Source organism: Xanthomonas sp. WCS2018Noco2-27, assembly GCF_031843525.1.
In the GTDB taxonomy this organism is placed as follows: Bacteria; Pseudomonadota; Gammaproteobacteria; order Xanthomonadales; family Xanthomonadaceae; genus Xanthomonas.
The window spans coordinates 288,358-346,028 of sequence record NZ_JAVTIK010000003.1 but is presented as its reverse complement, the minus strand read 5'-3'; the positions used below and the strand labels follow the sequence as shown (position 1 = coordinate 346,028).

General features: G+C 64.3%; 33 protein-coding genes and 2 other RNA genes (2 of these 35 only partly in view). 7 read left to right on the top strand and 28 right to left on the bottom strand.

Going from position 1 to position 57,671, the window contains the following annotated elements; translation table 11 throughout:
- Together queA and RQH86_RS09080 are read right to left on the bottom strand one after the other, a co-directional pair.
- Positions 1-933 carry the 5' portion of a tRNA preQ1(34) S-adenosylmethionine ribosyltransferase-isomerase QueA gene (gene queA / locus RQH86_RS09085; protein WP_311240596.1) on the bottom strand. The gene continues 138 nt to the left of window position 1, outside the view, so only the first 933 of its 1,071 coding nucleotides appear in the window; the start codon lies at positions 931-933; the stop codon falls past the left edge of the window.
- 765 nt (positions 934-1,698) lie between these two features.
- Complete coding sequence (locus RQH86_RS09080) at positions 1,699-2,130, bottom strand: Lrp/AsnC family transcriptional regulator (RefSeq protein ID WP_259150784.1); 432 nt, start codon at positions 2,128-2,130, stop codon at positions 1,699-1,701.
- 119 nt (positions 2,131-2,249) lie between these two features.
- On the opposite strand from RQH86_RS09080, the gene RQH86_RS09075 reads away from it, so the two are divergent.
- On the top strand, positions 2,250-3,746 hold the full coding sequence (locus RQH86_RS09075; protein ID WP_311260647.1) for an aminotransferase class III-fold pyridoxal phosphate-dependent enzyme: 1,497 nt from the start codon (positions 2,250-2,252) through the stop codon (positions 3,744-3,746).
- A gap of 354 nt (positions 3,747-4,100) precedes the next feature.
- Here the strand turns inward: RQH86_RS09075 and RQH86_RS09070 are convergent, their stop codons facing one another.
- The 4 genes from RQH86_RS09070 to RQH86_RS09055 form a co-directional block, all read right to left on the bottom strand.
- A complete protein-coding gene (locus tag RQH86_RS09070; protein ID WP_311240029.1) occupies positions 4,101-4,808 on the bottom strand; it encodes a glycosyltransferase in 708 nt (235 codons plus the stop codon).
- 529 nt (positions 4,809-5,337) lie between these two features.
- A complete protein-coding gene (locus tag RQH86_RS09065) occupies positions 5,338-6,717 on the bottom strand; it encodes a metallophosphoesterase family protein (RefSeq protein ID WP_311240028.1) in 1,380 nt (459 codons plus the stop codon).
- Positions 6,714-7,832 (bottom strand): phytase, encoded by a 1,119-nt coding sequence (locus RQH86_RS09060; protein WP_311240027.1) that lies wholly within the window; start codon positions 7,830-7,832, stop codon positions 6,714-6,716. The genes RQH86_RS09065 and RQH86_RS09060 overlap by 4 nt, the downstream gene beginning before the upstream one ends.
- Positions 7,832-10,393, bottom strand: coding sequence for a TonB-dependent receptor (locus tag RQH86_RS09055; RefSeq protein ID WP_311240026.1), 2,562 nt, complete (start codon positions 10,391-10,393; stop codon positions 7,832-7,834). The genes RQH86_RS09060 and RQH86_RS09055 overlap by 1 nt, the downstream gene beginning before the upstream one ends.
- Positions 10,394-10,544: 151 nt before the next feature.
- Here RQH86_RS09055 and upp point away from each other — a divergent pair, with 151 nt between their 5' ends.
- Positions 10,545-11,177, top strand: coding sequence for a uracil phosphoribosyltransferase (gene upp / locus RQH86_RS09050; protein WP_104616614.1), 633 nt, complete (start codon positions 10,545-10,547; stop codon positions 11,175-11,177).
- Positions 11,178-11,481: 304 nt separating this feature from the next.
- Positions 11,482-11,560: non-coding RNA, sX9 sRNA (locus tag RQH86_RS09045), on the top strand.
- 64 nt (positions 11,561-11,624) lie between these two features.
- Here RQH86_RS09045 and RQH86_RS09040 read toward each other — a convergent pair.
- Complete coding sequence (locus tag RQH86_RS09040) at positions 11,625-13,370, bottom strand: glycoside hydrolase family 9 protein (protein ID WP_311240025.1); 1,746 nt, start codon at positions 13,368-13,370, stop codon at positions 11,625-11,627.
- Positions 13,371-13,810: 440 nt separating this feature from the next.
- On the opposite strand from RQH86_RS09040, the gene RQH86_RS09035 reads away from it, so the two are divergent.
- Entirely contained in the window at positions 13,811-14,068 is a 258-nt protein-coding gene (locus tag RQH86_RS09035) for a hypothetical protein (protein WP_311240024.1), read from the top strand.
- Between the two features lie 212 nt (positions 14,069-14,280).
- Here RQH86_RS09035 and ggt read toward each other — a convergent pair whose 3' ends face one another.
- The 5 genes from ggt to rsmD all read right to left on the bottom strand — a co-directional run bounded on the left by ggt (position 14,281) and on the right by rsmD (position 18,227).
- Positions 14,281-16,077, bottom strand: coding sequence for a gamma-glutamyltransferase (gene ggt / locus RQH86_RS09030; RefSeq protein WP_311240023.1), 1,797 nt, complete (start codon positions 16,075-16,077; stop codon positions 14,281-14,283).
- Positions 16,074-16,358 carry a YfhL family 4Fe-4S dicluster ferredoxin gene (locus tag RQH86_RS09025; RefSeq protein WP_055851675.1) on the bottom strand — a complete coding sequence of 95 codons (285 nt, stop codon included), beginning with the start codon at positions 16,356-16,358 and terminating at the stop codon, positions 16,074-16,076. The genes ggt and RQH86_RS09025 overlap by 4 nt, the downstream gene beginning before the upstream one ends.
- Before the next feature lie 198 nt (positions 16,359-16,556).
- A complete protein-coding gene (locus tag RQH86_RS09020; RefSeq protein ID WP_311240022.1) occupies positions 16,557-17,054 on the bottom strand; it encodes a hypothetical protein in 498 nt (165 codons plus the stop codon).
- Positions 17,055-17,100: 46 nt separating this feature from the next.
- Entirely contained in the window at positions 17,101-17,607 is a 507-nt protein-coding gene (coaD, locus tag RQH86_RS09015) for a pantetheine-phosphate adenylyltransferase (protein ID WP_055851671.1), read from the bottom strand.
- On the bottom strand, positions 17,604-18,227 hold the full coding sequence (rsmD, locus tag RQH86_RS09010; protein ID WP_311240021.1) for a 16S rRNA (guanine(966)-N(2))-methyltransferase RsmD: 624 nt from the start codon (positions 18,225-18,227) through the stop codon (positions 17,604-17,606). The genes coaD and rsmD overlap by 4 nt, the downstream gene beginning before the upstream one ends.
- Before the next feature lie 241 nt (positions 18,228-18,468).
- Here rsmD and htpG point away from each other — a divergent pair, with 241 nt between their 5' ends.
- The gene (gene htpG / locus RQH86_RS09005) at positions 18,469-20,373 is read left to right on the top strand and encodes a molecular chaperone HtpG (protein ID WP_311240020.1); all 1,905 of its coding nucleotides are present in this window, start codon (positions 18,469-18,471) and stop codon (positions 20,371-20,373) included.
- 821 nt (positions 20,374-21,194) lie between these two features.
- On the opposite strand, the gene RQH86_RS09000 is transcribed toward htpG, so the two are convergent.
- From RQH86_RS09000 to RQH86_RS08960, 9 genes are all read right to left on the bottom strand, one after another.
- Complete coding sequence (locus RQH86_RS09000; protein ID WP_115513256.1) at positions 21,195-21,389, bottom strand: helix-turn-helix transcriptional regulator; 195 nt, start codon at positions 21,387-21,389, stop codon at positions 21,195-21,197.
- 362 nt (positions 21,390-21,751) lie between these two features.
- On the bottom strand, positions 21,752-24,127 hold the full coding sequence (locus RQH86_RS08995; RefSeq protein WP_311240019.1) for a glycoside hydrolase family 127 protein: 2,376 nt from the start codon (positions 24,125-24,127) through the stop codon (positions 21,752-21,754).
- A 160-nt stretch (positions 24,128-24,287) separates the two neighbouring features.
- Positions 24,288-27,176: a TonB-dependent receptor gene (locus RQH86_RS08990; RefSeq protein WP_311240031.1), complete on the bottom strand. Its 2,889-nt coding sequence runs from the start codon at positions 27,174-27,176 to the stop codon at positions 24,288-24,290.
- A 597-nt stretch (positions 27,177-27,773) separates the two neighbouring features.
- Positions 27,774-29,528: a DUF6055 domain-containing protein gene (locus RQH86_RS08985; protein ID WP_311240018.1), complete on the bottom strand. Its 1,755-nt coding sequence runs from the start codon at positions 29,526-29,528 to the stop codon at positions 27,774-27,776.
- A 99-nt stretch (positions 29,529-29,627) separates the two neighbouring features.
- On the bottom strand, positions 29,628-31,922 hold the full coding sequence (locus RQH86_RS08980) for a DPP IV N-terminal domain-containing protein (protein WP_311240017.1): 2,295 nt from the start codon (positions 31,920-31,922) through the stop codon (positions 29,628-29,630).
- Positions 31,923-32,085: 163 nt separating this feature from the next.
- Entirely contained in the window at positions 32,086-33,678 is a 1,593-nt protein-coding gene (locus tag RQH86_RS08975) for a family 43 glycosylhydrolase (RefSeq protein WP_311240016.1), read from the bottom strand.
- Positions 33,675-38,075, bottom strand: coding sequence for an Ig-like domain-containing protein (locus tag RQH86_RS08970; RefSeq protein WP_311240015.1), 4,401 nt, complete (start codon positions 38,073-38,075; stop codon positions 33,675-33,677). The genes RQH86_RS08975 and RQH86_RS08970 overlap by 4 nt, the downstream gene beginning before the upstream one ends.
- A gap of 444 nt (positions 38,076-38,519) precedes the next feature.
- On the bottom strand, positions 38,520-41,336 hold the full coding sequence (locus RQH86_RS08965; RefSeq protein WP_311240014.1) for a TonB-dependent receptor: 2,817 nt from the start codon (positions 41,334-41,336) through the stop codon (positions 38,520-38,522).
- Between the two features lie 534 nt (positions 41,337-41,870).
- On the bottom strand, positions 41,871-44,228 hold the full coding sequence (locus RQH86_RS08960; RefSeq protein WP_311240030.1) for a Tat pathway signal protein: 2,358 nt from the start codon (positions 44,226-44,228) through the stop codon (positions 41,871-41,873).
- Positions 44,229-44,728: 500 nt separating this feature from the next.
- On the opposite strand from RQH86_RS08960, the gene RQH86_RS08955 reads away from it, so the two are divergent.
- Both RQH86_RS08955 and RQH86_RS08950 read left to right on the top strand, forming a co-directional pair.
- A non-coding RNA gene (locus tag RQH86_RS08955) (sX9 sRNA) lies at positions 44,729-44,806 on the top strand.
- Positions 44,807-45,129: 323 nt separating this feature from the next.
- Entirely contained in the window at positions 45,130-46,224 is a 1,095-nt protein-coding gene (locus RQH86_RS08950) for a DUF5694 domain-containing protein (RefSeq protein WP_311240013.1), read from the top strand.
- A gap of 530 nt (positions 46,225-46,754) precedes the next feature.
- On the opposite strand, the gene RQH86_RS08945 is transcribed toward RQH86_RS08950, so the two are convergent.
- The 7 genes from RQH86_RS08945 to RQH86_RS08915 form a co-directional block, all read right to left on the bottom strand.
- Complete coding sequence (locus tag RQH86_RS08945; protein WP_115513263.1) at positions 46,755-47,051, bottom strand: hypothetical protein; 297 nt, start codon at positions 47,049-47,051, stop codon at positions 46,755-46,757.
- Between the two features lie 92 nt (positions 47,052-47,143).
- On the bottom strand, positions 47,144-48,781 hold the full coding sequence (locus tag RQH86_RS08940) for a DUF5597 domain-containing protein (protein ID WP_311240663.1): 1,638 nt from the start codon (positions 48,779-48,781) through the stop codon (positions 47,144-47,146).
- On the bottom strand, positions 48,781-51,129 hold the full coding sequence (locus RQH86_RS08935) for a DPP IV N-terminal domain-containing protein (protein ID WP_311240662.1): 2,349 nt from the start codon (positions 51,127-51,129) through the stop codon (positions 48,781-48,783). The genes RQH86_RS08940 and RQH86_RS08935 overlap by 1 nt, the downstream gene beginning before the upstream one ends.
- Positions 51,119-52,705, bottom strand: a complete 1,587-nt coding sequence (locus tag RQH86_RS08930) for an APC family permease (RefSeq protein ID WP_115554020.1) — start codon at positions 52,703-52,705, stop codon at positions 51,119-51,121. Before RQH86_RS08930 ends, RQH86_RS08935 begins: the two co-directional genes overlap by 11 nt.
- A gap of 64 nt (positions 52,706-52,769) precedes the next feature.
- A complete protein-coding gene (locus tag RQH86_RS08925; protein ID WP_311240661.1) occupies positions 52,770-54,635 on the bottom strand; it encodes a DUF885 family protein in 1,866 nt (621 codons plus the stop codon).
- On the bottom strand, positions 54,632-56,449 hold the full coding sequence (locus RQH86_RS08920) for a DUF885 family protein (RefSeq protein WP_311260646.1): 1,818 nt from the start codon (positions 56,447-56,449) through the stop codon (positions 54,632-54,634). Before RQH86_RS08920 ends, RQH86_RS08925 begins: the two co-directional genes overlap by 4 nt.
- A gap of 115 nt (positions 56,450-56,564) precedes the next feature.
- Positions 56,565-57,671, bottom strand: the 3' portion of a protein-coding gene (locus RQH86_RS08915) for a Xaa-Pro peptidase family protein (RefSeq protein WP_311240443.1). The gene runs 93 nt beyond the window's last position; only the last 1,107 of its 1,200 coding nucleotides appear in the window; the start codon falls outside the window, past its right edge; the stop codon is at positions 56,565-56,567.

The window sequence follows — 57,671 nt, the reverse complement described above, 5'->3', positions numbered from 1 at the left end:
CATCATCAGTAGCGTGCTTTCGGGCAGATGGAAGTTGGTGACCATCGCATCGACGCTACGAATGCGGTAGCCGGGCAGGATGAAGATCTGGGTTTCGCCGGCGAACGGCAGCAGTTCGCCATCGGGCGCGGCATCGGTGGTGCGCCAGGCGCTTTCCAGCGAGCGCACAACCGTGGTGCCCACGGCGATGACGCGGCCGCCACGGGCACGCGTGCGACGCACCTGCTCCACCAGCGCGGCACCGACGTTGAGCCACTCTTTATGCATCACGTGCTGGTCGAGCGCATCCACCCGCACCGGCTGAAACGTGCCGGCGCCGACATGCAGGGTGACGTGGCCGAACTCGACCCCGCGCTCGCGCAAGCGCGCCAGCAATTGCTCGTCGAAATGCAGGCCGGCGGTGGGCGCGGCGACCGCACCGACCTCGCGCGCAAACACGGTCTGGTAGCGCTCGCGATCTTCCAGCCCCGGCTCACGGCGGATGTAGGGCGGCAGCGGCAGGCGGCCGGCCTCGGGCAGCCACTGCTCCAGCGGCAACGGGATGTCGAAGCGCAGCAGATAGAACTCGCCATCGCGCCCCAGCACCTCGGCCTGGCCACCCGCGTCGAGCGCGATCAGGCTGCCGGCCTTGGGCGACTTGCTCGCGCCGATCTGCACCCGCGCCTCGCGTTCGCCCAGCAGGCGCTCGATCAGGATTTCCACCCTTCCGCCGCTGGCCTTCTGCCCGAACAGCCGTGCCGGGATGACGCGGGTGTCGTTGAAGATCAGCAGATCGCCCGGCTGCAACAGCTCGGGCAGATCGCGCACCTGGCGGTCGCTGAAGTCTGCAGGCGCTTTGGGCACCACCAGCAGACGGCTGGCCGCACGCTCGGCCAGCGGCGCCTGGGCGATCAGTTCGTCGGGAAGCGAATAGTTGAAATCGGACTTCTTCAAGGCGTGGCGGTGCAGCGGTTTGGGGGCGCTAGTTTAGCGGGACATGCTGAGGCAGGTTTGGCAGCCTTTTCCTCCAAGCAAACAAGACCCGCGGAGGTCGCGGAGGTCGCAGATCCTTCTCCGGTCGGGAGAAGGTGGCGCGCAGCGCCGGATGAGGGTGCGAGCGAAGCCTCATGGAGTTGAAATGCCACATGGGCTTCGCCCCGTACCCTCACCCCAACCCCTCTCCCGAGGGGAGAGGGGCTTGAGCGGCAGCTCGACTGCTTGTCCTTCTCCCGCCGGGCGGGAGAAGGTGGCGCGCAGCGCCGGATGAGGGTACGAGCGAAGCCTGATGGAGTTGAAATGCCACATGGGCTTCGCCCCGTACCCTCACCCCAACCCCTCTCCCGAGGGGAGAGGGGCTTGAGCGGCAGCTCGACTGCTTGTCCTTCTCCCGCCAGGCGGGAGAAGGTGGCGCGCAGCGCCGGATGAGGGTACGAGCGAAGCCTCATGGAGTTGAAATGCCACATGGACTTCGCCCCGCCCTCACCCCAACCCCTCTCCCGGGGGGAGAGGGGCTTGCTAGCTCGCGAATCATGACCCTCAGGATTCCCGACTCCCCGCCCCTCACCGCTCCAACTTCATCGACAGCCTCGGCTTGGGCGGCCGGGAGTGGAGATTCCGGATTGGGGATTCATAAGAGCCGGATCCGCAGGCCGGAACGCGGACGACACAAGCCAGCCCGCTTTTACGATTACCGATTACCGATTCCCGATTCCCAGCCCCTCACCGCTCGAACTTGGTCGACAGGATGATCGAGGTGGTGGTGCGCTCCACCCCGTCGATCGCGCCGATCGCATCGGTAAGCACGTCCATCTCGTTGACGCCGCCGACCACGCCCAGCGCGATCAGGTCGTAGGCGCCGCTAACCGAGTGCAGCAGGCGCACCTCGGCGATGTCGCGCAAGGCCTTGACCACGGCCGGCATCTTCTTGGGCAGCACGGTGATCAGGATGTGCGCGCGTATGCGGCCATGTTCGTAGTCGTCGTGGGTGCGCACGGTGTAGCCGCTGATCACGCCATCGCGTTCGAGCTTTTCGATGCGGCTTTGCACCGTGGTGCGCGACAAACCGAGCCGGCGCGCGATCTGTGCAGTGGACGCACGCGCGTCCTCGCGCAGCAGCGACAACAGGCGTTCGTCGGACGGGGTGATCTTCACAATGCGCATCCGGTTCGGCGAATCGACGAAAATACCGTACATCACGCCTAAATTCACGCTGCCAAACGCCGATCGTCTGCCGATAATAGGAAGGACAACGTCAATGCAGGAGATGCGCCATGTCCGTCCTCGCCCCGCTCGCCCCGCTGCGTGCCCACGCCGGCCGCCGCCTGACCGATGGCCTGGACGATGCCGCCATCGTGCGTCTGGCCGCCAACCATCCGGATCTGGCCCACGCCATCGACGCCGCTGCCGCCGAATACGCGCAGGTGCGCGATGACGCTGCCGACCTGCTCGATCTGGACGAAGGCGACCAGATCGCCGCCGTGCAGGACGGCTTCATCAACTTCTACGCCGACGATGCGGTGACGCCCTATGTGGCGCTGGCTGCGCGTGGGCCATGGGTGATCACGCTCAAGGGCGCGGTGCTCTACGACGCCGGCGGCTACGGCATGCTCGGCTTCGGCCACACCCCGGCGGCGGTGCTGGAGGCGATGGCGCGCCCGCAGGTGATGGCCAATGTGATGACCCCCAGCCTGGCGCAGCGCCGGCTGGACCGTGCCCTGCGCGCCGAGATCGGTCACACCCGCGGCGGCTGCCCGTTCGCACGTTTCATGTGTCTCAACTCCGGCTCCGAAGCAGTGGGCCTGGCCGCACGCATCGTCGATACCAACGCCAAGCTGCACACCGACCCGGGCGCGCGGCATGCCGAGGCCACCATCAAGCGCCTGGTGGTCAAGGGCAGCTTCCATGGCCGTACCGACCGCCCGGGGCTGTATTCGGATTCCAGCCGCAAGACCTACAACAAGTATCTGGCCAGCTACCGCGACGAAGATTCGGTGATTGCGATCGCGCCCTACGACGTGGCCGCCCTGGAGCGCGCCTTCGAAGAAGCGGTGCGCAACCACTGGTTTATCGAAGCGGTGTTCCTGGAACCGGTGATGGGCGAAGGCGACCCGGGGCGTGCCCTGCCGGCCGAGTTCTACGCCGCCGCACGCGCGCTCACCCGCTCGCACGGCAGCCTGCTGCTGGTGGATTCCATCCAGGCCGGCCTGCGCGCGCACGGCGTGCTGTCGGTGGTGGACTACCCCGGCTTCGAGCAGCTCGACCCGCCGGATCTGGAAACCTATTCCAAGGCGCTCAACGCCGCGCAGTACCCGTTGTCGGTGCTGGCGGTGACCGAGCACGCCGCGCAGGTGTATCGCAAGGGCACCTACGGCAACACCATGACCACCAACCCGCGCGCGCTCGATGTCGCCTGCGCCACGCTGGCGTTGTTCACGCCTGCAGTGCGCGACAACATCCGCACTCGCGGCGCACAGGCGATTGCCAAGCTGCAGGCGCTGCAGTCCGAACTGGGCGGCCTGATCACCAAGGTGCAAGGCACGGGGCTGCTGTTTTCCTGCGAACTGGCGCCGCAGTTCAAGTGCTATGGCGCTGGCTCCACCGAAGAGTGGCTGCGCCATCGCGGTGTCAACGTGATCCACGGCGGCGAGAACTCGCTGCGCTTCACCCCGCACTTTGCGATGGACGAAGACGAACTGGATCTGCTGGTCGGCCTGATCGCACGCGCATTGAAGGAAGGCCCGCGCCAGGTGCAGGCCGAGGCCGCCTGATCCGCGCCGGGCGATGCATCGGCTGCGCAGTTGCAGCCGATGCATCGCCCGCTTGGCTGTTGGAGTTGCCATCTGCGCCGCGTTGTTTGGTTTGGCAGCGTGGTCGGCACCAGCGGTCGTTGCGCAAGGCATCGACCGCGTTCAAGCAGATGCAAGGCGGTGGCCAAGCCCGCCTCTCATCCCACCCGTTGCCCCTCGCACAACAACTGCAAGGTGCAATGCGAAGCCAATCTGGCGTGCAAGCTTTCGCTTGCATGAATCGCCAACAACGTGCTTCGCGAATCGGCGAAACACCTTCGACCTGCGCCGCCTTCGCTCAGGTCGATGGCCGTGTCGCAACAACAAACGCACCAATCAGATCGGCACAGCGCTCAACTTGCGGCGCAGATAATTGGTCACGGCACGGTGTGGCGATTTGCCGCGCCACGACGCCCAGCACAAGTGCGAGCCAACGGCGATCTGGCCGCCACGATGCCCAAGCCCGAACCAGGTGCGATCCGGGTGGAAGGCGTTGCGCGGCGGGAACACGATGCCGGCGAACTGCCCGGCATGCGCGTTGTAGAAGCGGGTGAGCCCGCGCGGGCCGGAGATCATTGGAATCTCGCGGTGGTCTTCCAGCGTTTCCGGCGCATGCATGTTGAAAATGTGCTCGATGAACGCACCCCAGAACGGATGCCCCGCTTCGGAGCCGAAGACGGCGTTACCGATCTTGAAGTCGTCGTTGCCGGGCGTGCCTTCTTCAATGGGTAGCACGCATTGCTGCGACAGGACCTCCGCACCGAGTGGACGCAGCAGCTTGTAGTCGGTGTCGAAGTAGAAACCGCCGTGCGCATGCATGTACGCACAGCGCGCGATGTCCGCTTTCATCACGCCAAAACGGATGCGCTCGTAGCGCTGGGCAAACTCGGGAAACGCACGTCGCATCAGTTCAGAGTTATCGGCATCGTCCCAGACGTGACAGGTCCATCCGGGCAACAAACGCTGCAAACGATCGCAAACCCGGCGCTCCTCCCACAGCAAGTGCTTGGTGGGTGCGGTCAGGTGAATCAATTGGGGAATCATGGGGGGCGACTCGGTGGGCTGGGGGAGCCAGAGCCGTCACCGCAGCACCGCATCGAATCGGCTACTCGGTTGGCGGCTCAGCTGCGCCAACCGTAGTCGCACTAATGATGTGATGTAATTCACATTGCCTGATGATCAATCGCATTTCTCATCGATAGAATCGATGCATCCGCGAAGTTTTGAAACGACGCATAAACTCCATCGAATGCCCGATGAAACCTTCGCCGTTTTGTCATATTTAGAGCGACCAATAAAACGCAACGCGCAGTTATCAGGGGCACACGGATGGCGCGCTCTGATGCAGATTATGCACTTGGTATAGGCCACATCGAGTACCGACCGCGCCCACCTGGCGGTGAGCGCGGTGGTGGTGTTAGCCGCTCGACCTCGCAGCAGTCGCGCTCAGTTGAATATGCAGGGCGCCGCTGCGCGGTGCAGGCGCTTTACGCGCTAGTGCACACGCCGCCATCTTCGGGATGGCGTCACTGCCATGGGCACACGCTCGCTCACGCTCACGCGCCTGCTCAACTCACTCCCAGCAACGGTCCGCACGGCCCTTGAGCGTGGCGGTGCGCGGGCAATCGCGCGGTGCGATGCGCCCTTGCTCGTGCTCGATCAACCGCTTGTCGCCGCTTGCGTCGCGTTGCAGTTCGAACGCGTCGTACAGCCGCCCGGTAGCGGTGCGCGATTCGTAGACCAGCTGCTGGTTGTCGATACGCAGTACCTGATACAGCTGGGTGTCTTCGCCCACCGGGCGCATGGTCTTGCGCGCCATGTCCGAGAGCCGGTACTGCTTGGGCCCGGCGACCGACACCACGAAGACCGGCGTGGCCTGCCCGGCTTGGTCGCCGCGCCGGCCGTACGTGTGGTCATGCCCCTGCAGCACCAGATCCACCTTGTGCCGGCGGATCACCGGCAAGACCTGCTCGACCAGTTTTTCGTTCTCGCGATCGGCGCGCGGCGAAAAGAACGGCTGATGGATCAGCACGATCGACCACGGGTGCGGATTGTCGGCCAGCACCTTGTCCAGCCATTGCGCCTGCGCCGGCCCGGTGCCCAGGTCCAGCACCGAGGTGCCATCGAGCACGGCAATGCGCACGCCCTGGTAGTCGAACCAATAGCTGGTGCGCGCCGTGGCCGACGGCCCGTTACGCGGCAGCGCGAACGTTACCGGCCAATGGCTGCCCAGGGTGCGGGTGGCCTGCGGGGTCTCATCGCCCTCTTCGTGGTACTCGTGATTGCCCGGTGCCGGCGCCACTGCGGTGCCTTCCAGCAACCAGCGCCCGGCTTCGAACCATTCGGCCCATTCGTTGTCGTCCTGGCCGTCCTTGCCGCTGACCAGATCGCCGGCAAACAGCGCCAGCCGCGCATCCGGCGCCGAGCGCCAGGCCTGGCGGATCACCCGTGAGACCAGGCTGAGATTCTTGTTCTGGGTATCGCCGAAATACAGCAACGTCAGCGGGGTCTGCGCCGTGGCCGCGGTGCGGAAGTGATTCCACGCGCCCCAGGTGTCATGGCCCTGCACGCGGTAAGCGTACAGCGTGTCGGGCTTGAGGCCGTCGATGTCGGCGCGATGATGGTGCGAGCGGCCATTTTCGCTGGTCAGCGTGGCGGTGCTGGCACGCAGACGCCGCGGCGTGCCGACGTCGGGCGAATCGCCAGCAATCACCAGCTCCAGCCACGGCTGATCGACGCTGGCATCGGTGCGCCAGGCCACCGCGAAACCGGTCGCAGCGTCCTGTGCGGGCGTGGCGACGATGCGGTCCGGGAAGCCGTCGGCCACGTAATGGGTGGACCCGGCCGGCACCTGCGTATTCGGCTCTGCTGCGCGCTCGCCAGCCAGCGCGTGGCTAGCGGCAAGCGCCATCAACGACAGCGCTGCATAACACGCGGTACGCGCAGCGCTCATGGTGCGCAGTCCTTCAGGCGCAGGGTGCGTGCGATGTCGCGCCAATCGAATGCGGCCACCGCCTGGTCGTCGTGCAGTGCGTAGAACACACCACCGGGGAAACGCGCATCGCCGCGTTGATCCAGCCACACACCATCGGTATTGGCGGTCACGCGGCCGGCGAATGCGCCCACATGCGCCAGCGTTTTGCGATCGAACACCTGGAATACGCTGCGATCCTTGAACTGATCGGTGGCGATCCAGTAGCCGCTGCCATCAGCGCACTGCAGCAAGGTCAACCCCTCGGCCTGCGCCTTGAACAGCCCGGCGCCCACGTCGCGCCCGCGATAGCGCCCGTCCATGCCGTACTCGCGCAACTGCGTGCCCACCGCCACATCTTCTTCGGCAATCAGCAGCCGCGCATTGGCCTCATCGCCGAATACCGACTCGGCGATGCGCACCGCACCGGCTTCGGTGGTGTCGCCAAAACTCTGCGTCAGACGTGACTGCCAGCCCTGCCCTGCCGCATTCAACTGATAACGACGGAAGCGTTGGCCCAGCTCGGCCAGCGGCGGCGGCTGGTCCTTGTTGGCCGGCGACATGTAGTTGTCGCTAACCACCACCTCGTAGCCGCCGTCATGCTTGCGCACCCACAATCCGTAAGGCTCGCGCAAGTCGTCCTGGCCGAACGCGGTCAGCGGTTTGAACTCCGGCAGCGAAAACACCTGCACGCGGCGGTTGTCGCGCTCGACCACGAACACCAGATCATCGACCACCGAAATCCCGTTGGGCCGATCCAGCTTGCCCAGCGCCTTGCCCTTGCCGCCGACCACGCGCAGCCGCTTGCCGCTGTCGCCATCGAATACCACCAGCGCATGCGTGGCCTTGGACGTGGCGATCACCCAGCGGCGGCCATCGGGCGCGATCCAGCTGGCCGGCGAATCCAGATTGTCGGACGGCGTCAATGCGGTGATGAAGGCTTCCGGCACCACTTCATGCGCCACCTTCGCTTCGCTGAGCATTGGGTCGGTGAGCAACGCTTCGTCGGCTTCGCGGTCGACCGGCTTGGTCGCGCAGCCTGCCAATAGCAACGCGCTCGCAAGCAATGTGGAATGCAGCAATACGCCAGTCCGCATCACAGCGCCACCTTCAGGCCCAGCGCATAGGTACGGCCGTACTCTTCGTTCTGCAGCGTGCGCGAGGGCACGCCCTGATACAGCTCTAATGGCTCATCCAGCAGGTTCTGCGCTTCCAGATACAGGCTGACGTGGCTGTTGAACTGATAACTCATGCTGACATCCAGCTGGGTGTGCGGGGCGACATAGATATCGTACGCGCGGCTCTGGCCGATGGTGTCCAGATATTCGCTGCGATACACCGCCGCCACACGTGCGCTGAAGCCGTATTTTTCATAGCCCAGATGGCCGCTGTAGATGCGCTTGGACGAGCGCGGCAGCATGAACTCGTCGCCGGCGCGATTGCTCAGGCCCGGGTCGAAGTCGCTGTCCAGGGCGGTGGCACTGGCACCGACCAACACGCCATTCCAGCCTTCGGGCAGGAAGTCCAGCGTCTGCTGCCAATTGAACTCGGCGCCGCGCACCTTGGCGGTGTCGCCATTGATCGAGCGCGTCACCTGCAGGCCAGGAAATTCGGCATCGGTGGTGCTGAGGGTCTGCACGATGTAATCGTCGATCGACTTGTTGAACACGCCCAGCGACACCAGCCCGGTGCTGCCGATGTATTTTTCGAACGACAGATCCAGATTGGTGGAGCGATACGGGTTGAGGTCCGGGTTGCCGATGCTCACTTCTTCATCGCCGCGGTTGATGCTCACGCGTGGCGACACATCGCCGAACGACGGGCGCGACAAGGTCTTGTTGGCCGCAAACCGCAACACCCAGTCGTTGCTGCTGTCGTAACGCAGGTGCAGGCCCGGCAACACATTGGTGTAGCTGCTGGAGGCTTGGCGCGGCGTTACCGTGGCGGTGCGGCCGTTGTCGGCCACGTCCACCTGGTTGCCGGTGGCGTTGAACTGGGTGTTCTCCACGCGGACGCCGGCAATCATGCGCAACGCCCCGATATCCCAGGTGCCCATCGCATACGTGGCGAACACGTCTTCGCTCGCGGTGTAGTCGTCCTGCAGAGAGGTCTGCACATTGCCGCCCACCTCCTGCGGACGTGCGCTGTACAGACCACCCGACGCCCGCCAGTAGCGGCGCATGCCGTCCGAACCGATGCTTTCGCCCAAGGTGCCGCCACGGTGCTCCGGTGCGGCGGTGGTCCAGCTGCTCAGATCGATCGCCGGGCCACGCCGCAGTTCCTGTTCGTTGACGTCCACATCGCGTTCGCGCCAGCGACCGAGCACACCCATCTTCAGGCTGGAATGTTCGCCGTCGAAGCGCACATTGACCTGCGCACTGTGCTCGCTGTCGTCCACCGTCTTGGGCGCCAGCACGAAGCGGTCGAACACGAAGTCCTGGTTGCTCTGCCATCCGTTATCGGAAAAACCCAGCCGCGGGATGCCACTGCGCTGATCCACGGTGGCCGACAGGTCGTCGCCGTCGTAGTCGAAGCGCGCCTCCATCTCATCGTTCACCCGCTCGGTGGTCTTGGTGTAGCCCACCTTGTAATCGAGCGTGGCGCTGCTCAGGCGGTTTTCGCCGCCGAAGCTGATCGCCGTGTTGTCTTCCTTCTTGGTGCGGTAGCGTACGCGCTTGGCGATGCTGTCTGCCGGCAGATCGGCCACGTTGTAGGTGCCATCGCCGTTGGCGCTTACCTGCCCATCGGCCAGCCCGAAGATGGTGCGCTGGCGCGTTTCGGCATCGTCGAAACGGCTGTACAGCGAGCGCAGGTAGTAGCGGTTGTCGGCGTCCGGGCGCCAGTCCAGATTGAGGTTGGCGCCCATGCGGGTGCGCTCGATAAAGTACTTGCGGCGCTGCACTTCGCCAGCAAACAGGTCGTCGGCAGCGCCACCGGCGAAGGCGTCGTACGCCACTTCGGTGTTGTCGGATTCGAACTCGCGGTCCTGATAGTTCACACCCACCGCCACACCGAAGGTGCCGTTGTAGATGTCGCTGTAATTGAACGCGCCCTTGGGGCTGGTCTTGCCCGACAGCGACTGATGGCTACCTTCGATCGAACCGCGCAGGGTGCGCCCGTCGCGATCGAACGCAGAGGTGGATTCCACCTGGATCGCGCCGCCGATCGAATCGCCCGGCATGTCCGGCGTGGGCGACTTCACCACCTTCAAGCGCTCGGTGGAATCGGACGGAATCACGTCCAGCGGCGCCGAACGCGTGCCGTCTTCGGGCGTGCCCATGCTCATGCCGTCGATGGTCACGCTGTTGAGCGACGAATCCAGGCCGCGGATCACCACAAAGCGCCCCTCGCCCTGATCGCGGGTGACGCTGACGCCGGGCAGGCGCTGCAAGGATTCTGCAACATTCTTGTCGGGGTAACGGCCCATCGCATCGGAGGCCACTGCATCCTGGATCGCATCGGACGCGCGCTTGAGATCGACTGCGCGCTCCTGCGCTTCCAGCTGCGGGCGCACTTCCAGCCGCTCCAGATCGATGGCTGCCGCACCGCTGGCTGCACCGGAGGCAGCAGCAGCCTCTGCCGCCTGTGCCTGCGGGCCCCAGCCGGCGGTTGCCAGCGTCAGCGTGATCGCCAGGCAGAGCGGAGTCTTGTTCAACACGAGTGCTTCCCCAATCGGTTAAGAATGGGTGTGCACACTATGTCTGCGACGTTTCACCGACATGACATATGCAAGCGCGATCACACCCGATGTGTGGCAGCGCCACGCATGGCTGCGGCACACTGTGCGCCTCTCCCGTCTGTCGCTGCCCATGAAAATCGTCGAAGTCCGCCACCCTCTCGTCCAGCACAAAATCGGCCTGCTGCGCGATGCCGCCTTGAGCACCAAGGGCTTTCGTGAACTAGTGACCGAACTCGGCACCCTGCTGGCCTACGAGGCCACGGCCAACCTGGACACCGAATCGCATGTACAACAAGGCTGGGCCGGCCCGGTCAATGTGCAGCGCATCGCCGGCGCCAAGATCACCCTGGTGCCGATCCTGCGCGCCGGCCTTGGCATGCTGCCAGGCGTGCTGGCACTGATCCCCGCCGCGCGCGTCAGTGTGGTCGGCCTGCAACGCGATGAAGAAACCCTGCAACCGGTGCCCTACTTCGAACGCCTGACCGGCCGCCTGGAAGAACGCGACGCGCTGATCCTTGACCCCATGCTGGCCACCGGCGGCACCTTGATCGCCACCATCGACATGCTCAAGCGCGCTGGCGCCCGCCGCATCAAGGGCATCTTCCTGGTCGCCGCGCCGGAAGGTCTGAAAGCGCTGGAAGCCGTGCACCCGGACGTCGAGGTCTACACCGCCGCCATCGACGACCACCTCAACGAAAAGGGCTACATCCTGCCTGGCCTGGGCGATGCGGGCGACCGGATTTTCGGAACGCGGGTGGAGTGAGTCGCAGCGGGAGCCTCAGGGTCGACCGAGTCTGAAATGGGCCGACGAGTCACTCGCTCGGGTGACTGATTGGTCAAAGACCCGCTTGGCAAGCCCCTCTCCCATTGGGAGAGGGGTTGGGGTGAGGGTACGGCATGCCAGCATTCTTGCCGACGCCGTACCCTCATCCGGCGCTACGCGCCACCTTCTCCCGATGGGAGAAGGGACAGCCCCCCCTGCGCACGCGCATGAGATAGCAACTAAGAGCAGCTAACAAAACGACTGTGCAGCCGCCAGACGGGCACGGCCGGTGCTTGGAATCGGCATGTGCCCATCTCGTACACTCCGGGTCTGAGCGCGCCGCCCGCACCCACCTGACGACTGCTCGCTACGTTTTATCAGCCGCTCTAAATACAGTGATAGCGCTGCGGCCTGATGGTGCGGCTTGCTAGAAACCTCAGGCATCCATCAGCGCGTTGACGCCTCGATGGCCGCACTCACATACACCAGCGGCGCATTCCAGTTGATGGCGACTTCATTGCTCGCGTAACTGCAGGTGTTATCCAGATACGACAGCGCCGGCAACGTGGACGGATACGGCACCTTGCAGTCCTTGGCGTCCTGCTGGCCCGGCTGCGGGCCGCCGGCCAACCAGCCCGGCACCGGCGCGTCGATGCCGTCGGCCTCCGAGGGGCGATGGTGGATATGCATCGGCGTGCGCTGGCCTACCCCGGTGACGAACGACAACCCCAGCGGATTGCGCCCCAGGATGTAATCCAGATGCGATTGCGCGGCATCCAGCGTCGTCCGTTGTTTGGTCAGGCGATAGCCCTGCAATAGCATCATCGCGCGGTTGAGTACGGCGGAATTACTGCCCCAGACGAAATCCTTGTCGGTCATGGCCAGGCGCCACGGCGATGCCTGCCATTGCTCGGTCAACTGCTGCGCCAGACCGGTGATCTCACCGGTGATGCGCGCACGATCCGCATGCGCGGTCAGCGTGTCGCGGTGCGCGGCCAGCGACATCCAGGCCAGCCCGCCGACATTGCTCCAGCCCGGAACGCTGGCCGGCACATTGCGCGCCAGCATCGCATCGTAGAAACCATCCTCGCGGGTGGTGACATACAACTCCGCCGCCGCCCACGCGAATTCGTCGTCGACCTGCGCATCGTCATAGCCGCCGGTCCGCACGTCGTCGGGCTGGCGATAGATCACATCCGGATGCTGCTGCGCCCACGCCCAGGCATCACGCGCTGCCTTCAACATGCGCGCCGACACCCCCGGATACTGCTTTTCGAACGGCGCATACACACGGCTGGCCGCGGCCATCACCGCTGCAAAATCCAGCGTGGCCGCCGTGGCCTTCATCACCACGTAGCGTTGCTGCTTGGCCTGATCGGGCATCACCAGCCCGTCGAACTGCTTGTCGGTGAGTTTGTGGTACACGCCACCATCTGCCGGGTCCTGCATGGCCAGCATCCATTCCAGATTCCACCAGGTTTCCTGCAGGATGCCGGGTACGCCGGGCGCGTCGTTGGGGATGGTCAGGGCCTGCGCCTTGAACAGCGCCGGGTAGTGCTCGTAGGCCGCCAGCAAGGTGTAGGTACTGATGCCGGAGTTGACGATGTACTTGTTGTAATCGCCGGCGTCGTACCAGCCCTTGGGCGCACTGATCACGCTATCGGTCGGACGCGTGGCCGATGCCGCCGATGGATGGATGCGTACCTGCGTGTCCGGATGCCCAGACGCACGCGCATAGCGCCCGGCGAACTGCGCCGGCAACGCGGTGCTGGCGCGATTGAAATAAAACGCCTTCAGCGAGGCATCGACCACCGGCTGATACGCATGCGCGTTGATCGGGAATGCATCCGAGGCCGGCAACCCATCGATCTTCAACCGGTAGGTTCCCGGCGCACGCACGCTGGAGAAATCCGCCACCCGCGCCTGCTGCCCGGCCGGCGACCACAGCGCTGGCGGTTGCAACGTGCCTTTCAGCACCGTGCGGCCCTGCGCATCTTCGACCGTGAAACGGTCCGCCCCCGGCGCCGCGCCCTGCGGCAACCCGACCACCGCCAACTTGGCCGAGCCCGGCAGATAGCCGAGTTGATTGACGTGGATCGAACCGCCAGCGCCATCCGAAACGGACTCGGCGGTACAGGCGGTCGATGGAAGTATCAGCGCAGCGGCGGTCAACAAAGCGGAGAAATTTTTCATACGCCATGGTGGCCGCACTGCAACGCCACGACAAGCCCGACCCTACCGAAGGCGGCCGCAACTCAGCCAGCTCACGCCAGCCGTTGCACCGCATCAGCGAATGAACTGCCCAGCCCGCGACCTATTTCTCTGCGACAGCACAGGGCCAGTCCAACCGGATAGCACTGGCCAGCCGGGAATCGTATTTTCCGTTGCAACGTACTGCCAGCCATGCCGCAGTCTTTCAGTGATTGCACCGGATTGACCGGCCCGCCGTTCGGGTCAGTGGCATCCACGACGGGAGCATCTCCAATACCCCATCGAATTGCCTGCAATTGCACTCGTTTAGGCCAATCGCTCTTGTCCATCGCCAGCTAACGTGGCTTGGCCTCGATGCACTGCATCCGCCCCGGATGCAGCGAGCGGCGCCCTGTCATTCCATGGCCTTGAAGGACAACCCAATGAACATCGTCAAAAGCAACAAAAAACCAATCGCACCTGGCTCACTGGACTCTGAGCAGCATCAAGCGAAACAACGTGGGATGCCACGCTGGAAGCCATTCCTCGCCGGCAATACCAATCCGGACGTCTATCTACTGGACGGCAATCTGGTAGTGCGCCTGGTCGACAGCATCGTCGATAAAAAGGAAGGCGACTACGACGACACCTATACCGTTTATCAAGCCAATGATGAACATTATTACGGACTACTGAACTAGAGCAGCTAACACAGCTGCCGTGCAGCCGCGGGGCGGCCTCGGCTGGTGCTCGGTGCGGCATGTCGCACCCGTACACTCCGTTTCTGAGCACGCCGCGCGCACCCACCTGACGACGGCTCGCCAGGTTTTGCTGCCCGCTCTAATCCTGAATCGCTGTCATGGCACGTCATAACGCGCAGATGGCAGGCGTTGGCCTGCCATCTGCGCTCGGATCATTTTGGAGAAACGCTGGAAGCATTCTGCGTGTCCAACTGCACCTGCGCCTTCCCCACCGGATTGCGCGGGTCGCTGCCGCCACTGAGCACATTGCTGCGCTTGTCCCATTCCACCGTCTGCAGGTTGCCCCACACGTGGCTGGACCCGCGGCCGCCTTCTGCCGTATCGCCGGGCAGTTTGAGCGCGTGGCCCATCGCCTGCAGGCCCTTGGCGGTCTGCTGTGAGAACGCGTCGGTTTCGGCATCGATGACGTCCGGCAACCACTGATGGTGATAGCGCGGCAAGGCACTGACTGCCTGCGCATCCAGCCCCGCGTCGTAACCCAGGATACCGAGCAGCACCATGGTGATGATGCGGCTGCCGCCCGGGGTACCCAGCACGATCGCCTTGTCGGCCGATTCCATGAAGGTGGGCGTCATCGAGCTGAGCATGCGCTTGCCCGGCTTGGGCGCGTTGGCCGCGTAGCCCATCACGCCAAAGGCGTTCGGCGTGCCCGGCTTGAGCGCAAAGTCGTCCATCTCGTCGTTGAGCAGCACGCCGGTGCCCTTGGGGATCAGGCCCGAGCCGTACAGCAGGTTGACGGTCTGAGTGCCGCCGACGCGATTGCCTTCGCCATCGATGATGGAAAAGTGCGTGGTCTCGTCGTCTTCCAGCGGCGTGGGGTTGCCCGACAACAGATCGCTGGGCGTGGCTTTTTCCGGATTGATGGTGGCACGCAGGCCTTGCGCATAATCCTTGCTGGTCAGCACGCGCTGCGGCACGTCGACAAAGTCCGGGTCGCCCAGAAAGAACGTGCGATCGCGGTAGGCACGGCGCATCGATTCCACCACCAGATGCGTGCGATGCACGTCATCGAGCTTGTTCAAGTCCCAGCCTTCCAGAATCTGCAGCATGGCTGCCAGCGCAATACCACCCGAGGACGGCGGCGGCGCGGTGGTGATCTTCCAGCCGCGATAATCGAACTGGATCGGCGTGCGCTCTTTCACCGTGTAACCGGCCAGCTCCGCCGCATTCCAATGCCCGCCCGCCTGCTTGACGCCGGCGATCAGCTTCTTGGCGGTCTCGCCCTTGTAGAACCCGTCGAAGCCCTTGTCGCCGAGTAGCTTCAAGGTGTGGGCCAACTCGGGTTGCTTGAAGGTGTCGCCTTCGGCAATGGGTTTTCCGCCGCGCAAATACACCTCACGCGTCCCGGGATAGCGCTCCATCACTTCGCGTCGCGAGGCGTAGCCCTTGGCCATGCGCGCATACACCGGGAAGCCGTCGCTGGCGATGCGGATCGCCGGCGCCAGCGATTGTTTGAGCGGCAGCCGGCCGTGCTTGGACGCCAGCTCCACCAACGCGGCGGGCAGACCGGGAATACCGGCCGACCACGGCCCGTTGACCGAGCGGTCGCGGTCCAGTTCGCCCTGCTTGTTGAGGAATTTTTCCGGCGTGGCCGATTCCGGCGCGTATTCGCGCGCGTCCAGCATCACGTCCTTGCCGGTCTTGGCATCGTGCAGCAGAAAGAATCCACCGCCACCCAGGCCCGAGCTGATCGGCTCGACCACCGCCAGCGTGGACGACACCGCAATGGCCGCATCGAACGCGTTGCCGCCCTCGCGCAGGATCTGCAGCCCGGCATCGGTGGCCAATGCATGGCCGCTGGCCACCGCCGCACCGGGCGGATGCGTGGCGACCGCAGCGGGCGCGCCGGCGGAAGGCTTTGCACCATCCGCAGACCAGGCCTGCGGTGCCAGCACCAAGGCCAGCAACAGCAGGCCGCGTGTCGAAAAACGTTGGGAGAAAGTGCTCACGGGACGGGAGGCTCCTGTTCGTACAGTTCGGGATGATCGCGCTGCAGCTGCATGAGCTTGGCCAGCAATTGATCATGGGTTTCCGGAATGTCCGGATCCGGGTCGATGCACTCGACCGGGCACACCACCACGCATTGCGCTTCGTCGAAATGGCCCACGCATTCGGTACAGCGTGCCGGATCGATCACGTAGATGGTTTCGCCCATCGAGATCGCCTGATTCGGGCATGCCGGTTCGCAGACGTCGCAATTGACGCACAGCGCATTGATCTTCAGCGACATGGCAGCTCCGCAGATCGGGGCGCAGCGCACTGCAGCAGGCAGGCGCAAACCGCGCGGGCGAGCCGGGCGACAACGCCGTGAGCGTTGCCGGAAGCCGGCCCAGACAGGCCGGCTCCGATGGAGTGCAACTTCAGCAGCATGGTGCGTTTCCACGCCGCGGCCGGGTGCGCCCTCCCGCGCATCCGGCCTGATACGGCATTACTTGGCTTCAACGAAGGTGTATTCCGCGCCCTTGGGCTGGACGATGGTCTGCACGCGCGCATTCTCGGCGGCGTCGCCGATGAACAGCACGCGCACGCCCTTCATCGAATCCGGCTGCACGTCCTTGAACGCGGCGTCGATCAGGTCGGCCATCTTGGTGGAGGCGGACGAACCGAAGGCCAGCATGTTGCCCGGCTGCACGCCACGCGCCAGCGCGGTCTTGACGCTTTCCAGCTGACGCTCGTAGCTGCCGGCGAACTCGGCATCGGATTCCGGCGGCAAGTAGTACAGGAACGGGCTGTTGGTGGTGACGCCCAGGTTCTGGCCAACCACTTCCTGCAGGTACTTCTTCCAGCCGGCGTTGTCGTCCTTGGCCGGGGCCTTCAGCGCTGCCGGAGCGGCAGCGGCAGTCGGCGCCGGCTCTTCTTTCTTGCAGGCGGTGACCGCCAGAGCGGCGATCGAAGCGAGCGCCAGAGCGCGCATGGTGTGTTTCATGAAACTCCTCCCTTTGAAAAGCGTGGTGATGGAACGACAGATGAGATCAGGCCTGCGCGCGGGACTCGCGCACTTGCCGCAAGGCTTCGACCACCGAGGCCGGCACGAAGCCGGAAACGTCGCCGCCCAGCCGCGCGATCTCGCGCACCAGCGACGACGAAATGAAGCTGTATTGCTCGGCCGGAGTGAGGAACAGCGTTTCCACTTCCGGGATCAGATGGCGATTCATGCTGGCCATCTGAAATTCGTATTCGAAATCGGACACCGCGCGCAGGCCGCGCAGTAGCACGCCGGCATGCATGTCGCGCACAAAGTGCGCCAGCAGCGTATCGAAACCGCGCACTTCCACATTCTTGTGCGCCGCCAATGCCTCCTGTGCCAGCGCGACGCGTTTTTCCAGCGGCAATGCCGGGCCTTTGGACGGGCTGTACGCCACGCCCACCACCACGCGCTCGAACAACGGCGCGGCACGGTTCACCAGGTCGATATGGCCATTGGTGATCGGGTCGAAGGTACCGGGATAGACGGCGGTGCGGCTGTTGGCCACGCTCATACGGAAACTACCGGGGTCGGATCGCCGTTCAGTGTAGCAGCGGCCCGGCGATACAGCGCATAGCGCACCTGCCGGGTACCGCCCTCGCGATGCAGGTGCCAGCCGGCCGGCAGTTGCAGCGCCAGGTCAGCCGGCGCTTCCAGATACAGCCAGGCCTCGGCGGCCAGATGTGCGGGCAGGCGTTCGAACACGCTCGGCCACAGACCGGCCGCGAACGGCGGGTCGACGAAGACGATGTCGACCAGGGCCGCAGGCGCGCGCTCCAGCCAGCGCAGCGCGTCTTCCTGCAGCACCTGCACCTGGTCGGCCGCCTTCAGCTTGGTCACATGCTCGCGCAGCCGCTGCGCCAGGCCGGGGTCGCGCTCGATCAGCGTGGCATGCGCGGCCCCGCGCGAGACCGACTCCAGCCCCAGCGCGCCGGAGCCGGCAAACAGATCCAGCACGCGCGCCCCGCGCAGCCGCGGCATCAGCCAGTTGAACACGGTCTCGCGCACGCGGTCGCTGCTGGGGCGCAAGCCCGGCAGGTCCGGCACCGCCAACCGCGTGTTGCGCCAGCGCCCGCCCACGATGCGCACCTGGCCTTCGGCGCCACGCGGCGCCGGCCGTGCCGGGCGGCTCATCGCAACGCGCCTGTGGCGGGCGGACGACGGCGTAACACAGGTGGCGCAAGTGGCAGCATGGGTCGGAATGCAGGCGATGGCCGTCCATGATACCGCTGCCGCCGGCATGCCCGCCCCGCCCGTCCGGGGCACCGATGCGCCACACCTTCGCGCAGGCACGCCTTGAAAAAAACCGCCGACGGCCTCATCCCCCAGGCCATCGGCCGCAGTGCGGCCCGGACCACCATGGAGCACGACCCCAATGACCGTTGACACCGACAAGCAGACGCTGGGCTTCCAGACCGAGGTCAAGCAGCTGCTGCAGCTGATGATCCATTCGTTGTACTCGAACAAGGAAATCTTCCTGCGCGAGCTGGTTTCCAACGCTGCCGACGCCGCCGACAAGCTGCGCTTCGAAGCCTTGGTCAAGCCCGAGCTGCTGGAAGGTGGCAGCGAGCTGCGCATCCGCGTCGACTACGACAAGGACGCGCGCACCGTCACCATCGACGACAACGGCATCGGCATGAGCCGCGAGGATGCGGTCTCGCATCTGGGTACCATCGCCAAGTCCGGCACCGCCGACTTCCTCAAGCATCTGAGCGGCGACCAGAAGAAGGACGCCAACCTGATCGGCCAGTTCGGCGTCGGTTTCTACAGCGCCTTCATCGTCGCCGACCAGGTGGACGTGTACTCGCGCCGCGCCGGCCTGCCCGCCAACGAAGGCGTGCATTGGTCCTCGCGTGGCGAAGGCGAATTCGAAATCGCCAGCATCGACAAGCCCGAGCGCGGCACCCGCATCGTGCTGCAACTGAAGGAAGGCGAAGATTCTTTCGCCGACGGCTGGACCCTACGCAACATCCTCAAGAAGTATTCCGACCACATCGGGCTGCCGATCGAAATGCGCAAGGAGCATCACGGCGAACAGGCCGATGCGCCCGCCGAGCCGGAGTGGGAAGCGGTCAACCGCGCCAGCGCGTTGTGGACGCGCCCCAAGTCCGAGATCAAGGACGAGGAATATCAGGAGTTCTACAAGCACGTCGCGCACGATGCGGGCAACCCGCTGGCGTGGAGCCATAACAAGGTCGAAGGCAAGCTGGAATATACCTCGCTGCTGTTCGTGCCCGGCCGCGCCCCGTTCGACCTGTATCACCGCGATTCGGCCAAGGGCCTGAAGCTGTACGTGCAACGCGTTTTCATCATGGACCAGGCCGAGCAGTTCCTGCCGCTGTACCTGCGTTTCATCAAGGGCGTGGTGGATTCGTCGGACCTGTCGCTCAACGTCTCGCGCGAAATCCTGCAATCCGGCCCGGTGGTGGACTCGATGAAGTCCGCGCTGACCAAGCGCTCGCTGGACATGCTGGAAAAACTCGCCAAGGACAAGCCGGACGACTACGCCACCTTCTGGCGTAACTTCGGCCAGGCATTGAAGGAAGGCCCGGCCGAGGATTATGCAAACCGCGAAAAGGTCGCCGGCCTGCTGCGTTTCTCGTCCACGCACGACACCACCGGCGCGCAGAGCGTGGGCCTGGCCGATTATGTGAGCCGCCTGGCCGAGGGCCAGGACAAGCTGTACTACCTCACCGGCGAAAGCTACGCGCAGATCAAGGACAGCCCGCACCTGGAAGTCTTCCGCAAGAAAGGCATCGAAGTGCTGCTGCTCACCGACCGCATCGACGAATGGCTGATGAGCTACCTCACCGAATTCGACGGCAAGTCGTTCGTTGACGTGGCACGCGGCGACCTGGATCTGGGCAAATTGGATTCGGAAGAAGACAAGAAGGCGCAGGAAGAAGTCGCAAAGTCCAAGGAAGGCCTGGCCTCGCGCATCAAGGCCGCTCTCGGCGACGATGTGGCCGAAGTACGCGTCTCCCACCGCCTGACCGACTCCCCCGCCATCCTCGCCATCGGCCAGGGCGACCTGGGCCTGCAGATGCGTCAACTGCTGGAAGCCAGCGGCCAGGCCGTACCGGAAAGCAAGCCGGTGTTCGAGTTCAACCCCGCCCACCCGCTGATCGAAAAGCTGGACGCGGAACAGGACATGGACCGCTTCGGCGATTTGAGCCGCGTGTTGTTCGACCAGGCTGCGTTGGCGGCGGGCGATAGCCTCAAGGACCCGGCCGGGTATGTGCGGCGGTTGAATAAGTTGTTGTTGGAGTTGTCGGCCTGACAGCTGCGATGTAGCAGCTGAAAATACAACGGCCGGAGCATACTCTGGCCGTTGTATTTAAACCGGCAAATGCTTGACCAATTTTCTTCCTCGGCACTTTTTTGGCTACATTCCTTCACAGAGGAGTAGCTGCAGACGAGACCGGCCATCTATTTAGATCTAGATAATGAGCCCTAGAAGATATTTACCACGCTACTGACATATAATATTCATCGATTCAGTCTCAACGCAGTCCGTAGCGACTACTATCCAGCAGTAATTTTAGACCGCCATGAAGACCTCATACGACTGACATCTAACTATGACCCAAAATTCTTGACCAGAATTCAATTCGACTTAAACAGCCTTTTTATCCTAATATAGCAGGGAGCAATAATGAAGGCACTAATAATCGACCAATTTTGCCGCAGTTGAATTCCGATAAACAAGACCAGCACATCCACACCAATCATATTTACCAACAGCACAGCCGACAGCAACTCGGGATTTGACAGGAGCAAGATCGCAGTTGCAAACAGGATACTCCCACCCCATCGGCGAACGAACCGGGTATTTAATTTATCTCGAAAGAAACCCATCATTCGACTTCGCTCTGCTCCCGTTCCAGCCAGATCCTCGCCGAACGACGGATTGCCGGATCGGCATCGTGTTGGGCCCTGCGCCACAGCCCGCCCCTCTCTCCTAGTGCGAGCAAGCTAGCGACTTCTAGTGCAGCATTGCGTACGCGCCAATGACCGTTGCCAAAGACGAGTCGCTCGATGGAGTCATAGGCTTCCGTTGTTCCGAGCAGCGCGACGAAGATTAGTAACGGCGTGAAACACTCAATTTAGACTACCTTGCACAACACTGCTCATCGCATAGAGGTGATCGAGGCTGGGCGCAAATCCATTACGTTCCCAGTGCCCAACGGTTGCCCTATTGACGCCCAATTTTTGCGCCAGCTCGGTCTGGGACATTCCAGCCCCAATCCTGGCAGCACGGATCCTCGCCGCTAAAGAAATCGTTTCGCTGTCCAATTAGCTCCTCCACCATCTCCTACATGCATAGGCTCAGAGTCTCCTCACTTGAAGAGCCGAAGTCAAACAGTAGGAAGGGCTTTAGTTGGATAACAGCTGGCAACATTGAAGCTCCCATCATTTGCGCGGAAGCATTGCGAATTTATCAAGTCGTGCCAGTAGCACTTTGGAGTCAGATGTTGCGGACTACATAACGAATCGCAGACACAACCATGACTGGGCGCAATAGCGTTATCTCCCGTTACAGAACGTGATTCATTTCGTTTTTTAGCATCGTCGCCCTTAGGCAGAGGCACCTATCATCAGCTACAGGCGACGACATCGACCATAAAGTGAAGTCGTGGTCGCTGCTATGTACGCGCTCACGCCGACTCCAACACCCAACACCCAAACGCAGGCCCGGCCGAGTATCCAGTCTCAGGTTCGATACGGATCTGCAACGTGGCACGGCCGGCCACTGCGGTGGGCAAGGCGTAATCCACATCGATGAAGTCCAGGCCGCGGTTGCCGTCCAGGCGTTCGTTGGCGATGAGTTCGCCGTCGGCGAGTATGCGGAAGCGGCGGCGGGTTTCGTCGCCCCAGTAGCGTAGGCGCAGGATGCGGGCCTGGGCGGTGTTGCGCAGGGTGAAGGCGATGAAGCCGCCGGTGCGGGCATCGCGGCCGGCACGGCGGCGGTAGCTGAGGGCGTAGGAGCTGTCGCTGGTGAGGGCGTGTGCCTTTTCCGATGCCTCGTCGCCCAGGGCGACACGATCCAGTGCGCGCGCGTCGAGTGCGCGCTGCGTTGCGTCCGCTGCCGTCTGCTCAGCCTGGCGTTGTTGCCAGGCAGCGGTATCGCGGTGTTCCAGGTAGACGGCGCTGCGGCGATCGAACTGGGCGTAGAACGGGGAAAAACGCCATTGCTGGGCGCCATCGGCATAGGCGTAGTGGCCATGGGCCGGCAGCGGCTGCAGACGTTGCAGGACGTCATCGCCACCGACCAGCGCCGGCGTTTTGTTGTTCCATGGTTTTGCGGCATCGCCGAGATCGGCCGCCAACACCAGCGGGCCGCGCATGACGGCCACCCATGCCGGGTCGTCGGGTGTGGGTTCCAGGCGTAGCGGCATCTCCAGCTGCAGGGAGACGCTGTCACCGGCCTTCCACAGCCGTTCGATACGCAGATAGCCCTCAACTGGTTGCAGTGTTTGCAGCTGGCCGTTGACCTGCAAGGTGTGCGCGCCGGCCCAACCGGGCACGCGCAAGGCGAGCGTGCGTGCATCCGCGGGCGCGGCGTCGATGCGCAGCGTCACCTGGCCTTGCTCGGGAAGCGTGCTGCGCAAGCTCAGTGCGAAGCCCGCTACGTCTCGCACGCTGGAGGGCACATACAGATTGACGTAGACGCCCTGCCCGTCTTCCCAGTAAATCGAATCGCCAAACTGCGCGTGCGCCTCCATGCCGCTGCCGACGCAACACCAGAAATCGTCGAACGGTTTGGACCAACCACGCGCTTCGCCAGCCAGCAGCGGTGTCATGTAGGTGAACATGCCGGTGCGCGGGTGTTGCTGCGCCATCACGTGGTTGAGCAGCGTGCGCTCGTAGTAATCGAAATACGCCGCCTGCGGCCCCCATTGATACAGATGCCGGGTGAGCTTGAGCATGTTGTAGCTGGCGCAGTGCTCGCAGGTCTGCTCGGTGAGGAACTTGGAGATGCTATCCGGCTGCTGGAAGTATTCGCGGTCGCCGTTGCCACCGATCACGTAGGTGTGGTGGTCGGTGACCGTGTGCCAGAAGAAACGCGCCGCCGCGCCGGAGGCGGCGTCGCCAGTGACCTCGTACTCGCGGGCCAGGCCGATCAGCTTGGGGATATTGGTATTGGAGTGCTGGTGGACCAGTTCATCGCGTTGGGCGACCAGCGGGTCGAGTACGGCGTGATGATGCAGCCGCTGTGCCAGTGCCAGCCACTGCGCATCGCCGGTTTGCACATGCAACTCGACGAACGATTCGTTGAGGCCGCCAAATTCGCAAGACAAGACTTTCTGCAGCTGCGCATCGCCCAACGCTGCGAAGATGCCTTGCAGGTAACCACCCAGCCCCACCGCCACCTGCAGCGCCTGTGCATTGCCGCAGTGCGCATGCACATCGAGCAGGCCGGCGAACAGCTTGTGCCAGGTGTAAAGCGGCGCCCAACTGCCGTTGAGATAAAACGGTGCAGGGTCGATCTTGCCGCGCTTGAGTTCATCGAACACCGCGCGCCCGCTTTCGATCTGCCCTGCCGCGTTCTTGCGGGTGAAGCCGGCCACATAGCCATCGCCTGCATGCGCCTGGCAACGCGCCAGTTCGCTCACCAGATACGCGGCGCGTGTCGCGCATTGCGCATCAGCGGTTTGCGCATGCATCAACGCCAACGCGCTGAGATAGTGGCCGAGCGTATGGCCGGCGATGGTGTCCGCTTCCCAACCGCCATAGGACGGCGCCTTGGGGTCGAGGCCGGCGTACAGCACGAAGTTGTGCAATAACCGGTCCGGCTGCAGCCGCATCAGATAGCGGCGATTGGTGTTGAGCGCATCCAGAAACAGCGATGGCGTCAGGCGGACCTGAGCAAGCGGCACTGCGCGCATGCTTCCCGGCTGCGCGGCGCTGGCGTCGGCAGGGAAACGCAGGAAGCCCGCCGCCACTGCCAGGCTGCTCCAGGCCAGAAAACGCCGCCGCGACAGGGTCAACGCATGCTCGGTGGTGCGCTCGATGTTGGATGGCTCGGTCATGAGGTCAGCTTAGCTCCTGCCGCTACTTGCAGACTGCGCGCGCGGTTACAGCCCAGAGCGGCAATCGCGATGTAGAGCATATGGGCAACATGGTCTACCACTGCCCGATCGGATCGGGCAGCGGCAGTGCGATCAGACAGCGCAGTCGATAGGGCCGCACTCAAAATTTTACCGTCGCGCGCGCCCAGTAGAACCGGCCAAGCAGATCGTAGGTGGCCACATCGGTATTGGCGTTGCCGACATTGTTGGAGTAATACAGCGGCGGCTGCTTGTTGGCGATATTGTCCACGCCCACTTCGAAGCGCGTATGCCAGGGCTGCACGTTATAGCCGAGCTGCAGGTTGTTGTAGACGTAGGCGCCGATGTTGCGCACCACTGTCGGCTGGCTGGAATCGGCCGACAGGCTCTGGTCCGGATCCGAATTACCGATGGCGGTGTTGCCGACATAGCGGATGCGCCAGGTGGCGCTCCAGTCGTCCAATGCCCAACTTACCGTGCCCAGCGCGCGCCAGCGTGGGAAATTGCCGTATGCCTGGGTGTAGCGGCCCACATTATGGATGGTGACCGAGCTGGGGTCGGTGGTATCGGGCAGCACGTCGTAGCGGGTGAGATAGGTGCCGTTGAGGCCGGCGGTGAGGTTGCCCCACGGCGTGGATGGCAGCCGATAGGTCAGATTGAAGTCCATGCCCTTGGCCCACAGCTTGCCCAAGTTGACGGTGGGCTCGGCGATGTAATTGATGGTGCCGTTGCCATTGCGATGAATCAACGCGCAGAACGCGCTTGCCGAGTTGGCGTAGCACTGGTTGAGCACCGTTTGCGCGGAGACGGTGGTGATGGTGTCTTCCAGATCGATACGCCACCAGTCGGCGCTGATCGACAGGCCATCGATCCACTGCGGGTCGTAAACCAGGCCCACATCGTACGACTTGCCGGTTTCCGGCTTGAGTTGATAGCCCGCCACTGCCGCACCGGATACCTTGCCCGACACCTGCCCGTCCGATTGCTGGTAGCTGCCGTCGGTGGGCACGTTGGCGCAGGCCACGGTATTGCCGCCGGTGTAGCCGTTGCAGGGGTCGTTGACGGTGGCCGCATCGCCTGCCACGCCGGCATACAGCTCGTTGATGTTGGGCGCTCGAAACACCTGCGAGACGGTGCCGCGTACCAGCAGATTTTCGATCGGGCGATACTCCAGCGACACCTTGCTATTGGTCTTGCTACCCACCGAGCTGTAATCGGAAAAACGCGTGCCCAGGGTGATATTGAGCGCGTTGATGCCGGGCAGGTCCTTGAGTAGCGGGAACAACGCTTCGGCATAGGCTTCCTTGACGTCGAAGCTGCCGCTCAATGTGGACGAACAGTATTCGATCACCCCGCACAACCCGTTTTCGTCGCCGGTCCACAGCGCATCGGATGCCGTCGTGGAGCGCTCCTTGCGATACGAAAGCCCGGCAGCCAGGCTGGCCGCGCCGGCCGGTAGGTCGAATAACGTGCCGTTGGCATTGGCTTCGAATTGTTTGACCGTGTAGACGCTGGTCACGATCGGGTTGACCACCATGCCCTGCAAGGTGGCCAGGTTGGAGCTGTCGTTGAGGTTGAAGAAATTCAGCGGTGTGCAGCCAGCGATCGCCGCGCCTGCGCTGCCGCATTTGACTGCGCCGTCGCTATCCAGAAACGACGGCCCGATGGCTTGATTGAACGCGGCATAGTCGAGAAAGCCATTGTTGATCGACTTCTGCTTGACCTTGCCGTAGTTGAAGTTTGCATCCCACTGCCAGGAACTGTCGCCGAAGCGACCACGCAAGCCGGGGCTGATCTGGAAGTTGTAGGTGTTGTATTGATAACTGCGGTTGCCCAGCACTGCGGCGCGCGTATTGAGGTCGTTGTACGAGGTGCCGGTGGTGCGGTCGGTACCGAAGTTGACGCCGAACGGGTTGTAGTAACTCTGCGACGACACCAGGATGTTGTCGCCGTTGGAGAAGATCGGAATCGGCGCGATGATCGAGGCCGATTCGGTTTTACTGAACCAGGTGTTGACGTACCCCTCGACGCTGTCGCTGAAGCGAAATGTGCCCAGCAGGAAGGCATTGGTGCGCTTTTGCGGGGTCTGCAACAAATTGAACGGCTGATAGTTGTAGGAATCGGCGCTGGGGTTATAGCAGTGGAAATCGCCTGGACCGGCGCGACCGCTGACGCCGCCATTGAGCGTGACCCGCGCGCAGCCATTGGCCTGCCGAAGCTGATTAGACTGATCCGAGCCATCGTTGAAGTTGACCGTGCCGGTGGGTGTGGCAGAAGACCCCTGCTTCACCGGCACGCCATCGGTCAGTGCCAGCGCGTCCTTGGAGTAGTCGCGCGCACCGGCCGAGACCGGGTCGATGTTGTGGTACGACAGCCCGCCGATCAGGCTGCCACGCTCCCAGGTCTTGCCGGCGGTGAGTGCGAAGTTGCGCCGGTTGCCATCGCGCTCGCTGCTGGTACCGAAGTCGCTGCTGAACTGCACGCCGTCGAAGTGCGTGCGCAGGATGAAGTTGACCACGCCACCGATGGCGTCGGACCCGTACACCGCAGAGGCACCATCGCTGAGCACCTCGATGCGCTCGATCATGCTGGTCGGAATGGCGTTGACGTCGTTGTACGCAAGCCGGATACCGTTGACCAACACCAAGGTGCGCTTGTCGCCCAGGCCGCGTAGCGAAATCGCCGAGGCACCGGTGCCGCCGCCGTTATTGGTGTACGGGTTGGTGGCGTTGCCGGCGATCGATGGCAGTTCCTGCAGCAGGTCGCCCACTGTGGCCTTGCCGGTTGCGGCAATCTGTTCCTGGCTCACCGTGACCACCGGGTTTGCGGTTTCGGTGTCCACACGGCGTAGCCGCGACCCGGTGACGACCACGCTGTCCAGCGTCTGCGTCGCGTCGCCGTTGCCGGCCTGTTGCGCATGTACAGGAATCGCCGTGCCTGCGGCAAGCGCCAGCACCAACGCGGTGGCGAGCATGCTGGGCAGCGGGCGCGGCCTGGTCACGGTGCGACGAGGAATGGGCAGCGACGACATCGACATGCAAGGCTCCTGAGTTGAAAAGTGGCTAAACGACGGGCAACACACGCCCGTACCGGTATGCGCCAGTGCGGGTCAGAACAGATGGAAGACAGGCACCGCGACGAAATCCTTCGCCATGGCCGTACCGCAGACGCAGACATCCATCAACGCGCGCGATCAGGTGCGATCGCGCAACCACGCGTGGTATCCGATGGAGGTTGGTTCGTTCATGGAGTCGCCCATGCGCTCCAGTTTCATCAGCTGGTCACAATGTGCCTGTGCGCAGGCGCTACGTCTTGTCGCATTTGTCGACCGTGCATGCGGAAAACAGCATGGTTGCCATGCGCATGGGTGTGCGTGCAGGCAGCGCTGTGCCACCTCGGCGTGCTGGTGTCGCCTGCCGCACATCGAGAGCGACCACCACAACGCCTGCGTCCGCCAGACCAGCGCGACGATGCGCAGTGCTGCATAGCGTGCGTCCAGGGCGGCTTCGTAGTGCCGCCCGCACCCAGCTGACGCTCGCTCGCGACAGTTGCTGTGTTGGCATACGCCGACGGCAGGTCCAGAGCGTGGACCTGCCGTCGGGGACGCTTATCGCTGCACATCAGCGCCTCATCTGCATGCCTTCTCATCGGTACGATGGCCGTTGGTGTTCCAGTTCTGATCCAGACCATCGGTTCCTGTATAGGCCGAGCAGGTGCTGGCCGAACCCGACAGCGGCGTGGCGCCGGCGATGCTGACTTCGTACGGAAACTGCACCGGCTTCTTGCCTGCCAACTGTTCGACGATGGTCGGCACGATGCTGTAGCGATACGGCGTGGCCGTGACGACCAGATAGGTCTGTTTGGCGCCCGCCGGCAGCGCCAAGCTCACTGTGCTGCTTGCCGTCGCCTCCACTGCCGCCAGTGCTGCATAGGTCGGGCGGGACTGCGCATCCACACTGACCAGGGTAAAACGCCACGCCGCCTGGTCGGCAGCGGTCTTGCCCTGCAGGCTCACGCTGATTGTTTTTGCTCCGGTCTGCGGTGTCAGCGGAATGACATGGGTGCCGTAGATGTTCAACGGCCGCTCCGGTGAGGAGGCATACCGGCCGCGCGCGGCCAATGTCCTTAACGGCACGTAGCGTTTGGCGGCGGCGCGGTCCTTGCTGATGTCGAGCAAGGCCTTCTGGCTGAGGAAGTCGAATGCGGCAAGCCGCGCACCGTAGCGCCCCATGAAATCGGCAAACGAACGAAAACCCTGCGGAAACACGCCCTGTTGCTGACCGAGGCGGACCACGGTCTGCATCGGCATTTCCGCGGTATCGCCAGCGGCATTGCGCTGATTTTTCAGCCACATGTCCCAGACCAGCGAACGGGTTGCATCGGTTTCGGCCAGAAACATCAACAACGGATGCGCGCCGTAGCGGCTCTCCGGAAACAGCGGCCCGTTCTCAAGATTGGACTGGTAGTACGCCACTGCAGAATCGTCCATCCGCCCGGTCTGGAACGCGCTCCAGTTGGCGTGGGTTTCCCAGAACCAGCCGGCGGCCTGCAGATTGCGGTAACCGCCGCTGTAGTACTGCAAGGTGTGCACGAACTCATGCGCTACCGAGTGCGAACCGTATCCAAGCGCCCAGGACGAGACCCCGATCGCCTGCCCGGCACTGGCGCCGCATTCGGTGAGATCGCCGCCCTGCGCATAGGGCAGCCCGGTGCCGCACAGGTAGACATTGATGCGTTTGGGCGTCGTTACTCCGGCATAGGGCATCGGTGCGCCGAGCAGATCGGCATTCATTTGCCAGACCTTTTCGAACCAGGCGGCGCTCTGGTTGACGAAGGTCGTCCACGCGACGCCGCGCTTGGCCACATCGCGATAACTCTCCCCAGCCGTCTTCATCCCGTACCAGAAGGCGAAGTGTTGGGTTTCGTATTTTTTCGCAGATCCATTCGCCAGCATCGCGGCGGTGATCGTGTCCGGCTCGGCGGCGGTGACATAGGTGCGCCGATCCACGCGCACCGGATGCGCCTTGGCAACGGTGGCGACGTACTGCCGGTCCGACGCCGCGAAAGACGGCAGCTGATAACGCCGTCGGCAACCATCGGGATATTCCAGCACCACCGATCGCACCGATACCGCCGAATCCTCGCCAAATGCAGTGACCAACCTGGCCTGGAACGGCGGCCCCTCGGCAGCGCCGACCGCGTTCAATGCGGCCGAACCGCCGCTCGGCGTCCAGGTGCGTAATGGCTGGGCGGCGCCCCACGGCGCATCGTTGGAACGCGATTGACACCCCACTGTTTCCGCCGCCGCGGCGATGCCAGGTAGCGTTGCCGATAAGGCGGTTGCCAGGATCGCGTTGGCGATGACGCGTGTTCGATGTTGCATGACATTCTCCAACAAGCCACGCCGGAATGGCGGGCTTTGAGGTAATAGGTGTGCTCGACGTATGCACACGATCCCGCAGACCGCGGCATGCGCGTGCAATCACGCGGGTGGCGGCGCGACGGCTGTGTCGGGCGATGTGCGATTCCACTCAGGCGTTGGTGCCTGCTGCATCCAGCGCACGAAAAAATCCAGCAGCCGCCGGCGGCCGTAACTGCCACCGGCGCCATGGTCGCCACCCGGCACCACCAGCAGGTCGAAATCCTTGCCAGCCTTGATCAGGCGGTCGGCCACCTGGAAGGTGCTGGCGGGATCGACATTCATGTCCATGTCGCCGGTGACCAGCAGCAGATGTCCTTGCAGGCGCGCGGCGTTTTCCACGTTGGACGATTCGGCATACCACGGCCCCACCGGCCAGCCCATCCATTGCTCGTTCCACCAGATCTTGTCCATGCGGTTGTCGTGGCAGCCGGAATTGGCCACGCCCGCCACATAGAACTCGGGATGGAACAACAACGCACCCAACGCGTTCTGACCACCGGCCGAGGTGCCGTACACGCCGACACCGCCGCGGATGTCGTACCACGGGTACTGCGCGGCCGCGGCGGTATGCCAGGCGATGCGATCCGGCAGACCGGCGTCCTTGAGATTGCGCCAGGCCACGTCGTGGAAGGCGCGCGCGCGATTATTGGTGCCCATCCCATCGATCTGCGCCACCGCAAACCCCAGCGTGGTCAGCGGCGGCACCCGGGTGGTGAAGCTTTTCGGCACGAAGGAGCCTTGCGGGCCCGCATAGATGTCTTCGACCACGCGGTAACGCTGCTGCGGATTCAACTGTTGCGGGCGATGGATCACACCCCAGATTTCGGTCTTGCCATCGCGCCCGGTGGTATGGAATGGCAACGGCGCCTGCCAGCCGGCCGCCTGCAGGCGGCTCAGATCGGTGCGCTCGATGGTACGTGCCACGCTGCCGTCGGTGCTGCGCCGCAGCTCCAGCACCGGGCCCAGATCCACGCGCGAGTAAAGATCCAGCAACCACTTCCCGTCCGGCGAATACTGCACGGCATGGTCGGCCTGCTGCGGCGTCAACGCGGTCAGCCCGCTGCCATCCAGGCCGATACGATAAGCGTGGCGGTAATACGGATCTTCGCCGGGTTGCATGCCGGAGGCGCTGAAATACAGCTGCCCCGCTGCCTCGTCGATGCGATCGAGCTTGCGCACCACCCACTCGCCGTGGGTGAGCTGACGGATCACCGCGCCGGTGCGGCCATCGTAGAGATACAGATGCTCCCAGCCATCGCGCTCGGAGGCCCACACGATCTGCGCGCCATCGGCCAGATCGCGGCGCGCATGCTTGCCGCCGTCTTCGTGCTCGCCGCTGAGCTCGGAGTATTCGATGAAGGTGCGCGAAGTTTCTTCGATCAGCGTGCGCGCGGCGGCACTGCGTGCATCCACCTCGATGACGCGATACAGCTGATGCCCGCGTGCGTTGTACTCGAAGGTGAAACCGCGACTGTCCTTCCACCACACCATCTCGCTCAAGGTGAAGGCGTTGGGCAGCAGCGTCATCGCCACCGGATGCGCCGCGCGCGTGGCGATGTCGAAGAGCACCGGCTGCATCACCGGCAACACATCGCCCGGCTTGGGATAGATCTGCTGGTGCAGTTTGGGCTGCACGCGGTCGACGGGTGCCGATTCGATGTAATAGACGATGCGCGGCGGCGGCGCCTTGACCCGATACGCCGCCAGATGCTGCGAATCCGGCGACCACACCAGGCTGTCCAGCGCGTAGTAATCGTCGGTACTGCCATCGCGACTAAGTAGGCTGCGCTCACCGCCGCTCGCAGGCGCGATCACCACATTGGCCTGTTCGATCCAGGCGCGCCAGCGTCCATCCGGCGACAGCTTGACGTTGCGTTCGCCCTGCACGAGCGGAAGCCGCATGTCCATCGATTCCGGCGGCGCATCGCGGTCGTGCAGATGCACGCAGGCAGAGCGCGACAGCGTGCATTGCCAGCCGACGCCGGCGAGCTGGAAGGCCAGACGGTCCTGCTGCAGGGTGGGCGCCTGCAGCGTCAGCGCCGCTGCATCCACAGCGACCGCGCCGGCCTTGGTCAATGCCGCCGCCAGGCGTGCATGGTCGAACGCCAGCGTGTTGCGGCCGCTGGCAGCATCCACCATGCGGTATTCGATGGCCGGCGGCTGACCGGTGCGGGCAACGCCGCGTCGATACAGGAAACGCCCGGCATCGACCCACGTCGGCATGCTGGGCTCGTGCTCGACCAGCGACGCGTAGTGCTGCGACAGACCGAGCGCACGAGTGTAATCCGCTGCAGTGGGGGCCGCTGCGGACGCAGATGTCGGCATCGCTTTCGAGGTCGCTGAGGCCGTAGGCATCGCTGCAGATGCGGGCGTGGATGCCGCCGCCGGCATGATGGACGCGGCCGCCAACGCCAACTGCAACGGCCACATCGCAGCAGACCGTAGCAGCGCGCGGCAACGGAAAAACAGCCTAGGGATCATGCGCACTGCAAGCCTCATTGTGGTTGGGTCATTACGCTCACGGCGCATCGCAGCGGCTGCTATCGGCATCGCCGGCGACCGGCAGATGTTGCGGCTGCGGTGCCAGCACTTCCCACTCCTGCACGGCAAGCGCGGCGTAACTGTCCGGGCCGCCGGAGGCCTCCATCACCAGACGCACGCAACGCGTGGTGACTGCTGCAAACGACACCGCCTCGAAACGATCGGTATGGGTGCCATAGCGGTCGCGCGTGCGCACCGGATGCCACTGCCCGTCCTGGCGGTATTCCAGGTGCCAGCGCGCTGGCGGCGCCACACCGATCTGCGCGCCGGGCGGCTGATCGGCCCAAAACACCACGCGGGTACGGTCCAGGGTGACCGGCTGCGCCCAGCTGTATTGAATCCATTGTTGCGGTGGATTGTCTTGCGTCCAGCTGCCCCACAGTTGCGGCGGCAGCGGATTGGCCTTGACCACACCATCGTTGAGCGCAGCCATCCAGTACTGCAGCGGAATCTGCGGCCCATTGGACGCAGTGGCCACGGCGGACGGCGCCTGATTGCGCTGTGGCGGCAGCGCCGGCTGCGGGCGCCGGGTGGGGACGACGGTGCGGATGCCGGCCGGCTGGGTGCTGTCGTCCCACTGCAGCCGATCGATCGCCACGCTGCGACGGAAATGCCCGCCGCCCTGCGCATCGGCGGTGTGATAGACCAGATACCACTGCCCCTTGAAGGCGACGATGCCCGGATGCGAGGTGGTCGAGGACACCGGCGGCAGCACGATGCCGCGATAGGTCCACGGCCCCAGCGGCGTCGGCGCGCTCGCATAGGCGATGCACGCGTGATACAGCGTGGGCGTACATGCCGAATCGCGGCCGGCATTGTTGGCCGCATACGCCAGGTAGTAGGTGCCATTGCGCTTGAACAGCCAGGGCGCTTCGAAGTAACCGCCGAGCCTCTCCACCGCTACAGGCGTGCCCTTGAAGGTCACCATGTCGCGCTCCAGCTCCACCCCGAACAGCGCGCCGAACGTGCCCCAGTACAGATACACCCGGCCATCGTCGTCGACCAGCACGGTGGGGTCGATGTTCTGGATGGCGTTGCGGTTGGGCACCGACTGCGACACCACCGGCCCTTGTGGATGGGCATCGGTCCACGGACCAAGCGGACTGTCGGCAACCGCCACGCCGATCGCGAACGGATCCGGATTGGGCGCGTTGCGCTGCTGTACCGGCGCATACAGGTAATAGCGGCCATCGGGCCCCTGCACGATCTGCGCAGCGTAGGCATAGCGCTTGTCGGCCCAGGTGAATACCTGTTGCGGACGTAGCAGGTCGCGGTAATGCGTCCACTGCCCGCTGGCCGGGTCGCTGCTGACGAACATCTGCCAACCAGGCATGACGAAATCGTTGCGGTTGGGTGGCGCGGTGTCGCGCCCTGCCAGGATGTACAGCTTGCCGTCGGCCACCAGCGCTGCCGGGTCGGCCGAATAGGTACTGCCGTCGGCGAGGATCGGGTTGCCCGGTGCATGCAGCTGCACGCCCTGCGGTGGCAAAGCGTCGGCGGCCAGCGCGGCAACCGTAGCAAGCGACAACACAGCGGCCAATGCCAAGGTGCGGGCGACACTAACGGTCATGGGGTCGATTCCTGCGGCCGGGTCGGCGTGTTGGCTGGCTTGATCTGCACGCTGAGCGGAACCGACACCACCCCGGTGGGCGCACGCCCCTGCGCGGTGCCGGTCAGGCCGATCTGCCCAGGTTGCGCGTAACGCGCGGGCGCCAGCGCCGGCCATTGCACCGGCAAGCGCTCGCGCGAGCCGTCGTTGTATTGCACGCTCACAACGCTCGGAAGCGTGGGCGCCTGCCCCACCACGGCACTTACTTCGGGCAAAGCCTGCACGGTGTTGATCTGCGCTGGCGGCGTGGCGCGCACCCAGACCGTGGCCTTGATCGGAAGCACGCCCTCCACCAGCCCCTGCAGCTCCACCGCACCTTCGCCGCCCAGCCGCTGCAGCGACAGATCCGGCCACTGCACCGCCACCGGCAGCACGCTGCCATCGGCAAAGAAGGCGTCGACCTGCTGCGGCAACACCGGCAGCTGGCCGGGTGCGGTGCGCAGATCGATTGCCTCCACGCGCGTGGGCAACTCTGCGTGCACCTGCCATTCGTCCACGCCGATGGGCATGCGCCCGTCGGCGCCGGACTGAGTGCTAAGCACCGCACGCACGGCGGTGGTGATGACCGGCGCAAAGCGGGCCGTGCTGGCGGCGCCAATCGCAGCGGTGGCAATCGGGTAGCCGCCATCGGCGACGATGTCGTGCCAGCGGCCGTTTTGCAGTGCCTGCAATGTCCAGCTGGCAGGCGCGGCCACCCCGCCACGGGGCTGGTCGTTCCAGAAGTAGAGCGTGCTGGATGACAGACGCACCGGCAGCGGCCACTGGTATTGCAGCCAGATTGTGGCCGGTTGCTCGCTGCCGTAACTACCCCAGCGCCGGCTGCCCTTCGGCCTGCTGCCCACTGCGGGGATGAAACCGTCGTTGAGCGCCTGCACGCGGTACTGAGCGCCGGTGAGCTGCGCGCTGACCGTGGCCAGTTCGTGCAATGGCACGCGCTGCAGCACCGGCGCGGCGGCCGCGAGCAGCTGCACATCGGCATGACCGTCCAACGCGCCGTCGTTGGCCGCCAACCGCACCGTGTACGCACCCGGGCGCGTAAAGCGCACCGCGGTCTGCAGCGCGGCAGCATCGGCGAATACCGCATCGCCACCTTCCGGGCCTTGCAGCATCTGCCAGCGCACCTGCAACGCTGCGTTGGGCAAGCCGTCATCGCCGACCCGGCCGTTCACCATCGCCGCGCCGTCGGCACCAGCACCGGCATCGTCCAGCTGCCACGCTTGCACCTGCGGCGGCGCGTTGCCGCCAAACGCAGGCGCGGCCAGGCCGCTGTCGAACACCTGCAGTTCCTTGATGCCGGTGCGTGCGCCGCCGGCATGGGTCACCAGCACGCGCAGCGCCTGCGTACGCAGCGCCGGAAAGCGCACCCGGTTGCGGTTGCCTACGGCGACCGCCGCATCGCGCACCTGCCCCGGAACGGTCTTCCAGTTGCCGGCACCATCCTGGTACTGCACGACGTAGATCCACGGCGCGGCATAGCCGGGATAGGTGCCGGACGCAAAGCCATGCTGCACGCCGCCAGGCGAGGAGCTGCGATAGAAATACAGCACCACCTGATCCACTTGCCGGGGCCGGCCCAGATCCAGGGCGATCCAGTCACTGGCAGACGGCGAGCCGGCAGTGCCCCAGAACGGCGTACTCGCCGTGCTGCCGTCCACCGCCGCAGCGGCGGCAAAGCCTGGCGCGGCAAAACTGGCAGTGACCTGTGCGCCTTGTGCAAGATTGTGGTTGGCAGTGGCCGGCAGCGTCACATCCACGCCGGCCTTGCTTAGCAGTTCGGCGATGTGCGCATCCGCAGCGATCGGCACCCGCGCCATCGACGCCAGCTGCGCCGGATGCGCCTCCAGCACCTGCGCCGTGCCGTTGCGATTGACCGCATCGGGCGCCGCACTGACCTGCCCGCTGGCCGGGTCGTAGATCACATGCGCAAGCCGGTCCACGCGAAACGCCAGCGTGCCATCCAGATAGACGCTGTAGCCCTGCGGTGCCCTGCCCGCGTAATGGCGCCCATCGCGGTCCCAGACAATGCTCAGATTGCGATCGCGGTAGCGCAGGTTGTCGGCGGCAAAATGGTCCCAACCGATGTCGATGGGATATAGCTCGATCTTGTCGTCGTTGCGCGGACGCAGGCCCATCGCATCTTCGATCATGGTGAAATTGGTCGCACCCAGCTGGGTGTGGTGAATCCACGAGCGGTACGCGATCTTGCCGCCATTGCTGGCGCTGCCCTTGGCCCAGAATTCGTTCTGATCCGGATAGCGGTTGTCGCCGTCGATGTAGGACGCCCATGCGTTCCAGTACAGCAGCGTGCGGTAGCTCTGCGCGCTCAGAAACGGGCTGGGGTAATCGCGCAGCGCCTCGCCGAGCAGGCGGAATGCAACCGTCGCGTTGATGGTGGAAAAATTATTGCTGCCCGCATCGGCGCCACTGCTGCGCGCTTGCAGATCGACCTGATTGGCGGTGTAGAAGGGAAACAGCGGGTACTGCGCTGCATCGGCAAACAAGCGCAAGGCGCGCGCATATTTGGGGTCGTGATCGGCATCACCCTGCTTGGGCATCAGCCCCACGCTGAAGGGGTAGTAGTTGTTGGTTTCCTTCCAGTCCACCGGCAGGCGCGGCCCCTTGGCCTGGCGATGTTTGAGCAGCTCGCCGTGCAGGCCCACCGAATCGGCGCTGTCGCTATGGTCCTGCCACAAGACCTCCAGCACCGCCTTGCGAATGCGTTGCGCGGTGGCCTGCATGCGTTGCGCGGTTGCGCTGTCGCCGGCCAGTTGCGCCGCCTGCGCCGCTGCCTGCGCGTTGGCATAGACGTAAGCGCTCTCGGTGCGATCCATGCGGATTTCGCCGTGCTTGGCCGCCCAGTCGAACGACACCGCATCGGCGTCGTTGCCGGTCATCGCCGCCCAGTCGTATTCGATCAAGCCGTTGTGGTTGAGATCGTAGGCAGCCAGCACGCCGTCCACATCGCCGCTGCCGTAGCGGGCCAGTTTTGCGGCCAGTGCCGGCGGGCCGCCATGCAGCTGCATCGCGCGCCATGCGGCGGCGGTGATGTATTGCGCGTACGAGTTGGACCAGTTTTCCGGCGAGCCGGGATTGTCGGTGTACTTGCCGCCGCCCGCGGTCTCGCCTGCGCTGAGCCAGCTGCCGTACGCGTAGCTCGGGTCGCGCAGATATTTCAGATCGTCCAGAAACATGCCGGTGGTCAGCACGATGGCGTTGTTGTAGCCCAGCACGCCCTCGATGGCGACCGGAAACTGGTAATCGTTGCCCGGCACGTTGGCATCGAGAAAATTGAAGCGCAGCGTCCACCAGCGATAGAACAGGCTCTTGGTGATGTTCTCATCCGGCGTATCCAGATACGGCACGTTGTCCACCCACCAGCGGTTGTAGCTGGCAACGTGCTCCTGGTAGGCCTGCTGCGGCGACTGCGCAACGATGCGGGCGTACTCGGCCTGCGCCTGCGGCAGCTCGTGTGTGAGCAGGCCCAGTTGCAGTTTCAGCGCTGGCGCCTCGCCGCTGGCCGGCACCGCCACCTCGCGCACCAGCTGGTTGCCGTCTACCCGAAAGCCATCGCCGGACAGGCGCGGAAACACCGTGGTGATCGCGTTGTACGCTTCGAAGGCGCCGGTCAACGCATTGCCATCGGCATGCTGCGCCAGCGGCGACAGCGCCTGCACCGACAACGTATGCGCCGCGCCGTCCAGGCTGGACAGTACGATGCTGGCCACCGCCACATTCTGCTCGGTGATGTACTTGACCAGGCGCATCCGCACGCCCGCGTTGGCATCCTCGAACACGGTACTGAAATAGCTGGGCGTCTGGCGACGTTGTTGCGAGCGCTCGGTCCACTGCACCGCACGCTCACCTTGCGTGGAAAGGATGCGCAACAGCGCGTCGTAGTCGGTGGTATGCCAGTACGCCACCTGGCCGACGAAGCCGGGAATCTCGGGGTGATGCGTGGCCATAAACGCCGCGCGCCCACGCGTAAATAGCCAATCGTTCTCGTCATCGAAACCGCCACCGGTGCCTTCGCGCACCAGCATGCGATCGATCCAGAAATCGTTGCCCGCGGCCTGCCCTGCCCCGCGCGCGCGATCGGCCGCGTAGATCCGCGCCAGCTGCCCACCAGGTGCCAAGGCCACGCCGCTGTCGGGCAGCGGATGCTCCAGCCCATGAAAACGCGGATCGCCGATCGACGCATTGGCCTCGGCCACCGGTGCCTCCTGCATGTCCTTGGCGATGCCTAAGGGCATGCCAACGACTGCACCCGCGCAGAATACGGTGGCGGCACCGGATCGCAGCGCGGCGCGCAACCAGCGTCTATGCCGGCACACGAATGTCATCAAAAAGGAACGACGCATGGAGCGGCTCTCTGCAAGGTGCGGGGCATTGGAATGGTCTGTCTGCGAGCAGCGGCACGCACCACACCGCTGCTGCGACCACCATGCGCTGAAAGAAGAGCGACCAACCCACCGATTGTGCTCACCGCCAGGTAAGCGCGCACGATGCTCGGTGCAGATGGAGCACTTGGACATGCAGGTTCCTTCGCACCGTGCACGCTCCGCTGAAGGCCGCTCGCCACATCTCGTTCACCGCTGCACGCCTCGGCAGCGCCTCCACTGCGCGGCAGCTCTCTTGACGTGCCGGCAGCCGATCAGCATAGGCGCCCGCGACAGAGCACGTTGCGAGAATGCGAAGCATGGCGCGGCCATACGAACCTCGCGTGATTAGTGCAGGCGTGCTGCACGGCGCCCGCCATCGGCGGCGGGAATGCTCCAACGCGATACCGGCGCCGCGTGTAGCGCTCAAAATTCCACACGCAACCGGCTCCAGAAGAAGCGACCCAGAGTGTCGTAGGTGGTCGCGTCGGTATTGGCTGCGTTGGAGTAGCTGTAAAACTGCGGTGGTGCGCGATTGCCCAGATTGTCCACACCCAAAGCGAGCGTGCTGTGCAAGGACGCCAGCTTGCGGCTCAGCGAAACGTCGTGATAGACCACCGAGCCGATCGGGAAATAGCGGCAGCTGCCATCGGCATTGGTGTCGGCGCAGAAGTTGTCGTACTGGCTGCCGTTGACGGTGCGGCCCAGGTAACGGGTGTTCCAGCTCGCATGCCATGGGCCCTTGTCCCAGGCCAGATTGGCCACCGCGCGCCAGCGCGGCATATTGCCCCAGCTGGAATTTTCGCCGACGTAGTTGTGCGTTTCGCCAGCGAAGCGAAAATCGGAAAAGAAGGTCGCATCCAGACCGGCAGAAAAATCACCCCACGCGGTATCGGCCAGCGTGTAGTGGATGCCCGCATCGTAGCCACGGATATCCACCTTGCCGCTGTTGTAGGCGAACGGTACCGACACGCGCGTCAGCTGCCCGGCTGCGTCGCGCTGGATCAGCGGGCAGAACGCTGCTTCGCTTCCATCGAAGCAATCGTTGACCACTTGCTGCTCGCCAACGCCAGACAGCATGTCATCCAGCACCACGCGCCAGCTGTCCACGTTGAGCGACAGGCCGCGCACCTGGTCGGGGTCGTACACCACGCCGATGTTGTAGGAGCGGCCACGCTCCGGCTTCAGCTGGAAACCGAGATTGTTGGCGCCGGAGGTCACCACGTTGAACTGCGCGGTATTGGTGAAGCTGCCATCGTTGGGTACGTTGGCGCAGGCCGGATTGGGCGCGGCGCCGGCATAGCCATTGCATGGGTCCTCGAAATCGCCGGTGGTGTCGATTACCGCGTTATAGGGCGAGCCATACAGATCGCCCAGCGCGGGCGCGCGGAATACCTGCGAGCCGGTGGCACGCACCAGCAAATTGGCGATCGGCCGCCATTCGAGAGCCACCTTGCTGTTGGTCGTGTTGCCCCAGGCATCGTATTTGGAATAGCGCGAGCCCAGATTGAGATTCAGGCTGCTGGCAAACGGCACGTCTTTAAGCAACGGCACCAGCAACTCGGCATAGGCCTCGCGCACCGATTCGTCGCGGCCCTGCCGGAGGATGCAGCCATCGTTGTAATCGCAGTTGCCGTCGGCATCGGCGGCGGCCACCTCGCTGGTGGTGCCCTGTGCGAATTTGTTGGTGCGATAGACCAGACCCACCGCTGCCTGCACCGCACCGGCGGGGAGTTTGAACAGATCGCCGTTGGCGCTGATGTCGACAAAACGCATCTGGCTCTCGTCGATCAGATCCACCGGCCGCTGGGTGCCGCGTAGCGCCGCGATGGTGGCCGGATCGCTGGGGTTGAAGATATTGATCGGCGTACAGCCGGCGATCACCGCACCGGGCGCGCCGCACTTGACCACCCCGTCGCTGTCCAGGAACGAGGCACCGGTGGCGTTGTTCAGCGCCGAGGTGATGGAGAAGCCCGTGCGTACCAACGTGTCCTTGTAGCGTGCGTAGCCTGCGGCCGCATCCCATTGCCAACTGGTGCCTTCCACGCGCCCGCGCAGGCCGGCCACGATATTGGTCTGGAACATCGTCGCGGTATAGACGCGCGTATTGGCCTGGGTGGAGCGCAACAGATAACGGTCCAGCTGATCGCCGAACGGGTTGTAGTAATTGCTGGCCGCATCCTGCATCTCAATGCCGAACGCATCCAGCCGCGAGGTGGTCTTGCTGCGCGTCCAGAACACGTCCATATACCCCTGCACGTTCGGAGTGAATTCGAAACTGCCGTGCAGCGATGCGTTGGTGCGTTCTATCGGGGTAATCAGGTATTGCGCGTCGTAAACGTTGTAGCTGTCTGTCGCAGGCTGGTAAGGACGAAATGCAGTGGCGTCGACCGGTCCGGGCGGCACACCGTCGGCCGGAGTCAGCCTGCGTCCATCGCTCAGGAATGCGCGCGTGTTGCCACCACGGATCTCGCTAACCTGCCCGTCGAGAAACTCCACCGCCCTGGCGGCATAGCTGCGATCGCGGTTGAACACCGGATTCATCGAATTGCGGCTGAGCCCAAGGATCACCCCACCGCGGTCCCAGGTCTTGCCCCACTCCAGGCCCAGCGTGCGGCTGTTGGCATCGCCATGCGTGCTCTGGGCGTAATCGACCGTGGCGGCAAAGCCGTCGTACTTGTCCTTGAGGATGATGTTGACCACCCCGCCGATCGCATCGGAGCCATACACCGACGAGGCACCGTCGGTGAGCACTTCCACCCGCTCCACCATCGAGGCCGGAATGGCGTTGACATCCACGCCCGGTGCCGACGCCACGCTGCTGGCCGGTCCCGCCATGCGGTGGCCGTTGACCAGCACCAGCGTGCGCTCGGGTCCCAGATTGCGCAGTGACACCAGCGCACGGCCATGACTGAAACCGGAGTTGAGCGCAGGGCCAGGCATGAACCCGGACATGGCCGGGAGTTGTTGCAGCAACTGGCCGAGCGTGCTCTTGCCGCTATCTTCGATGCGCTGCCGGTCGACCACAATGACCGGGCTGGCAGTCTCGGCATCCACGCGGCGCAGATGGGTGCCGGTGACGTTGATCTGATCCAGGGTCTGGGTGACATCGTCGTCGGCACTGCGCTGCTGTGCGAGCGCCGGCACGGCAACGATGGACAAGCCCAGGACGATCGCCTTGACCAGCGGGTGACGTCTGGAAACGAGGCACTGCGACAGCATGGCGGAGCAGCTGGGCGACATCGGAATTCCTTGTGCTTTCATGGGGACAACGGCCAACCTGCGCGCACGGCCAAGCCGCACTGCAACAGCGCAAGATGAGAGATCGATCACGACAAAGACGACACCAGCGAACTGCCGTACGAAACGGCACTGGCCAGACAGGACGGCGACGTTGCTGCTCTCCCCCTGAGAGCACGCGACCAAGAATTGCAGGCCACGCAGAAAAAAGCTTGCGACAATGCCGCGCTGGCGTCTTGACGAATTTATCCGGCACTCGTGCGGAAATTCACATGCTTTTGCCATAATTTCGACACAAAGCACGGTGACACATGGCAAGCGGTTATCGCGTACACCTGATACATGCCGGATCGCATGCACGCGCCTGATGGCTACGCGGTCGCGGGATTGCTCGCTTCACGCCCAGCGTGATGGCAAGACCACTGCACACGCCCTCAAAAGTAACCTTGTTGCCGCTAGCGTTGTAGACGGCGATCGGTGCCGATCGCCGCGCTCAGATCGCGCCGCGTGTCGATGACGGCATTGCAGCGACGTGCGTCACACGTACCAGGCCTGTACCTGCACCGCTGCGACGCCGTGCGACACCGCCACCCGATCCGCATGCGGGCCTTGCAGACGCGCCGGTTGTCCATCGACCAGTACGCGTTGCAATCGCGTGCCGGTTGGCGCACGCAGCGTGAGCCAGGTGCGCTTGGGAGCGCGCTCGGGCAGTTGCACCTGTGCATCGATACGGCGTGCAGCGGTGTCGGTCCGCAAGGTCAGTGTGACCGTGCCCCAACGTGTCGGCGCCGCAGTAACACCGACCGCCTCGCCGCTGGCCAGCCATGCACGCGGCACTGCACGCGCCAGAAACAACTGCTCGCCCGCGCTGTCGTCGCTGACCAGCATCCAGCGCAACAACAACGGGATGGTCATTTGCGCCGGCATGCAGAACAACGGCATGCCGCCGGTGATGCCACTGACTTCGCCCGCCGTCCAGCTGCCACGCGTGTGCACCTGATAGCGGTGCGCGTAGACGAACAACAGATACTCTTCGATGCGATCCAGCCGCAGCAGCTGTTGCGCATACCCGTAGGAAATAAACCCCAGCAGATCGCGGCTACCCGGCTCCGGTGGCGCGATATTGGCCACCACGCCGATGCTGGTGCCGCCGTGGCCGCGCAGGCAGTCGATCACCAGATGGGCGAGGTCGTCCGGCAACACATCGGCCTGCAGCAACTCGGCGTAGACGCGATGCGGCCACTGCTGCTCGCTGGGTTTTTCCTGCAGCAGCGATTGCCGAAAGGTCAGCGTGGTGCCCGGCAGCGGGCCGACATACGGCGGCGACAGATCGCGGCGCACATTGGCACGCAGGCTGGCTTCCAGTCGTGTGCGCAACTGCTTCGCGCGGCGCTGCCATTGGCTTGCCTGTGCCGCATCGCCACCGAGCGTGCTCCAGACCTGCGCGATGTCCTCCCACCCGCGAATGGTCAGCGCGCTGTTGGCGTAATACGGCTTCCACCATAGCGATGGATCGGGAAACAGGCACGCATCCGATTCGTTCCAGCCATGCAGCAGGCCGTGCCCGGACGCATTGCGGGGCAATACCAATGCCTGATCGTGCAACGCGCACAACACCTGCGCGGTGGCCGCAATCTTGGGCAGCAATCGGCGCAAGCGCAGCGCATCGCCGGTATAGCGCAGATAGCGCGCCAGCAACGACAAGGTCAGACCGAACTGCCCCACTTCCGGCCCACGCATGTTCGGCAGGCCATCGTCCTGCACGAACGCATCGAAATAGTTGTCGAGTACAGCAGCAGCCTGGGCAAAGCGGCCCCATTCCAGATTGGCGTAGAGCGAACTGGTAAAGGTGTCCTGAAAGCCATCGTACTCGTTACCGTAGTAGTCGCGCTCCACCGCGCCGTACTTCGGGTAATCGCCACCCGGGCGCACCACCAGCTCGCGCGCGAACGCGAATTGCGCCATGTCATTCCAACTGGCATCGGGTAGTTGCGCCTGCACCGTGCCGTCCAATGCCTGTTGCCAGTACGCCGCGAAATCGATCAGCGCCGCATAAAACTGCTCCGCGGTGGCCGGCGTGCGCAGCGTGCCGAATGCGGGATAGCTGTGCGTGTAGTGCACCGCCACGATCTGCCCGCCGCGGACCTGCATGGTGCGGTGCCAGGTTTGCACCACAAAGCGGTCGGGCGCGCGCACATCTGCGAATACCAGCACGTCGTACCAGGCGTCGGCCTCGCCCTCGCGGCGCATCACCTTACGCACCGCCGGCATCCAGCCACCGAGCATGCCTTCTTCGCGCCGTTTGATCAGCGCCTCCTCGCCAAGTTCGGTGAAGGCATGTTCCGGCCGCGAGGTGCGGCTGCGGCCGTTGGGCAAGATCGGCATGGTGTCCAGCGCTTCGCGCGTGCCAACAAACGTGGTCCACGGCCAGCGCCCACCGTTGTCCTTGGGATCCAGCAACGACGCCGGCGGTGGTGCGACATCGCGCACCTGCGCCTCGTCCGGCTCGCCGTCACGCAGCAAGCGATCAGCAAGCAGGTCGGCGTCGGCCATGGCGACCTGCGCCAGCGACATGCCGAAGTACGGCGCCCCTGCCGCCGGGTAGGCAGCTTCGGTGCGTTTGTCCAGGCGCAGCATGCCGCTGTCGGTCCACAGCGTGAGCTGGCCTTGCGAGTCGTCGAGCTGCTCGTAGACGGTCCACTGTTGCTGCAGGTGCTCAAAACTGCACAGCTTGCTGCCCACCTGCGCGGCTGAAGGCAGTGCCTCCAGGCGCGGCCGTAATGCTGCAGGCGCCGCCGCCGCGCTGGCCGACACCGCGTGACCCGCCAGCGCAGCGCCGGCCCCCACGGCCGCGGTCGCTGCCATACCTTGCCGCAGAAAGGTTCTCCGGTCCATCGTCGTGCCCTTGGGTGGTCGTAACCGCATCCTGCGCGCATGCACCCGCCACGTCTTGTGGCCGTGGTCCGACGCGGGTGCGGAAATCTGCATACAGACCGATTCACTGGCATGTGCGCGGTGGTGCCTGCTGCGGCCTTACGGCATGCGCGCAACACTGGGCCCTTGCAAGATCTGAGGCATGCATTGGCGCCGGCGGACTGGCTGTGTTGCTTGGCTCGCTGGCATCTTGCATGCCGCATAGCCGATGCGTTCCGCTGGCTGCGTTGCTTGGCTCCCTGGCATCTTGCATGCCGCATAGCCGATGCGTTCCGGCTGCGTTACATCGCAATCGATCATGTATGCCGACGATGGATAAACCACATCGATCACCGCAAACTGCCGGTGTCGCGGTGCGGTTCTTGCGCAGGCGATGTGCACGAAGCGCTAGCAGTCGACACGTGGCTTAGGGCAGCTAACAAAACGACTGTGCTCACCGCCAGGCGGGCGCGGCCGGTGCTCGGTGCGGCGTGTACCACTCCGGTTCTGAGCGCGCCGTCCACACCCACCTGACGACTGCTCGCGACGTTTTGGTAGCCACTCTCAGCGCATGTCGTCAAGACTTGCCAGACGTGACCATCGAGTTTTGCACGCGGCGTTTGAAGCGACCTGCGGTCGATGCTCCAGCATCGAGTAAGCATGACGCAGTGCATGCCCGCAGGACCCCCTGCCATTTGGCGGCATGACTTTCCGGCCGGGTTGGATGCCTGCGGTATCGGCCATACTCGCCGCACGTCTACTGCCGCAGGGTGCGCTTGCCGCAGCGCGGATGCGATTACGTACAAGGACCGTCATGCCCCACGTACCTTGCAATTCGAACGGCGTCGACGCAGCAGCGTCGCGTTCCGTCGCAGCACCCGTCTTGACCGCCCTGCTCCACCCCCGCCGGCTGTGCATCGCGTTGCTGACGCTCATCGCACCGGGCATCGCGCAGGCACAAGTAGACCTGTCGCAACTGGATGCGGACATGGCCGCGCCACGCACCCAGGTGCTGGTGCTTGGCAGCGTGCACCTGTCGCAGTTGCCCGAGGGCAGCGACATCAGTGCAGCGCGGCTGCAACCATTGCTGGACCGGTTGGCGGCCTATAAGCCGACCATCATCACGACGGAAGATCTGTCGGGCGAAACCTGCGATCTGATGCGGCGGCATCCCATGGTGTATCTGCCGGAAGACAGTGCGGCCTATTGTCCCAAGGTCGACGACGCAGCACGTGCGACCGGCCTGGATGTGCCGGCCGCCATCGGCAAGGTGCGTGCAACGCTCAAGAGCTGGCCCAACGCGCCGACGCCGGCGCAGCGCCGGCAGCTGGCTGCAGTGTTTCTGGCCTCGGGCGATCCGTCGTCTGCCTTGGTGCAGTGGCTGCAGCTTGCGCAGGCAGAGCAACGCGCTGGCGATGGGTTGGATACAGCGCTGGTGGCGCGGCTGCGCGCTGCGGAACAGCGCCAGGACGAGAGTAGCCTGATCTCCGTGCCGCTGGCGGTACGGCTTGGCCTGCAGCGCGTCTACCCGGTCGACGATCACACCGGCGACAACGTGCAGGTGGACGACCCGGCTGCCTACGGCACTGCCGTCCAGGGGGCCTGGGAAAAAGCCGCCCCGCGCGCCAGCACCATGCTCGCGCAGAAAAAACAGCTGGCGCAGCAAGGCAAGCTGTTGGAGCTGTACCGCGCGATCAACCTGCCGGCCAACCAGCAGCTGTCGATCGATGTGGACTTCCGCGCGGCGTTAAGCGAGAACTCGCCGCAACACTACGGCTATCGCTACGTGTCCGGTTGGGAAATCCGCAACCTGCGCATGGTGTCCAATGTGCGCGCCAGCTTTGCCGACCAACCCGGCGCACGCGTGCTGGCAATAGTCGGCGCCACGCACAAGCCCTGGTTCGATAATTTCCTGGGACAGCTACAGGGCGTGGAGATCGTCGATGCAGCGCAGGTGTTGGGCAATGAGGGGCAGTGACGAGCGGTGAGTAAAACGACTTCAGGATGACGCTCCAGGTCAGGAGCCTAGTCAGTCGAGGGCGCGATGCCCTCACCGCTCTCGGGACACGCCGCAAGTACGTCCGTGCAAGCTCGGTGGCGGCATCCATGCCGCCACACGGTCCCGCAATCGGTGAGAACACGGCACCAGACAGTGAATTGGTTGCTTTCTTGCAAGCAGAGTTAACAGGTTGCGTTCTTACAAACGTGGCCGTTGATCTGCTTGCGTTGGAAGGATGACAAAACGCGCCGTTATCCGAACGCGGACATCATGCCTTGCTTGCACCATGCACACCGACACTCTTGATTGGCCCTTGCCCGCGCACCGTCGCGGGACCTTACGCGGCATGGATGCCGCGTAAGAGCTTACAAGGACGTACTTGCGGCGTGCCCTGCGATGGTGGGTGGGCAAGGGCCCTGCAGCGAAGTGGCAGACAAGTGTCGCCAAGCACGGCATCAAACGGACAGCCGTGCATTAGATCGACAACGGCCGTCTTCCACTCCGAGCTCTCAGCTCAATACGTCCAACAAGCTACCCAGCATCTCGTCGGAACGACGTAGCGCAGCGGCGTTGGCCTGGAAGTCGTTGCGCGCCGATAGCCCGTCGACCAGATCAGTGACCGGAGCCGACGGATCGGACGACGCATCGACCACGCTGGCCGACACTCCACCATTGGCTTGCGTGCTGGCCGCGACAGCCTGACGCGGGCTGCCCTCTACCGGCTGGCGGGCCACATTGCTGGCGGCCACCTGCTGACGCAGCGCGGCGACCTGCATTCCGGAACTGGCGATGCTACTGATGCTCATGGTGGCTCCGGTGTGGCGGTGAGTGGATGCAAACAAGGCCCCACGCGTTGCAGACAGCATGCGAAGGGCAGCAACGACACGATCAGCAAGACTCAGTAAGAACCGACGCGCACCCGCAGCACGACCGGTTCCTGGCTGGCTGGACCCCCGCGACCGAAGTTGAGCCCGTAGTCGGTCTGGTCGCCGTTGAGCTGCTTTTCCACCTGCCAGCGCCCGTCGACATACCGCCCCTGCTCTACCCGCAACAGTTGTCCATGACGGTTATCGGCCGCCTCGCGGAAAAATTCAATGCGCGCGGCCATGCCGGTGACCAAGAACTCTTCCGGCCCCAGCTGCGCCACCAGCAGCCGCCCGCCGTGATCGTCGTTGCCCGGCAGGATCGCCGGCGCATCGCCCCACAACGGCGCGCCGAACGACACCTTGGCCTGCCAATCGCCAAAGCGCAGGGTGCGTTGCGGCATGCCGGGCTGCTCGGCAATCCCTTGCAGCCGTCCGTCGAAGGCGGCCTGCGCCAGCACGCGTTGCAGCGGCGCCAACAACTTGAAATTGGCCGCGTGCGCAGCGATTGCAGCGCGATTGGCGTCGCTATCCGGGTTGCCGTCCATGCCGAACACCGAAAACCCGATCCCGCCCTGCCCCAGCACATGGAACAGGTACGGCGCCGTCGCCGCTTCGAAGCCGGTCTCCGACACCCAGGCCGGATTATCCGGCCGCGCGTACTGGCCGATGACCTTGGTGTATTCGTTGTAATCGCTGGTGTAGATGTCGGTACCGATGAAGTCGATCGACGGCGTGGCCGCGCGCCACAGTGCGAATACATTCACCGTTGCGCCGCCGGACGGGTAATCCATGCCCGGGTAGCGCTTGCCCTTGTAGCGCAACCAGGTGTTGACGTAGAGCGGCAGCGGATACGCATGCTTGCCGGCAGCGGCCACTTGCTCGATGTACGCGGCAGTGGCATGCGCATTGAAGGCTTCCGCTGCATCGGCACCAAACAGTTGTTGCCAGCTGCCCTGCGGCTTGCCCAACGCCTGTGCGATTGCCGCCGGCACCGGCTGCGCAAACGCTGCCTCGCCGGCCGGGCCGTGGTCGCGCACCGTGCCGATGGCACCGGGTTCGTTTTCCACCTGCACCAGAATCACCGTGTGGCGGTCGCCATCGACCTTGCGCAGATGCTGCATCAATGCTGTGAACGCACGCGCATCGGCCTGCACATTGGCAGCCACATGCGGCGACAACACATCCACCGGCTCGCCATTGGCATCGCGCATGCGCGGATACGTGGTTTCGTCGCGCTTGATCCACTCCGGCACGTAATGCATCTGGCCGTTCTTCCAGCTGCCGAACCACAGCAGTGCCACGCGCAGGCCGCGCTTGCGTGCGCCGGCGATCAATGCATCCACATTGGTGGTGTCGAAACGGCCCGGCGCCGGCTCGAACTGTTCCCAGTACACCGGTGCTTCCACGGTGTTTGCATGCAGCGCGACCACGTCGTCCAGTGCCTGCGGCAACACCGCAGGCCACGCGCTGGAATTGTGCAACTGCGCAGCCAACATCGTATACGGCGCACCATCGACAAAGACCGCATGGCGTCCGTTCTGGCTGACGAAGCGTGGCATTTCTTCAGCGCACGCTGCCGGTGTCATCGCACCTGCCAGCAACGACAGCACACACAGACAGACAACCGCGCGGCCACGCCGGCGCATGGCGGATAAACGGGCAAACAGCATCAGCGAGCCTCCGGGGTGGATGAATTCCAGTGCGGCGTGGGCTGCCCGAGCAGGTGGCGCACGAAGAAGTCGTACTGGCGGCGCTGCACATAATCGATCGGCCCGCTGGAGCGGCCCACCGAATGCTCGCCGCCCGGCACGTTGAGCAGGTCGAAGTCCTTACCGGCCTTAATCAAGGCATCCACCACCTGTGCGGTGGAGGCAGGATCTACATTGCTGTCCTGCTCGCCGACGATCAGCAGCAGGTCGCCCTGCAACTTGGCCGCATTGGCCACGCCCGAGGCAGCGGTATAGCTGGCATCCACCGGCCACCCCATCCACTGCTCGTTCCAGCTGATCTTGTCCATGCGGTTGTCGTAGCAACCGACGAACGCCACGCCCACCTTGTAGAAGTCCGTATGGCGTTCGAGCGCGCCCAAGGTGCTTTGCCCACCGGCAGAAGCGCCGTAAATACCGACGCGACTGATGTCGTAAGAAGGATCTTTGGCCGCCAGTGCACGATGCCAGGCGATGCGATCGGGGAATCCGGAATCGCCCAGATTCTTCCACGCCACATCATGAAATGCCTTGGAGCGGTTGGCGGTGCCCATGCCGTCGATCATCACCACGATGAAGCCAAGATCCGCCTGCGCCTGCATGCCGATCTGCTTGTCGCCGCCGGAGTGATAGCCGAACGGCCAGAACGTCTTGGGCACGAACGAGTCGTGCGGGCCGGCGTAGATGTTTTCGATCACCGGATACTTTTTGTGCGGGTCGTAATCGCGCGGCCGCACCACCATGCCCCAGATGTCGGTACGACCGTCGCGGCCCTTGGCGACGAAAGTTTCCGGCGCACGCCAGCCTGCGGCAAGCAACTTGTCGATGTTGCCGTGTTCCACTTGCTGCAACAGCCGGCCATCGATGGCATGCAGCTCCATCACCGGCGGCAGATCCGGGCGCGAGTAGACATCGACGTAGTGCCTGCCATCGTCTGCAATCGCCACGTCGTGATCGGCATCGGCGGTGGTCAATCGCGTCAAGTTGCGCCCATCGAAATCCACGCTGTAGAGCTGGCGGTCATACGGGTCTTTGCCGGCATCCATACCGCTGGCAGTGAACCAGATGCGGCGCTGCGCATCGTCGACCTTCAGTACATCGCGCACCACCCAGGGCCCCTGGGTGACCTGCTCGATGATGGTGCTGTTGTGGCCGTCGTACAGATACAGATGTCGCCAACCGTCGCGCTCGGAGATCCACAGAATCTGGTCGCCATGCGCATCCACCTCATGGCGAAAGCTGCGATCGACATAGACGAACGTGCGTGCGTCCTCGCCCACTGCCACATGCGCCTGCCCTGTGGCGGCATCGATCGCAATCACGCGCATACGCTGAAACCCGCGTTGCACGTACTCAAAGCTCACACTGCGCCCATCCGCCCGCCACTGCAGCGGCGACAACGAATACGGGGTCGCGAACAACGCGTTGTCCACCACGCGCCGTGTGCCATCCACCGCCAGCAGCACCGGCCGTTCCACATCCACCGCATCGCCCGGCTTGGGATACAGCTGGGTGTGCACCACCGGCTCAAGACGTCCGACCGGCGCGGCTTCCACACGGGTGACCCGGCGCGCAGTACCCGGCCGCACCCGATACACCGCCAGCTGCTGCGAATCGGGCGACCAGGCAATGCTTTCCGGATCGAAGTAATCCTCGGCGCGGCCATCGTCGGTACGCTGCACGAGGTGACCATCGGCCACCCGACGCACGACCAGATTCCAGCCATCGGCCAGCGCCTCCCACTGCCCATCGGGCGAGCGGCGCGGCGTGGTATCGGCCGCTACGTCCGGGTCGCGCACCACGCCAAAGCCGCGCGGGCGCTGCTGCAACTGCGGCTGCCGGCCGGGCGCGTCGGGCGCGCACTGATACGTGGTCAAGGTGCAGCGCCACGCAGCGTCCTCAATGGCGAACACGATCGCACCGTCTGCACGCGTGCCTTCCTGCGAGTACACAAACTGCTCGAACGGCAACCCCAACGCCGTATAGGCGACGCCAGTGGCAGCTTGCAGCGCCTGCGCCACGCGCGCCTGGTCGAAGGCCGGCTGCTTGTGCAAGGTGGCAACCTCCACGCGGATGAAAGCGAACCCGCCAGGCACGGTCTTACGGTAATAGAACGTCCCGTCGTCCTGCCATTGCGCTGGCCAGGCAACGTTCTCGGTCAACGTGCTCCAGCGCGCGCGCAGGCCGAGCGAGCGTTGGTAATCGGCCACACTTGGCGCCGCCTGCGCAGTGGCCGCAAGCAACAGCATGCAGGCGGCGATGACGCGCGCCGCCTGCGTTCTCCATGCATGACGCCAGGCGTCATTCGCCATCGTCTTCTTCCAGTGCCAGTTCGTCGCTGCGCAGGCCGCTGCGTGCGCCCCAGTGATAGATGAAGAACGCAATCACCGCGACGCTTAGCGTATCGAACGGATGCGCGATCCAGCCGTGGCCGCCAAACGTGCCGGCCCACGACACCGCCATCACCAGCACGAAAAACACGATCAACCACAGCGACGCGCGCACCTGACGCAGCAAGCGCGCCCTGCCCTCGCGCGATGGCAACCGGTACAGCACGTACAGGACAAAGGCGAGCACTTGCAGGCCAAGCAGCCACGACAAAGTGGGCCAGGTGGACCAGTACACGATCAACGCCGCCACCATGAACGACACCGGCCCCAACACCGTCAAACCGCGCACATAGAACGGCCGCGGCAAGTCCGGCGCACTGCGCCGCAATGCGGCGACCGTCACCGGCGCCACCGCATAGCTCAGCACCAACGCCGCCGACACCACACCGATCAGCGTCTCCCATGACGGGAACGGCAGCGTCCAGAAGATCGACAGGCCCAGGCTTAACCACAACGCCGGACGCGGAATCCCCGACGCCGGGTCGACCCGCGTCAGCACCGGCAGAAATCCACCGCTGCGTGCCCAGCCATACACCACGCGCGGCGTGGCATTCATGTAGATATTGCCGGTACCGCTGGGCGAGACCATCGCATCGCAGATCACCAGCGCCGCCAGCCATGCCATGCCCAAGGCCAGCGCGATGTCGTGATACGGCAGCGAAAAAGCTTTGTCGATGCCGCTCCAGCCCTGCGCCAGTTGTGCCGCCGGAATACTGCCCAGAAAGGCAAGCTGCAGCAGCACATAGATCACCGTGGACAGCGCCACCGACAGGATCAAGGCAATGGGAATATTGCGCTGCGGGTCGCGCACTTCGCTGGCCACCGACACGATGGGGGTGAGCCCCAGATACGCAAAGATGATGCCGCCGGCGGAGATCGCCGCTTCCACCCCGGCCATGCCCGACGGTGCGAATCCATGCACGCTCAGGTTGTCTGCGTTGAAGTGCTTCATCAGCAGCACGATCACCAGGATCGGCACCAGAAACTTGAAGATGCTGACGATGTTGTTGGCCAGCGCAAAGGTCTTGACGCTGAAGTAGTTGAGCACGAAGAACAGCAGCAGCAAGGCCAGCTGCACCAACCAGCCCCACACGCTGGGATGGCTGCTGCCTGGCTGACTCAGCCACGGAAACCACGCTGCCGCATATTGCCGCGCGGCTTCCACCTCGATCGCAATCAGGCTGGAAAACGCAATCAAGGTGATGAAGCCGGTCAACGACCCCAGCAAGGCCCCGTGCGAATACTCCGGGTAACGCACCACCCCGCCGGCGCGCGGCAGTGCGGCGCCGAGTTCGCAATACACCAGCCCCAGCAACAACACCGCAATGCCGCCGAGTATCCACGACAGGATGCCGGCCGGCCCGGCGATCGAAGACACATGGCTTGCGGAAAACAACCACCCCGAGCCGAAGATGGAACCCAGGCCGATAAAGGTCAGGTCGGTCAGGCTCAGTCGCTTGTGGAACTTGCCTTGCGTGGTCGCACCGTGTGTTGTCATACGTCGCCCCGAGGAGTGGAAAGCGCAGTTACTGCGGCAATGCCGCACGCGTGGTGGTCATGCATCAATTATCGGCTGCCGCCGACGCATCGCTTGCCGAGGCCTCGGCTGCGCTGTCGTCCGGATACGGCGACACGCCACCGTCGGCAATGAAACGCGCGATGCGCGCCTCCAGTACCGGCAGCGGCACCGAGCCGGTCTGCAACACCGCATCGTGGAAATGGCGCAGGTCGAATTTTTCGCCCAGTGCGGCTTCGGCCTTGCGGCGCAGCTCCAGGATCTTCAGCTCGCCCAGGTAATACGACAGCGCCTGCCCGGGCCATGCAATGTAGCGATCCACCTCGGTGGTGACTTCGTGCTCGCTCAGCGCGGTGTTGTCGCGCAGATACGCCTGCGCCTGTTGCCGCGTCCAGCCCTGGTGGTGGATCCCGGTGTCGATCACCAGCCGGCAAGCGCGCCACATCTGGTAGGTGAGATAGCCGAAGCGGTCATAGGGCGTGTCGTACATGCCCATTTCCTGGCCCAGATACTCCGAATACAGTGCCCAGCCTTCGCCATACGCCGAGATATAGCTATAGCGGCGAAACGCCGGCAGCCCCTGCGCTTCTGCGGCCAGCGGCATTTGCAGCGCGTGGCCGGGCGAGGATTCGTGCAGCGTCAATGCGGTCAGGTTGTACAACGGCCGCGATGGCAGGTTGTAGGTGTTGACCAGATAAATGCCGGGGCCGCCGCGGCCACCGGTGTAGAACGGCGCCAGTTCCGGCGGTACCGGTTCGATCGCGAAACGGCGGCGCGGCAGCCGGCCGACGTAATCGCCCACCTTTGCATCCACCCGCTTGGCGATCCATGCCGCCTGCTTGAGCAGTTCTTCCGGCGTCTTGGCATAAAACTGCGGGTCGGTGCGCAGAAAGTGCAGAAACGCCGGGAACACCGCCTGACCGGCCGGTGGCTTGAAGGCGCTCTCGGCAATGGTGGCATCCATCTGCTTGCGCAGCTTGGCGACTTCCTGCAAACCGATCTGATGGATCTGGTCCGGGTTTAGCTCCAGCGTGGTGAACTCGCGAATCTGCGCGCGGTAATAGGCCTGGCCATCCGGCAAGGCTTCCCCGGCCAGCGTCGTGCGCGCACGCGGCTGGTACTCGGTGCGGATGAAATCCAGCAACGTTGCATATGCGGGCACCACCTGCGCGTTGATGGTTTCCACTGCCTGCGCACGCAGCTGTGCCTGCACGTCTGCCGACAGCGTGGCCGGCATCGTTTTGAACGGTGCGTAGAAAGGATTGGCCTCGCCACTGGCCTGCACCACATCGGCGATGGACTGGTCGCGCCCGGTCAAGGTGACCTTCGGTTGGCTGAAGCCCCGCGCCAGGCCGGCGCGCATATTGTCGGTGTGCTCGGCGAAATAGCGCGGGATATCGGCCAGCATCTTCAGATAGCGCTGATAGTCATCGCGCGTGCGCAGCGTGGCCTGCGCGCTGAAGCCCAGGTCGCTCCAGAACGCCGAGTCGCTGTTGAACGGCATTTCCCAGGCGCGAAAACGTTGCTGGTCCAGCAGCACCTGCAGCTGCTGCCGATACACCTGGTAGCTCACCTGATCTTCAGCAGACAGCTGCGCCTGCTGAATTGCATCCAGCTCTTTCAACGCCTGTTGCCAGTACGCAGTGCGCAGGGTTTGCGTGGCCACATCGACCTTGGGCAGATGATCGGACTGTTTGTCTTGCGTGGCCTGGTTGTCTTCATCCACCGCGCCGGACAGCTGCGCCTGGCGCCAGCGCCATTCGCGCGTGTACAGCGCTTTGAAGCGCGCTGCTGCGCTGTCTTGCGTGGTTGATGCGGGTGCTGCGGCCTGCGCCTGCAATGCGGTGCCACCCACACTGGCTGCAATCAAGACACTCAATGCGCTGGCGCGCCACACGGTGCTGGTCGTCATCGGCGTGCCTCCGGCGCTGCCTTGGCCTGCGCAATCCACTGCCGCACGCGTTGCTGCAACATCGCCAACGGCATTGCGCCGCCACCGAGCACCGCATCGTGGAAGGCGCGCACATCGAAGCGGTCGCCGAGTGTTTTCTCCGCTTCGGCACGCAACGCCAGGATCTGCAGCTGCCCGAGTTTGTAACCCAGCGCCTGCCCCGGCCACACGATGTAGCGGTCGGTTTCGGACTGGATGCTGGGCTCGTCGTCGGACGGATGGGCGTGGAAAAAATCCACCATCTGCTGGCGATTCCAGTGCTTGTAATGCACCCCGGTATCCAGCACCAGGCGGTTGGCACGCAGCAACTCGCCGGACAGGCGGCCGTAGTCGTTGTACGGGTCCTTGAAGAAACCGATCTCCTTGCCCAGGCGCTCGGCATACAGCGCCCAGCCTTCGATATAGGCGTTGTAGCCGGCCTGCTGACGGAACGGCGGCAATGGCAGCGTCTGCGCAAGCGAAATCTGCAGGTGATGGCCGGGCACGCCTTCGTGATACGCCGTGGTTTCGATGTTGATCAAGGTGCGGCTGGCGAAGTCGCTGGTGTTGACCTTCACGATGGCCGGCTTGGTGCCTTCCGGATTGCTTTGCCAATATTCGGCGCCCGGCGCAGCGCGGCGGAAGGCTGGCATCGCCTGCACCTCCAGCGCAGTCTTGGGCAGGTGCCCGAACAACTTGGGCAGCTCCGGCTCCATCGCGGCGATGTACTGGCGGTACTGCTGCAGGATCTGCTCGCCGGAAGTGGCGAAGTGCCGCTTGTCGGTCTCCACCGCCTTGCGGAAGCTGGCCAGATCGGCAAATCCCTGCGCCTTGGCGATCACCGCCATGTCGCCTTCAATGCGCGCCACTTCCTTCAAGCCGATCTGATGGATCTCCTCCGGCGCCATGTCGGTGGTGGTCTGGGTATGGATGGCGTAGCGATAACGGCGCTCGCCATCGGGCAGCGACCAGATGCCTTCGGAGCTACGGCCTTGTGCGGCGTATTCGTCGCGCACGAATGCCGCCAGCTTGCCGTAGGCCGGACGCACCTGTTGATCGATCGCCGCAAGCAGTTGCGTGCGTAGCGCAGCGCGTTGATCGGCCGGCACCGCGGCATCAAGCTTTTTCAGCGGCGACGCGAACGGGCTCTGCTCGCCGGTCAGCGCCGCGATCTTGTCGATCTGCTCGGGCAGGCGTTCCAACAGATATTTCGGCTGCACCAGGCCCTCTTTGGCGCCCTGCCGCGATACCGCGATGACCTGATCGACCACGGTCGGGATCGCCTGCAGCCGGGTGATGTAATCCTGGTAATCCTTGGCGTTTTCGAACGAAAACGCATCGCCATAGCCGGCCAGCGCCAGTTGGATGCCGCCGATCGGCTCCAGCGGCATCGCATAGGTCTTCAGGTCGATGCCTTCGAGCTTGTCGCGCAACTGGCCGAGCATCATCTGCAGGCTGAGCTGACGTTGCTCATCCAGCGCCTTGGCATCCACCGCTTCGAATTGCGTGAGCAGCGCGGCGGTGGCGCTGCGGTCGGCCTGTACGGCCTCCAGCGAGTAGTCGCTCCAGCGGTCGTTATAGCGTTTGTCGCCGATGATGCTGGCGAACTCGGGGCTGTGCTGCAGCTGGTATTGCCACTGTTTGTCCAGCAGCGCATCGAAGGCCTTGGCTGCCTGTACGCCAGGTACGGCTGCCGCAGTGGCAGCCGGACGATCCGGCGTGGACGGCGCCGGTTTGCAGGCGGTAAACAACGCGGCTGCAAGCAGGCCGATGGCGACAGGACGCAGGTGCTTCATGCAGTGACTCCAGAATGCAGGGACGGCGGTAGGAGCGCACCCGGGCGCGACTGGCTCTCTCGGGAATGCCAATCGCGCCCGGGTGCGCTCCTACGGTTCGTTTGCCTGTGCGGGCTCAGGCAAACGGTTGATCGATGGCGATCGAGGGCGGCGTAAACCACTGCGCGCCGGCATCGGTGACGTAGAAATGGTCTTCCAGCCGCACGCCGAATTGGCCCGGCACCACAATCATCGGTTCGTTGCTGGCGCACATGCCCGGCTGCAGCGGCAGCGCATTGCCGCGCACCAGATACGGCGCCTCGTGAATGGCCAGACCGCAGCCATGGCCGGTGCGATGCGGCAACCCCGGCAGCCGGTAATCCGGTCCCAGCCCGGCCGCTTCCAGCACGGTGCGCGCAGCCTGATCCACCACCTCGCAGGCAACGCCCGGGCGGATCGCCGCAAATGCCGCCGCCTGCGCGGCCTGCTCCAGATCCCAGATGCGCCGTTGCGCATCGCCGGGCGTGCCGTAACTCCAGGTGCGGGTGATATCGGAGTGGTAGCCCTGCACGGTGCAACCGGTATCGATCAGCGCCAGTTCGCCTTCGCGCAAGTGCTGCACGCCGGGAATGCCATGCGGAAACGCCGTGGCATGCCCGAACTGCACGATGCAAAAGGTCGAGCCGTTGTCCGCACCCAGCGCGCGATGCGCCTCGTCGATGAAGCGCACCAGCTGATCGGTACCGATGCCCTCGTGCGCGATGCCGGCGGCCAGCCGCTGCACCAGCAGCGTCATGTCGCAGGCCTGCTGCATCAGCGCCAGCTCGGCGGGCGACTTGCACATGCGGCAGCCGTCGATGATGGCGCCGGCATCGCGGATGGCCGTGCCCAAATGCGCGCGCAAGCCGGTGTGCACGGCGAAGGCGATGCCCGGATCCAACGCCAGTGCGTGCGCATGGCGGTCGTCCATCGCCTGCACCGCCAGCGCGTACGGGTCTTCGTGTTCTTCCCACAGATATTTGGCGACCGGAACCTGCAGCACCGCGTCCAGCGAGCCCTCCTCGAACGCCGGACAGAGCAGCACCGGGTCGCCGTCCAGGGTCAGCAACGCGGCGACCAGCCGCTCGCTGGCGCCCCACGGCACGCCGGTGAAATAGCGCAAGGACGTGCCGGCACCGATCAACAAGGCGTCAACACCGTGTGCGCGCATCAGCCCGCGTGCGCGTTCGATGCGCTGCGCGTA

Bases quoted from the DNA above. Each gene is read 5' to 3' on its own strand.
- RQH86_RS09075 (WP_311260647.1), top strand. From the start codon at position 2,250: ATGTCCGTCCTCGCCCCGCTCGCCCCGCTGCGTGCCCACGCCGGCCGC.
- RQH86_RS09070 (WP_311240029.1), bottom strand. From the start codon at position 4,808: ATGATTCCCCAATTGATTCACCTGACCGCACCCACCAAGCACTTGCTG.
- RQH86_RS09065 (WP_311240028.1), bottom strand. From the start codon at position 6,717: ATGAGCGCTGCGCGTACCGCGTGTTATGCAGCGCTGTCGTTGATGGCG.
- RQH86_RS09060 (WP_311240027.1), bottom strand. From the start codon at position 7,832: ATGCGGACTGGCGTATTGCTGCATTCCACATTGCTTGCGAGCGCGTTG.
- upp (WP_104616614.1), top strand. From the start codon at position 10,545: ATGAAAATCGTCGAAGTCCGCCACCCTCTCGTCCAGCACAAAATCGGC.
- RQH86_RS09040 (WP_311240025.1), bottom strand. From the start codon at position 13,370: ATGAAAAATTTCTCCGCTTTGTTGACCGCCGCTGCGCTGATACTTCCA.
- RQH86_RS09035 (WP_311240024.1), top strand. From the start codon at position 13,811: ATGAACATCGTCAAAAGCAACAAAAAACCAATCGCACCTGGCTCACTG.
- RQH86_RS09025 (WP_055851675.1), bottom strand. From the start codon at position 16,358: ATGTCGCTGAAGATCAATGCGCTGTGCGTCAATTGCGACGTCTGCGAA.
- RQH86_RS09020 (WP_311240022.1), bottom strand. From the start codon at position 17,054: ATGAAACACACCATGCGCGCTCTGGCGCTCGCTTCGATCGCCGCTCTG.
- coaD (WP_055851671.1), bottom strand. From the start codon at position 17,607: ATGAGCGTGGCCAACAGCCGCACCGCCGTCTATCCCGGTACCTTCGAC.
- rsmD (WP_311240021.1), bottom strand. From the start codon at position 18,227: ATGAGCCGCCCGGCACGGCCGGCGCCGCGTGGCGCCGAAGGCCAGGTG.
- htpG (WP_311240020.1), top strand. From the start codon at position 18,469: ATGACCGTTGACACCGACAAGCAGACGCTGGGCTTCCAGACCGAGGTC.
- RQH86_RS08995 (WP_311240019.1), bottom strand. From the start codon at position 24,127: ATGACCGAGCCATCCAACATCGAGCGCACCACCGAGCATGCGTTGACC.
- RQH86_RS08990 (WP_311240031.1), bottom strand. From the start codon at position 27,176: ATGTCGTCGCTGCCCATTCCTCGTCGCACCGTGACCAGGCCGCGCCCG.
- RQH86_RS08985 (WP_311240018.1), bottom strand. From the start codon at position 29,528: ATGCAACATCGAACACGCGTCATCGCCAACGCGATCCTGGCAACCGCC.
- RQH86_RS08980 (WP_311240017.1), bottom strand. From the start codon at position 31,922: ATGCCTACGGCCTCAGCGACCTCGAAAGCGATGCCGACATCTGCGTCC.
- RQH86_RS08975 (WP_311240016.1), bottom strand. From the start codon at position 33,678: ATGACCGTTAGTGTCGCCCGCACCTTGGCATTGGCCGCTGTGTTGTCG.
- RQH86_RS08970 (WP_311240015.1), bottom strand. From the start codon at position 38,075: ATGCGTCGTTCCTTTTTGATGACATTCGTGTGCCGGCATAGACGCTGG.
- RQH86_RS08965 (WP_311240014.1), bottom strand. From the start codon at position 41,336: ATGTCGCCCAGCTGCTCCGCCATGCTGTCGCAGTGCCTCGTTTCCAGA.
- RQH86_RS08960 (WP_311240030.1), bottom strand. From the start codon at position 44,228: ATGGACCGGAGAACCTTTCTGCGGCAAGGTATGGCAGCGACCGCGGCC.
- RQH86_RS08945 (WP_115513263.1), bottom strand. From the start codon at position 47,051: ATGAGCATCAGTAGCATCGCCAGTTCCGGAATGCAGGTCGCCGCGCTG.
- RQH86_RS08940 (WP_311240663.1), bottom strand. From the start codon at position 48,781: ATGCTGTTTGCCCGTTTATCCGCCATGCGCCGGCGTGGCCGCGCGGTT.
- RQH86_RS08935 (WP_311240662.1), bottom strand. From the start codon at position 51,129: ATGGCGAATGACGCCTGGCGTCATGCATGGAGAACGCAGGCGGCGCGC.
- RQH86_RS08930 (WP_115554020.1), bottom strand. From the start codon at position 52,705: ATGACAACACACGGTGCGACCACGCAAGGCAAGTTCCACAAGCGACTG.
- RQH86_RS08925 (WP_311240661.1), bottom strand. From the start codon at position 54,635: ATGACGACCAGCACCGTGTGGCGCGCCAGCGCATTGAGTGTCTTGATT.
- RQH86_RS08920 (WP_311260646.1), bottom strand. From the start codon at position 56,449: ATGAAGCACCTGCGTCCTGTCGCCATCGGCCTGCTTGCAGCCGCGTTG.